The sequence below is a fragment of the Olsenella sp. SW781 genome (assembly GCF_012027725.1).
Lineage (GTDB): Bacteria > Actinomycetota > Coriobacteriia > Coriobacteriales > Atopobiaceae > Thermophilibacter.
Genome location: NZ_SJOU01000011.1, coordinates 1 through 53,263, shown reverse-complemented (window position 1 = coordinate 53,263; position 53,263 = coordinate 1). Strand labels below are relative to the sequence as shown.

Genomic DNA, 53,263 nt, shown 5'->3' with positions numbered 1-53,263 from the left:
CGAGGAGTCCGAGGGCGAGAAGAACGAGGGCACCGTCGCCCTCGACAACACCCTCACCTATGAGGCGGAGGACTACACCGTCGCCGTGAAGGTCTCCGGCGAGGCCACGGTCGCCGACGGCTCCGAGCCCGCTCCCGAGTCCGACGGCCTCACCATGAACACGACCGCCCTCGACGCGAGCGCTCCCGCGTACCAGGCCGCCGAGGCCTACGTCGAGGACAGCGATCCCGAGAGCGTGATCAGCGTCTCCGCCCTCGAGTTCGAGTTCGTCTACAACGGCCAGGCCCTCGACGTCTCCGACTGCGAGGTGACCGCCGAGGTCACTCCGAGCGACAAGCTCCAGGAGGCGGCCAACGCCATCGAGACCGATGAGGAAACGTCCGACGAGGCCGAGGTCGGCGTTGCCCTGACCGCGCTCCAGAGCGCTGAGGGCAGCGAGGCCGAGGAGCTCGACACCGTGATGGTCGAGAAGGACGCGACCGAGCGCCCGACGATGACGCTCGCGCTCAACGCCGCCGCGCCCGCGCTGCAGCTCGTTGCGCGCTCCTCGCTCAACCCGAAGTTCACCGTGCAGTACTACGCGAACCTCGAGGTCACCGACCGCGACTCCGGTGGCTACCTTGAGATTATCGATACGAGCAACGGTGGAAACAACCAGGGAGGCAAGCTTCCCGTCAACGGGACCGATCCGGCAACTACTGGCCTCTACCTCGTTGAGGCCAGCAACGGCAAGCGTGAGATTCGTACGCACAATGAGCTCACCAAGCTCTACACCGAAAACGAGTACAGCTACTTCGAGGCGCCGAGCCTTCCGTACGTGAACATCTTCCGTCAGAACGGTAACTACACTGCCAATGAGGTGTGGGTGCTCAAGGACGGAAAGGACCCCTCGAGCACGAACGAGGCCGACTGGGACGTCAAGAAGGGCATCGTCGACGCGACGGAGCTTCACTTCACCAACAACCCGGACAAGGCCAATGAGCTGAACACCATCCTCATCAAGGAGGGCACCGTCATCCGCCTTGTTGCCAACCAGACGAAGAGCAACTACGAAAACGCCGCAACGTTCTACGACTACGACATCACCGATGATGGCTGGACTACGTGGGACGGAACGCATGGTTCACACGGCATCAACAGTAGGAGCAACTACTCCGGTTCTGGTGCCAAGCTCGCCTTTGGTAACGCCAACACGGGCACGGGCCTTCACAATCAGTCCTGGAACGGCAATACGCTCAACCAGTACAACCGCTCCGGCAATGGCCTTCTTGGCTGCACGTTTGGACTGGTAACGGGCCTCGATAAGGACGGCCACATCATCTATGCTTCCGGTGTCGACGCCCCCAACCTTTTCGACGACGGGACTGCAACGGGTAAGTCTACGTATACGGACTGGTCGCTTGGGTTTAACCGCGAGGGTGATACCTACACGCTGAGCTCCGTCAACGGTGCTGGTCTCGACGGCCTGGAGTACTTCAACAACCCGCAGACTCCCGGCAAGGATCCGTACACTCATATTTGGACTAACAATTTCTGGCCGATGGATGGGCGTCCCGGGAAGGATGGCCTTACTGGCAAATATGATAATCGTGGCGACTATGTTGGCTACGGTGGCAACGACATGTACCCGACCAGCGACGATGGCATAGCCCACAACAACATGTTCGGCATGCAGTACGAGGTCAAGTTCAAGCTGACCGAGGACTATGTCGGCCCGCTGGAGTACTACTTCTTCGGTGACGACGACATGTGGGTCTTCCTCGATGGCAAGCTCGTCTGCGACATCGGCGGCGTTCACAGCTCCGTTGGTGCATACGTGAACCTGTGGGACTACATCGCCAAGGGCACCGAGGGCGAGCACACGCTCAAGTTCTACTACACCGAGCGCGGCCTCTCCGGCTCCACCTGCTACATGCAGTTCACGCTGCCGTCTGTCTCCTCGGTTACCCCGTCGTACCAGAACAGCCAGCTCAAGATTCAGAAGGAAGTTGTGGGCACGGCCGACACCAGCGCCGAGTTCAGCTTTGACATCACCATCGATCACGACACTCTGCCGGTCCAGAACTCCGACTACTCGATCGTCCGCTATGACGCGCAGGGCAAGCGCATCGAAAGCTCGCTCCTGACCGGCGGCGAGGGCACCTTCAAGCTCAAGGCCAACGAGTACGTGATCATCGACTACCTGCAGCATGGGACCGAGTACACCATCACGGAGACAGGTGCCGACGGCTTCTCGGTCAGCAACAGGATTGACCAGAATGCAACGACCCAGTCTGAAACAGCGGTGGGCACGATTGCCCAGGGCAAGGGCAGTATCGTTCTCTTCACCAACACGACGCGACCCAAGCTGCCCGACACCGGCGGGCCGGGCGTGCTCGTCCTCACCCTCGGCGGAGCCGCCCTCACTGCGACCGCCATCACGTATGGGTTCCATCAGCGGAAGCGTTCTTCTCGCTGAGCGATTGAATCGGGTTCTGTAAGCAAGTACCAAATGGGAAGGAATGAGAGGAAGTAAACCCATGAGGCATTTGAAGAAATTCTTTGGAGCGGTCGTTGCCGCGCTCATGGTCTTCGCCATGACCGTGACCCCCGCGTTCGCGTGGAACAACGTTGACGGTCCGAACGGCAACGGTTCCATCACCATCAACAACGCCGAGGTCGGCCACACCTACAAGGCCTATCAGGTGCTCGAGCTCGAGAGCTACAACGAGACCGCCAACGCTTATACCTACAAGGCTGCCAACTCCCAGTGGGAGACTTGGCTCAAGGGCCAGACTTCCTATGTTTCCGTTGACGCTCAGGGCTATGTGACCTGGGTTGCCGCAGATGACGACGCTACGGTTGCTGCTTTTGCGAAGGCTGCTCTTGCGTACGCCGAGGCCAACAAGATTGCTCCCACCGCTACGCAGACCGCCACTTCCAGCACGGTGACGTTCTCCAACCTGAACCTTGGCTACTACCTTGTGGACACCACCCTCGGTACGCTCTGCTCGCTCAACACCACGACCCCGGATGTCGAGATGATCGAGAAGAACGTTGAGCCTCCTGTGAAGAAGGAGGTCAAGGAGGACTCCACCGGTAACTGGGGCGAGGAGAACACCGCCGAGATCGGCCAGACCGTTGAGTTCAAGACCACCATCGGTGCCAAGCCCGGCGCCGAGAGCTACGTCCTTCACGACGTTATGTCCGCCGGCCTCACGCTCGACCCCGATTCCATCGAGGCTTCCGGCCTCAACAAGGGCCAGGACGCCGAGTCCGGTGACTATCACGTCGTCACCACCGGCCTCTCCGATGGCTGCACCTTCGAGGTCGTCTTCCACCAGTCCTACCTCGACACCATCACCACTGACACCGACATCGTCGTGACCTACGACGCCGTGGTGAACGAGAACGCGGTCATCGCTGGTGACGGCAACTCCAACAAGACCCAGCTCAAGTTCGGTGAGGATAGCAATTACGAGTCCACCTGGGACGAGACCAAGACCTACACCTTCAAGGTCGATGTCGTGAAGACCGATAGCGAAAAGAAGGTTCTCGACGGCGCCCAGTTCAAGCTCTATGACGCCAAGACCGACGGCAACGAGATTGCCCTCGTCAAGGTCTCCGACGGCGTGTATCGCCTCGCCAAGGACGGCGAGACCGGCGTCGAGTACATCACCACCGTCAACGGCGAGCTCGAGATCAAGGGCTTTGACGCCAACACCACCTACTACCTTGAGGAGACCAAGGCTCCTGACGGATACAACAAGCTCGCCGAGCGCGTTGAGATCGCCGTCAAGGATGCCAACCTCGAGGCTTCCGTCTCCAACGGCGTCTATCAGTCTGGTGGCGTTCACGTTGAGAACAAGGCCGGTTCCCTCCTGCCCACCACTGGTGGCATGGGCACCACGATCTTCTACGTGGCCGGTGGCGCCATCGTCGTCGCGGCTGCCGGCACGCTCGTGTACCGCAAGCGCATGGAGAACAACCGCTAAGTAGGATCTGACGCCCGCACGTCGGGCAGAACCCGCCAGCCGGGGAGGCGCAGCGCCTCCCCGGCAGACGCGGGAACCACGATAGCCCCACGGCTACAGTGGCAAGGAGAGGCCAGCGTGAGAAAGAGCACCACCAAGAGAAGAGCGTCAAACGTCGTCCTTATCGTCCTTCTCGTCGCCGGTTTCTCCCTGCTGCTGTACCCAACGGTAAGCAACCTTTGGAACTCAATGAACATGTCGAAGGCGATCGTCGATTACTCGGAGGAGGTGTCGGAGTTGGACGCGGAGCAGTACGTCGCGTTCTGGGAGCGCGCCGAGCGCTACAACCAGGAGCTTGCGCAGGATCCGGACCGCTTTGAGATGAACAACTCCGAGCGCGCCGACTACGAGAGCCAGCTCAGGGTGTCCGACACCGGCATCATGGGCTCCATCGACATCCCGAGCCTTGGCGTCTCCATGCCGATCTATCACGGCACGGAGGAGTCCGTCCTGCAGGTCGGCGCGGGTCACATCGAGGGCAGCTCGCTTCCCACGGGAGGCAAGGGCACGCACTGCGCGCTCTCGGGTCACCGCGGCCTGCCGAGCTCCAAGCTGTTCTCGGACATCGACAAGCTCGAGGTGGGGGACACCTTCGTCCTCAACGTGCTCGACCGCACCCTGACGTACGAGGTCGACCAGATCCTCACCGTCGACCCGTACGACATGGAGGCGCTTGCCATCGACCCGGAGCAGGACTACTGCACGCTCGTCACGTGCACGCCCTACGGCATCAACACGCATAGGCTCCTGGTGCGCGGGCACCGGGTCGCCAACCGCGTGACCGAGGATACGGTAACTCACGACACGACCAGCCCCGCCCTGCTCATGGCAGGTGCCGGCGTGGCGCTGGTCGCAGCTGGAATTGCCCTGCGAGTGGCGTCTCGCAGGAGAGGCTAGGAGGAACAACGCATGAAGTGGCTCAAGAGACTGCCGATGCTCGTGGTGATGGTGCTGGCGCTTTGCCTCACGAGCGTTCCCGCATACGCCCACGAGGTGCCGGACGCGTCGCGCAGGGGGACGATCTCCGTCACCATGGCGTATGACGGCACGCGGGTCCCGGGCGGCTCCGTGACGCTCTACCGCGTGGGCGACGTTGTCTCCGACGACGGCAACTACATCTTCACGCTCACCTCTGAGTGCGCGGCGAGCGGCGTCTCCCTTGACGACCTCGAGTCCCCCGAGGCCGCGCAGGCGCTGGCCGACTGGGCCGTGTCCCACGGCCTGAGCGGCGTCACCGTGCCGGTGGGCGATGACGGCGTGGCCACGTTCACCGACGTCGCGCTCGGCCTCTACGTCATGGTGCAGCACGACCCCGCGACGGGCTACTACGCCATCGACCCGTTCCTCATCGGCATGCCGCTGACCGAGGACGGCTCCTACGTCTACGACATCGACGCCAGCCCCAAGCTGGAGCTCGAGAAGAAGCCCACGCCGCCCCCGACGGAGGAGGAGAACCCCGAGACCGGCGAGGCCGAGCTGCCCATCGTCCCGCTGCTCGTGGGTGGCGTCGTGGTCTGCGTGGCCGGTGCCCTGCTCATCAGGAGGAAGGGCGACTCCACCGACAAGTAGGCGCTGCCTCAGAACGTCCTGTCTGCCCCTCTCGGCTCATGGCCGGGAGGGGCTTTTGCGTGGCGCGGGAGGGCGCCGGAGGCCGCGAGCCTCCGTGCTGGGCCGGCGAGAAGAACGGCGGGCTGCAGCGCTGACGTTTGCCAAGGTCTCGAGGTTCTTCTCGCCAGGCGCGTGCGGCTATGCCGTGTGGAGCTCTGGTGAGGTGCCGTTGTGCAGGCTCCCGATGACGGCGGGGATGGCGAGAAGCGCCGCGAGCTCGCGGGCGCGCTCGGGGGCGGTCTCCGCCTGGTTGACGAGGGCGACGTCTGCGAGGGCCTCCGCATTGGCGGCGCGGGCGACGAGCTCCGGCGTGGCGAGGTCGTCCGGCGCGCAGCCGGTGAGCTGACAGAAGATCTCGGGGCGGTGGACCCTCTCGCGCACGGGGCGGTCGAGGCCGGACGCTCCGAGCACGAGGACCGTGCGGTCGGAGCGCGCGGGGATGACGGGCTCCCATGCGGCATGGGCCTTCAGGGGGAGCCGTCGCGCGCCGTCCGCCTCCACGATCACGTAGTCCGCGAGGTCGGCGAGGGCGTCGATGCCGAGCTCGGGGACGGTGAGCTTGATCTTCTCGCCTCTTTTCTCTGACTCGGATGCAACGCAGATGACGCGCGAGGTCTCGAGCGCGCGTGACAGAGTGTACATATGCGGCGATTTGAGGGTCAGAACGCCCTCAAACGGCAGGATGTGCGTAGTCGTCGTGAGTACGACCGTGCCCGGAAGCTCGCGTGCCAGGGCCGTGAGCAGCGACGTCTTGCCGCCGCTGCCGATGACGGACGTCACGCCGGGCGTGATGTCGAGTACCTCGGCAAGTGACATGCCTGCCTCCTCAGGTGACGGGACGGTTCGTCGTCAGCGATGCCGGTCGCGCGCCCGCTCCGAGCATGCCGTGGCGCACAGTTCAGGGCTGCGCAGGGGCGCAATCTGTGCGATGGGGCATGCTCGTCGGCCCTTCTCGAAGGGGCGTCGGCGCGCGCAGCTCCTCGACACAATCCTACCGTCTGCCGCATTGTAGTTTGCAGAGTATAACGACCTATTACTATTTTTCAGGCAAGCAGACCGATTTTCGGTAAACGAGCGAGGAGAGAACATGGCGGACACGATGCTCACGATCGACGCGCGGGGCGAGGCGTGCCCCATCCCCGTGGTGCGGACCCTGAAGGCGCTGGGCGCGCTGGCCGGCCCGGGCGCGGTCGAGACGCTCGTGGACAACGAGATCGCGGTGCAGAACCTCACGCGCATGGGCGAGGGCAAGGGCTGCGCGGTGACGAGCGAGCGCCTGGGCGAGAAGGAGTGGCGCGTGACTGTGATCACGACGGTTGCGCTGGGCGTGAGCGATGCCGAGGCGGAGTCGGCGACGTGCGAGGTGCCGGCGCCGGGTGCAGCGGCCGAGGGGCCCGCGCCGCGCCGCGTGGTGGTGGCGATCACCTCCGAGTGCATGGGCACCGGTGACGACGTGCTCGGCAGGAAGCTCATGGGGAGCTTCGTGTACTCGCTCACGCAGCTCGACGAGCTTCCCGCGACCGTGCTGTTCTACAACGGCGGCGCGCACCTCAGCTGCGAGGGCTCGCCGGCGCTCGAGGATCTGCGCGGCCTTGCGGCCTCCGGCGTGGAGGTGCTGACCTGCGGGACCTGCCTCGACCACTACGGCATCGCGGACACGCTGGCCGTGGGCGAGGTCACCAACATGTACGTGATCGCGCAGCGCCTGACCGGCGCGAGCCTCGTGGTGCGGCCGTAGCGCGGGCGCGGCGGCGGGCGATGGCGCGCGTGCGGGTGCCGTCCCTGGTGGTGACGTTTCCCACCACGGCGGCGGCGATGTCATGCGAGGAGTGCTGCGAGCGGCGCGGCCTGGGCGGGCGGATGATCCCGGTGCCCGGCGAGGTCGCGGCCGGCTGCGGCCTGGCGTGGAAGACGGCGCCCGAGGCGCGCGAGGAGCTCGCGGCCGCGCTTGCCGCTGACGGCGTCCCCGTTGACGCCATGACCGTGATCGAGCTGCTCGAGTTCCGCTGATGTGAAAGCGTGCAAAAGTGCCTGTCACTTTTGCACGCTGGCGAGAAGGACGTGGGGCCGATGATCTATCTGGACAACGCGGCGACGACGATGCGCAAGCCGCGGGAGGTCGTGGACGCCGTCGTGGCGGCGATGGGCTCGCTCGGAAACGCGGGCCGCGGCGCGTCTGAGGGCGCGCTCGACGCCGGCCGCGTGGTGCTGCGCTGCCGCGAGGCGGTGGCGGCGCTCCTGGGCTGCCCACGCGCCGACCACGTGTGCTTTTCGGCCAACTCGACGGCGGCGCTGAACGCCGCGCTGTCTGGCCTGGTGGGACCGGGGGAGCGCGTGGTCACGACGGTGCTGGAGCACAACTCCGTGCTGCGGCCGCTCGCGCGCCTGGCGGACGAGCGGGGCGTGGAGGTTGCCTACGCCGGCTGCGACGCGCACGGGTTTCTCGACATGGACGAGCTCGAGCGGCTGGTCTGCCCGGGAACGCGCCTCGTGGCGGTGACGCACGGCTCCAACGTGACGGGCAATCTCGTGGACGTGGCCCGCGTGGCGCAGATTGCGCACGCCGCGGGCGCGCTCTGCCTCGTGGACGCGTCGCAGACCGCGGGCGCGGTGCCGCTGGACATGGCGGCCATGGACCTCGACGTGGTGTGCTTCACCGGGCATAAGGGCCTCATGGGCCCGCAGGGCACGGGCGGCATGGCGGTGGCTGAGGGTGTCGACGTGCGGCCGTGGGCCGAGGGTGGCTCTGGCGTGCACTCCTTCGAGCGTCGGCATCCGCTGGAGTGGCCCACGCGGCTGGAGGCGGGGACGCTGAACGCCCACGGCCTGGCCGGGCTTCTCGCCGCCGTGCGGTGCATCGAGGAGGGCGGCGGGCCGGCTGCGTTCGGCGCGCGCGAGCACGAGCTCGCGCAGAGGCTCTACGAGGGCGTGGCCGGGGTGCCGGGCGTGACGGTGTACGGCGGCTGGCCCGTGGCGCCCGAGCGCTGCGGATCGATCGTGGCGCTCAACGTGGACGGTCTGGACTCGGCCGAGGTGGCCGATGCGCTCTCGGCGGGCTGGGGGATCGCATGTCGCGCCGGCGCCCACTGCGCGCCGCTCATGCACCGCGCGCTGGGGACCGAGCGCAGGGGCATCGTCCGTCTGAGCTGCGGCTGGTTCAACATGGAGGACGAGGTCGACGCCGCCGTGGACGCCGTGCGTGAGATCGCCGCGGGCTGAGGTCCTTCTCGCCCGCGGCGCGCCGGCTGCGGCGGACCCCTTCTTCCGGATACGTACACCGCCGCTCCGGGTACGTACACTATTGCGAAGTTGATGCTGAGGAGCTCAGCCCCGCTAGCTGCGGAAACAATATTACATGGTACCTAATAAACATTGAAATTGTGTACGTACCCGGAGGGGCGGTGTACGTACCCGGGGGCGAGGGGCAGACGGCGGCCCGCAGGCGGCGGGCAAGCGTTGCCGAATGGGTCAAAAGTGCCTGTCCCTTTTGACCCATTACCGGCGGGAAGGTACCGTTCGGGGGCCGCGCGCCGGGGCAAACATTTTGTAAGTTAGACTAACTAGTTGGAATACGAGTTGTCGCGTAGACCGTTATGTTTTTGAAAGTATAACGCTGACGAGGAGGTTTCCGGACATGCTGGTCGTCATTCGCGGGGCGGGGGACATCGCGTCGGGCATCGCGCTGCGGCTCTTCCGCGCGGGCATGCGGGTCGTGATGTGCGACCTCGCGACGCCAACGTCCATTCGGCGCACCGTGTGCTTCTCGGAGGCCATCCGCCTGGGCGAGACGCGCGTTGAGGGCGTGCGCGGCGTGCTGTGCGCGGACGCCCCGTCGGCGCGCGCGGCCGCGGCGGAGGGAAACGTCGCCGTGCTCGTGGACCCGGATGCCGCCTGCGTGCGCGAGCTCGCGCCCGACGCGCTGGTGGACGCAATTCTCGCCAAGCGCAACCTCGGTACCACGCGCGATATGGCCCCCGTCGTGGTGGGCGTTGGCCCCGGCTTCACCGCGCGCGAGGACTGCGACGCCGCGGTGGAGACGATGCGCGGCCACTACCTGGGGCGCGTCTACTACGAGGGCTCGCCGATCCCCAACACGGCGGTGCCTGGGCTCATTGGCGGCTACGCGGGCGAGCGCGTGATGCGCGCGCCGGCTGACGGCGTCTTCGAGCCGTGCGTGGCGATTGGTGCGCAGGTCGCGGCCGGCGACGTCTGCGCCACGGTGGCCGGCGAGCCCATGCGCGCGACGATCGACGGCGTGGTGCGGGGGCTCCTCCAGGCGGGCGTTCCCGTGCACAAGGGCATGAAGTGCGGCGACGTGGACCCGCGCTGCCACCCGGAGTACATCGAGAGCGCATCGGACAAGGCGTTGGCCGTGGGCGGCGGCGTGCTCGAGGCGATTCTCGCGCTCTCAGGCGAGAAGGACGCGGGCGCCGAGAAGAACGCGCGCCCCGTCAACGGCTCCCTCTCCGATGAGGGCTTCGTCTCCGCGCTCGTGGCGGAGCTCGGGGCCGGACGGCGCGTGGGGCTGGCGAGCCTGCTTGCCACGAGCGGCTCGATGCCGCGCCACGAGGGCGCGCGTCTCGCCGTCCTCGCAAGCGGCGCGCTCATCGGGACCGTCGGCGGCGGTGCGATCGAGCAGCTGGCCATCGAGCGCGCCCGCGCGGCGCGCTCCTGCGGCGCGTCGAGCCTCGAGTGGTACCACACCGGCGACGCCATGGCCTGCGGCGGCGACGCCCTGCTCGCAACCCGCGCGCTCACGGCCGACGACCTGCCCGTCCTTCTCGCCATACGTGACGCGCTCCTGCGCGACGAGCCCGTCTGCGTGACGGAGCGCTGGGCGGACCCCGCCGCCCCGACGATCGAGGTCGGTGCGGCTACGCGTCTCTCCGCCCCGACCTGGGACGACGCGCGCGCCACCTACCGCGAGCCCGTTTCCGCCCCGAGCCGCCTGCACGTCTTCGGCGCCGGGCACGTGGGCGCCGCGCTCGTGGGTCTGGCCGCAGCGGCGGGCTTTGAGGTCCACGTCTACGACGACCGCCCGGAGCTCGCCACGAGCGAGCGCCTGCCGGAGGCAACAACCGTGACCTGCGGATCGTTCGACGAGCTTGCCGCGAGCGCCGCCATCGGGCCGCGTGACTCCGTCGTCGTGCTCACGCACGGGCACGCCCACGACGAGACGGTCCTTCTCGCCGTGCTGACCCGCGACGTCCAGCCCGCCTACGTGGGCTGCATCGGCAGCGCCCGCAAGGCCGCCCTCGCGCGCGAGCACCTCGCTGCCGCAGGCGTGCCGGCCGAACGCGTTGACGCCGTCGCCATGCCGATCGGCCTTGCCATCGGTGCCGTCACGCCCGCCGAGATCGCCCTCGCCATCGTGGCGCAGCTCGTCCGCCGTCGTGCGGAGCGTCGCGGTGAGGGCCCGGGGAAGGGCGAGCGCGCATGACGGCCCTCGCCCGCAGACACCCCGGCAGGCTCATAGCCCTTCTCGCTGCGCTGCTCGTGGCCGTCGTGCTCGTCTCGCTGGCGCTCGGCCGCTATCCCATCGGCCCGGTCGACGCGCTCGAGCTGCTGCTCTCCCGCGTGGAGCCCGGCCTCGGCGACTTCTCCGCGCAGCAGGAGACGCTCTTCTTCAACGTGCGCCTGCCGCGCATCCTGCTGGTGATCCTCGTGGGCGCGAGCCTCTCTGCCGCCGGCGCCGCATTCCAGGGCATCTTCCAGAACCCGCTCGTCTCGCCGGACTTCCTGGGCGCGTCGCAGGGCGCGGCGTTCGGTGCGTGCTGGGCCATCCTCGCGGGGGCTGGCTCGCTCGCGATCTCCGGCTCCGCCTTTGCCGTCTCGCTCGCCGCGGTGGGCATCGTGCTGCTGGTGAGCAGCCGGGCGCGTGGCAACCGGATCCTTGTCACCGTGCTCGCCGGCATCATGGTGAAGTCGCTCTTCGAGGCCGGCGTCTCCTACGCCAAGCTTGTGGCCGACCCGTCCAACCAGCTGCAGGCCATCACGTTCTGGCTGCTCGGCTCGTTCAACGGCGCCAAGGTGGCCGACCTCGCGCTGGCGGCCGCACCCATCGCGATTGGCCTCACCGGCCTCATGGCCATGCGCTGGCGCCTCAACGTTCTCACGATGTCCGACGACGAGGCGCTCTCCATGGGCGTGAACGCCCCGCGCGTGCGCGCCGTGGCCGTGCTCTTCTCGGCCCTCGTGACCGCGGCGAGCGTGGCGGTCTCGGGGCTCATCGGCTGGGTGGGGCTCGTGGTGCCGCACCTCGCGCGCGGACTCGTGGGCAGCGACTACCGGCACCTCCTGCCGGCCAGCATGCTCGCGGGCGCCACGTTTCTGCTGGTGGTCGACGACATCGCGCGCCTCGCGCTCACGGCGGAGATCCCCATCGGGATCCTCACGTCGGTGGTGGGCGCCCCGTTCTTCCTGTGGCTCATCGTGAAGAGGGGGCGCGGCTGATGCGGGCGAGAAGAACCTGGCGTCCCGGCCTCGCGGCGGGCGAGAGGGGGCGCGGCTGACATGAGCTTCGAGATCTCCGGCCTCAGCTTCTCCTACGGCGACCACGCGGTGCTCGAGGGCGTGGACCTCTCCGTTGCGGACGGCGAGCTCGCGTGCGTGCTCGGGCCCAACGGCGTGGGCAAGACGACGCTCTTCCGCTGCATCCTGGGCCTCGAGCGGCCACGCGCGGGGACCATCCTCGTGAACGGTCGGCCGCTCGGAGAGCTCTCCGTGGCCGAGCGCGCCCGCGAGATGGCCTTTGTCCCGCAGAGCCACGCGCAGGTCTTTGACTACGAGGTGCTCGACGTGGTGCTCATGAGCGCGGCGTCGCGCCTGGGGCCGCTGCGCGCGCCTGCCGCGGCCGACCGCGCCCGCGCCGAAGAGGCGCTCGAGCGCGTGGGCGTGGCGCACCTCGCGCACCGGAGCTTCATGCAGGTCTCGGGCGGTGAGCGGCAGCTCGTTCTTATCGCCCGCGCCATCGCGCAGGACGCGCGCTCGATCGTGATGGACGAGCCCACGAGCGCGCTCGACTTTGGCAACACGGCGCGCGTGATGGCGGTCGTGCGACGGCTCGCGAGCGAGGGGCTCTCGGTGATCGCGTCCACGCACGCGCCCGACCTGGCCTACCTCTACGCGGACACGGTGCTCGCGCTCGACGGCGGGCGCGTCCGCGCGTGCGGCGCCCCGGCGGACGTCATCACCGGGCCGCTCCTGAGCGAGCTCTACGGCCTGCCCGTGGAGGTCAGCTCGCTCCATAACGACAAGGTGCGCGCCTGCGTGCCTACGGAAATGTTACGAAGGGACAGTCCCTTCGTAACATCGGGAAGGGAGAAGAAGTGAGGAGAAGAACGTTCTTGTCGGCAGTTGCGGCGCTCGCGGTGGCGGTGTCGCTCGGGGCGTGCGGGGGCACGCCGGCGGCGGAGTCCGGTCAGCAGCCCGACAGCCAGCAGCCCGCGGCGGAGCAGGCCGCAACGCGCGTGGTCACGGACTCGCTCGGGCGCGAGGTGGAGATTCCGACCGAGGTCGAGCGCATCGCGGCTTCCGGCCCCGTGGCGCAGCAGGTGCTGCTCACGGTGGCTCCCGAGAAGATGGTCGGCCTCTCTGGCGAGCTCACGGACGAGCAGCTCGCCTACCTTGGCGAGGACCTCGCCGACCTGCCGGTCTTTGGCCAGATCTACGGCGGCAAGGGCGACTTCAACAAGGAGGCCGTCGCCGCGGCAGACCCGCAGCTGATCATCGACGTTGGCGAGGCCAAGGACTCGCTCGCCGAGGAGCTGGACACGCTGCAGGAGCAGATCGGCATCCCGTGCGTGCACATCGACTCGACCGACCTCCACAGCTACGCCGACCTCTACGACCAGCTTGCTGACATCCTGGACTCCGAGAAGGCCGCCGAGCTGGCGGACTACTGCCGCGATGCCGTTGCCGAGGTCGAGGCCGTCGTCGCGGAGGTGTCCGAGGACGAGCGCCCGCGTGCGGCGTACCTGCTCGGTGACACCGGCACTAACGCGATGGCGCGCGGCGGCTTCCAGTCCGGAATCATCGACCTGTGCTCCGAGAACGTTGTGGTGGTGGACGACCCATCGTCCAGCGGCAAGGGCAACGAGATCGGCCTCGAGCAGATCGCGCTCTGGGACCCCGAGCTCATCGTCTTCGTGGGCGACTCGATCTACGACACTGTGGGCGACGAGCCCGCCTGGGCCGAGCTCAGCGCCATCAAGTCCGGCAACTACTTCCGCGCACCGAGCGAGCCCTACAACTGGATTTCCATGCCGGCCTCGGTCAACCAGATCATCGGCCTGCAGTGGTACGCGCGCCTGTGCTACCCGGAGCGCTTCGACGATGACCTGCGCGACGTGGTGGGGGAGTACTACCAGCTCTTCTATGGCCACGACCTCACGGACGAGGAGTACGACGCGCTGATGCGCGGCGCCGTGCGCGAGTAGGGGGAGATTGTCTGTGATTTCATGGGCTCCTGGCGAGTATGGACACGATGCATGGTCGAGAATCCGCAGGTAGGCGAATCAGCTACCATGCCCCTACTCGTGGGGAGCGATAGAAATCACAGACAATCCTCTCTCGGACGCCGCGTGGCGCCCGTTAGCCGGGTATGTGCTCCAAGAGGCGCCGCCTGCCCCGCTCGTCGGAGCGCAGAACCTCGACGGAGCCCCACGCGGGGCGCCAGCGGGCGGCAGCCTCCTCAGCCAGCGCCGAGCGCACGACCACGAGCGCGTGAGGCCAGGTCGGCGCGGGACCGGCGTCCAGCAGCTCGAGCGCCGCGGTGAGCCCGCCGCCGCGGCGCAGCTCGAGCGGGCCGACCTCGTCGATGGCGAGGAGCCCGGGGCGCGCGTCCTTCTCGCCTGTCTTTGCGGCAAGCCGGCTGAGGTGCGCGTTCACGCGGGCGAGCGCCGCGGCGTCGAAGTCCCAGCCCAGGCCGGCCGAGCACCCACCTCCGGCAGGAGTGGCGAGAAGGACGCGCTCACGCGAGGGCAGGAGCGCGTTCTCGATTCCGACCTTCTCGCCGCCGCGCCAGACGCCCGGAGCGAGCACGCCGCGCACAGGCACGCCCGCCGCCTCGAGCTCGCGCACGCGCGCCTCGAGCCACGTGGTCTTGCCCGACCGTATGTCTCCGGTGAGAATGAACAGCATGCCGCCCCCCCCATCTGTGCCTTGGAGGAAATAATGACAGAAGCGTGGTCGCTCTACGACCGAATGATCGCCCAGGTTCCCGAGGGCGCGCTTGTGCGACACGTGGTCATGGGCGCCCACCACTGCCTCGTCGAGGCCGAGTGCGGGACGGGCGTGGCCGCGCTCCATCGCGGCGGCGCGCGCCTGCGCATGGAGCGCGGCTGGGCGGGCCGTCCCCTGCGCGAGCTCGCGGAGTGCGCGAAGTCGTGGGACTTCGAGGTGGCGTCGGTGGGCGTGGCAGCGCTCAACGCCTGGCACAACCAACGCGAGCGGCTGGGTGCGCTGGACCTGGTAGAGGGCGCGGAGAGCGTGGATCCGTTCGTGTTCCTGGCCCCGGTTGCCGCGCGCATGGCGGCCGAGAAGAACGACGGCTCGCGGCCCCGCGCGGTGGTGGTCGGTCACTTTCCGCATCTCGCGGCCATCGCGGAGCACGCGGAGGTTGCCGTGCTGGAGCGCGCCGCCCGCGCGGACACGGACCTGCCCGACACCGCCTGCGAGTACCTGCTGCCGGGCGCGGACCTCGCCATCATGACGGGCATGACGCTCGCCAACAAGACCATGCCGCGGCTGCTGGAGCTTTCGCGCGGCGCGCTCACCTGCGTGGTGGGCCCGTCGGCCGCGATCTGCGCGCCGGTACTGGACGCGGGCGCGGACCTCATCGCCGGCAGCGTGGTCGCCGACGCCGCGCTGGCCCGCGAGGTCGTGAGCTGCGGTGCCCCGCTCCACGGCTCCGGCGCCCTCGAGCACGTGCTCGTAAAAAGGGGGCGGGTTGCCTAAAAGGGGACGGGTGCATTTCTGGCAAGTTTTCTGAGAATGCCCTTTTCAGAAAACTTGCCAGAAATGCACCCGTCCCCTTTTAGGCAACCCGCCCCCTTTTTACGAGGGCTCCTCGGCCTTGTGCACAAGAAGCCACGCGGGGGAGCGCTTGTGCCACCTCGATGACGGATCAACGTCCATGTAGGTGCGGCGCGCGCAGAGCCTCACCGCCGACGGCGCACCGGCTGCGTCGGGGTCGTCCGCATATCCCTCGCGAGCGAGGAGGTCTGCGAGGTCGGAGGCATCCTCGACGTTGCCCGTGGCGAGAAGGACGGAGAGGAGCCTTGTGACGTTCTCGGGCGTGAGGTCCTGGCCTGGGTCGATGTCCCCGCAACACACGCCCTCCGCCCAGCGCACGTTGGCGTTCGCCTGGCCGAGAATCCTGGCTCCGGCCGGCGTGAGCCGGGGCCCGAGGTCCACGAGGGCGCCGCGGCAGATCATGATGGCAATCATGAGGACGCAGGCGACGGGGGCGAACACGGGCCCCGGCTCCATGTTCGCCATCGCTGGCCCAAGCAGGCACCAGAAGCACGCGAGTACGGAGACGGGGCCGCTGAACAGGAGCTGGGAGAGCACGCTCGTGCTGCGCGCAAGGCCAGCGCCAAGCAGGTCGTTGGAGTACTGCCCGAGGAACCTCTCGAGCGGACGGTAGGTGTCCCCGGAGCCGATTCTCCCGCACAGCTCGGCGACGCTGGCCTCGCGGGCGCCCTCGGGCATCAAGAGGTCGACCGCCTCGCGGTCGTAGCGGCCGAGGTCCTTCGCGCGGACCTCGATCCAGAGGCCGGAGCCGAAGTCGAGGGTCCGCTGGTCGGTTGAGTATCGCTTGCGCTTCTGACCGCGCCGCCTCCCCGTGGAGATCGGGCCGTCCTGCTCGCCCGTCGCATCCTCCTCGTTCGCCCCCTGACGCTCCTCAAGCGTGACGTGCCCTCTGCCCATCAGGCAGACGAGGGTCGCAAGCGCGACCCTGCAGGCATTCATCCCGCGCCTGACGTCCCCCTCCCGGCGGTATCGAAGCGCACCGAGAAGGGCGGGGTGGATGTCGGGCACCGTGGACGTTGGCGCGAGGTCGTCGGGGACGCGCTCTGCCCGCATTGCGTTAACGCGGTTCGCGATGATGCACATGACGATGTATCCCACGGGAATGCCCCATGCGGCGATGAGCTGGGCAAAGGAGGAGGGCATGCGGTCCGGCTCCTTTCTTACTGGCCTGCGATGCCCCCAGTTTACGTCCCCGCCCATCGCCTAACGGGCAGCCATCAAGACCCTTACGAAGCCCGTAAAAAGGGGGCGGGTCGCCTAAAAGGGGACGGGTGCATTTCTGGCAAGTTTTCTGAAAATGCCCTTTTCAGAAAACTTGCCAGAAATGCACCCGTCCCCTTTTAGGCGACCCGTTACAGCTCGCGCCGTTCGTAGAGCTTGAGGGAGACGGCGGCGGAGATCGCCAGCGCCACGGCCGACAGGGCCACGAGAATCACGCAGCCCACGGCCATGCCGCTCGGCGTGTCGAGCGCCTCGAGCGCAGAGGAGACGAGCTCCATGCCCGGGATGCCGCCGTCGAGCATGCCGCTGTTGCCGAGAATGACCACGGGTACCACGAAGAGCAGCACGATCACCGTGGGCAGGATCTGCGTGGCGCGGGTCTGGCCTAGGCGGAAGTAGAGCGGCGTCACGACGCTCGCCACCACAGAGCCGATGAGCAGGGTGAAGCAGGTGACGACGGCCATGACGCCGAGCATGTCCGGATCGAACGCGAAGGCCTCGCCGACCTCGCCGGGCACGCCGACCGCCGAGACGACGAGCGTCGCCGCGAGTGCTGCCACGAGCCCCACGACCATGCCGAGCAGGCCAAACGCCACGATGGCGGCGTAGCGGCCGAGCACGACGTCGCGCCGGGAGAGCGGCAGCGTGAGCCGGAAGAGCTCCCAGTGGTTGAGCTGGTCGTAGGCGGCGAGACCCATCGCGCTCATCATGAAGAACATGCAGGTGAGGGTTGCCGGCATCGCGAGCGGCGTCTGCATGCCGAGCCCGATGCACAGGCTCACGAGAAGCCCCAGTCCCACGAGCTGCCGTGCGTAGTCGCGAAAGATCGTCATCTCAAGGAGGAACGCGCGCTTCATTATCGGACACCGCCCTTCAGGGTGAGGGTCATGTAGTCGTCTATGGTCATGCGGTCTACCGGAATCTCCGGGAAGCTCTCCGCAAAGGCAAAGCGGTCGGGGACGAGCACGTCGATGCCGTAGTCGTGGCGCAGGTAGCGCAGCTCGGCGTCCGGGACGACGCCCGAGTCCGCGATCCTCTCGAGGTCCGCCACGCGGCAGCGCGCGACGCCCATCTCGTCGGTGATGACGTCCTTGGGCAGATCAAAGACGATGCGCCCGGCGTCGATGCACACGATGCGGTCGGCGATGCGCTCGAGGTCGCTCGTGATGTGGCTGCTCATGAGGATCGCGCGGCCGGGCTCGGCCACGAAGTCGCGCAGCAGGTCGAGCACCTCGTCGCGCGCCATCGGGTCAAGGCCGGCCGTGGCCTCGTCGAGGATGAGCAGGCGCGCGTCGTGCGCGAGCGCGCAGGCCAGGGAGAGCTTCATACCCATGCCGCGCGAGAGCTCCTTCACCGTCTTCTTGGCGTCTAGGCCAAACTGCGCGGCCAGGCGCTCGAAGCGATGAGCGTCCCAGGTGGCGTAGGTGCGCTCGTAGATGCGCCCCACGTCCGCGACCTTGAGGTGCTCCGGGAGCGAGATCGCGTCGAAGACGACGCCGACCTGCTCCTTCACCGCCGCGCCGGACGGTCGGGAGAGCTCGTCGCTGGATACGCCGAGCACGCTCGAGGTGCCGCCGTCGGTGGGGAAGAGGCCGAGAAGGGCCTTGATGGTGGTGGACTTGCCGGCGCCGTTCTGGCCGATGAAGCCTACGACCTCGCCCTCGTTCACGGTGAGGTCCACGCCCTCGAGCGAGAAGGCGCTGTAGTGCTTGGTGAGCCCGCGGGCCTCGATGAGACTGCCGCTCATGCGATGTCCTTTCTGTAAAAGGGGACGTGTTTTTTCTTTCTGAGAGAAATAACCCGTCCCCTTTTCCGTCACTCCAGTACCAGGGCGAACATCTCGGACAGCTCGTCGTCGGTGAGGCCGACGCCGCGGCCGCGCTCCACGGCCTTGGCGAGAAGCCCCTCGACCTCCCTCATCTGCTCCTCGCGGATGAGCTCGGCGTTTCCGCCGGCGACGTAGGTGCCCTTGCCCTGCACCGTCTCGATGAGCCCCGCCGCCTCCAGGTCCGCGTAGGCGCGCTTGGTGGTGATGGCGCTCACGCGCAGGCTGTTGGCGAGGGCGCGGATCGAGGGGAGCTGCTCGCCCTCCGCGAGCTGGCCCGTCACGATCGCCGACTTGATCTGGTCGGTGATCTGCTCGTAGATGGGCCTGCCGCTCGAGGTTGAGATGATGATGTCCAAGTCGTCGTCCTTCCGTGCCGGCCCGCCAGGACGTCTCCTGCGGGCCAACCGTGTATACCCGGTAAGTACAGTATATACACACCTATACACAGTGCAAGCGAGAAGGGCAAAGTTTTTCTCGGCATGCCGTTTGCCCCGCTACGGCCGCCTTTTGTCCGAGCGAACACAAGCCCTGGGGGAGCGCTATACTTGCCACAGGCGGACTTCGCTCCGCCGGGACAACCGCATAGCGCGGGGAGCTTGCAGGACGGCAGGCTGAGAGGGGGCGCGCCCGCCCCGACCCGAGGAACCTGACATGGGTAATGCCAACGGAGGGAGTCTTGCGCATGAGCACAGCTGTAGAGAAATTGGGCGGACAGGCACCGCGCGGCGAGAAGAACCTCGTCACGCAGCTCGACTATGCCCTCGCCGGGCAGATCACGCCCGAGATGCGAGCCGTGGCGGAGGCGGAGCGCCGAGACCCGGAGTTCATCCGCGCGGGCGTGGCGGCGGGGCACATCGCCATCCCGGCCAACGTTTGCCATCTCGAGAAGGGCCTCGTGCCGCGCGGCGTGGGCGCGGGCCTCTCCACCAAGGTCAACGTCAACCTCGGCATCTCCGGGGACGTGGCGGACGCCGGCATGGAGTGGGAGAAGGTCGGCACGGCCGAGAAGTACGGCGCGGACGCCATCATGGACCTCTCCAACTCCGGCAAGACCCGCTTCTTCCGCCAGCAGCTCGTGGAGCGCACGCCGCTCATGGTGGGCACCGTCCCCATGTACGACGCCATCGGCTACATGGAGAAGCCGCTCGTGGAGCTCACCGCCGAGGACCTCCTCGCCACGGTGCGCGCCCACGCGGAGGACGGCGTGGACTTCCTCACCATCCACTGCGGCATCAACCGTCGCGTGATCGAGACCTTCAAGGAGACCGGGCGCCTCATGAACATCGTCAGCCGCGGCGGGTCGCTGCTGTTTGGCTGGATGGAGGTCACGGGCAACGAGAACCCCTTCTACGAGCACTACGACGAGGTGCTCGAGATCTGCCATGAGTACGACGTGACCATCTCGCTGGGCGACTCGTGCCGCCCGGGCTGCCTCTTCGACGCCAACGACGCCGCCGAGACCGCAGAGATGATCGAGCTCGGCAAGCTCACGAGGCGCGCCTGGGACGCGGGCGTGCAGGTCATGATCGAGGGCCCGGGCCACATGGCCATCAACGAGATCGCCGCCAACGTGACGATGGAGAAGCGCCTCTGCCACGGTGCGCCGTACTACGTGCTCGGCCCGCTCGTGACGGACGTGGGCGTGGGCTACGACCACATCACGGCGGCCATCGGCGGCGCCATCTCGGCGAGCGCCGGGGCGGACTTCCTCTGCTACGTGACGCCGGCCGAGCACCTCTGCCTGCCCGACGCAAAGGACGTGCTCGACGGCCTTATCGCCACCAGGATCGCCGCGCACGCGGCGGACATCGCCAAGGGCGTGCCCGGCGCGCGCGAGGCGGACGACCGCATGGGCGACGCCCGGCGGCGCCTGGCCTGGGGCGAGATGTGGGACTACGCGCTCGACCCGGACACGGCCCGTGCGCGCCACGAGGCCTCGCCCGCCTCGACGGAGGGGACCTGCACCATGTGCGGCAAGATGTGCGCCGTCCGCACGGTGAACAAGGTCTTCGAGGGCACCACGATCGACCTCGACGCACAGTAGCCAGCAACCTCGCGAAAGGACTCCGCAATGAATGGCAGCCTGCTCGGAACCGCGCTCGAGAACGTCCGCTCCACGACGCCGCTCGTGCACTGCATCACCAACTACGTCACCGTCAACGACTGCGCCAACGCGCTTCTCGCCTGCGGGGGCAGCCCCATCATGGCCGACGACGTCGACGACGCCCCGGAGATCACCCGCATCTGCGGCGGCCTCGTGCTGAACATCGGCACGCTCAACGCCCGCACCATCGGGACCATGCGCGCCGCCGGCAGGATCGCCGGCGAGCTCGGCCACCCGATTGTGCTCGACCCCGTGGGCGCCGGCGCGAGCGCGCTTCGCACCAACACGGCTGCCGCGCTTGTCGACGAGCTGCCCGTCACCGTGGTGCGCGGCAACATGAGCGAGGTCAAGACCGTTGCCGGGGCGGCCGCCGCGACCCGCGGCGTGGACGTGAACCCGGACGACGCGGTGGGCGAGAAGAACCTCGCGTCGAGCGCCGCCTTCGCGCGCGAGCTCGCCGGGCGGCTCGGCTGCGTCGTGGCCATCACGGGCGCCATCGACGTGGTGGCCTCGGCGGATCGCGCCTACGCCATCCGCAACGGCGTGCCCATGATGGGAAAGATCACCGGGACCGGTTGCATGCTCGACACCATCGTCGCCGCGTACGCGGTGGCGAACCCCGGCCGCGCGCTTGAGGCGACCGTGGCCGCCGTCGCCGGCTGGGGCCTCGCGGGCGAGGTCGCGGCGGGTCGCATGGGGCCGCTCGACGGCAACGCGAGCTTCCGCACCTACCTCATCGACGCGGCCTACAACCTTACGGCCGAGCAGCTTGCGGCCGGCGCGCGCGTGGAGGAGCTGTGAGCGGCGCGGGCGTGCCGACGGCCCGCGGGTCCTTCTCGCCCGAGGCCATCCGCCGGGGCATGCTGCTCTATGCGGTGACGGACAGGGCCTGGCTCGACGGTCGGACGCTCGCCGGATGCGTGAGGGAGGCCATCGCCGGCGGCGCCACCTTCGTCCAGCTGCGCGAGAAGGACCTCACGACGGAGGAGATCGTGGCGGAGGCGGCGGAGATCATCCCCGTCTGCCGCGCCGCGGGCGTGCCCTTCGTGATCGACGACGACGTGGAGGCCGCGCGCCGCTCCGGCGCGGACGGCGTTCACGTGGGCCAGTCGGACACGGCCTGTGCCGAGGCCCGCTCGGTGCTGGGACCCGAGGCGATCGTGGGCGTCTCGGCGCAGACGGTGGAGGAGGCGCTCGCCGCGCAGGCGGCCGGTGCCGACTACCTGGGCGTGGGGGCGATGTACGGGACCCCCACCAAGCCCGACGCCGTCGACGTGACCTTCGAGGAGCTCGCGCGCATCTGCGCCGCCGTGGACATCCCGGTGGCGGCCATCGGCGGCATCAACGCGCGCACGATGGGCTCGCTCGCGGGGACGGGCGTCGACGGGGCGGCGGTGGTCTCGGCGATCTTTGCCGCCGAGGACATCGAGGCCGCGACGCGCGAGCTGCGCCGCCTTGCCGAGGCTGCCGTGGGGTCGAGATAGGGGGTCTCATGGACACGAGGAGCTGGAGCGTTCCCGCGGTGCTCGCGATTGCCGGCTCGGACTCGAGCGGCGGCGCGGGCATCCAGGCGGACATCAAGACCATCTCCGCGCACGGGCTCTTTGCCGAGACCGCGATAACCGCGCTCACGGCGCAGAACACCTGTGGCGTGTGCGACGTCATTGAGGCCACGCCCCAGATGGTGGCCGAGCAGATCGACGCCGTCTTCGAGGACATCCCACCCGCCGCGGTCAAGGTGGGCATGGTGTCCTCCGCGGCGATCGTCGAGACCATAGCCGAGCGGCTCGGGCACTGGGGCGCCGAGAACGTGGTCGTGGACCCGGTGATGGTGGCCACCTCGGGCGCGCGCCTCATAGACGACGGCGCGGCGGGGGCGCTCGTGGGGCGCCTGCTGCCGCTTGCGCGCGTGGTCACGCCCAACATCCCCGAGGCGGAGGCGCTGCTCGGCGAGCCGGTGCGAAACGAGGACGAGCAGGAGACGGCCGCGCTCGCGCTTGCCGAGCGCCTGGGCTGCGCCGTGCTCGTCAAGGGCGGGCACGGTGTTGCGGACGCCAACGACGCGCTGGTGGAGTCGGCCGTCGATGACGAGGGCGTCCCGCGCGTGACGTGGCTGCGCGCCCCGCGCGTGGAGACCGGGAACACCCATGGCACGGGCTGCACGCTCTCGAGCGCCATCGCCTGCGGCCTGGCGGAAGGTCTCGCGCTGCCCGAGGCAGTGTCGCGTGCGAAGGACTACCTCACCGGCGCGCTTTCCTCCGGTCTGGATTTGGGACGCGGCTCCGGTCCCGTGGACCACATGTGGCGCCATCGCGCGAAATAACGCGCGAACCGCTCGGCGCTAGCTCCGCAGCACCTTCTCCAGCGCCTTGCCGCGGGCGAGCTCGTCGACCAGCTTGTCCAGGTAGCGGGCGCATCTCTCCACCGGGTCCTCGATCGCGGCCACGTCCACGCCGCAGACCTTGCCGGTAATGAGCACGCGGTTGGGGTTCAGTGCCGGCGCCTCGTCAAAGAGCTCCCGGTAGGTGACGCCGCGCTCCAGCTGCCGGGCGAGGCCGGCCTCATCGTAGCCGGTGAGCCAGCAGCACGCGGCGTCGACCTCCGCGCGCGTACGCCCCTTGCGCTCGGCCTTCTGCACGAGCAGGGGATATACCTGCGAGAACGACATCTCCGCGATCGACTTGCGCGCCATGGAGCCTCCTTAGAGAGCATCGACCCGCTCACGATATTGAGCAATGATCCGCTCCAGCGTAACAGAGGCCATTACATCTTCTGCGGCACGCGCGAGCTCGGGGCGAGCGCGTCCGGTCACTGACGTGATGAGCCCGGCTCGGCGCAGACGTCCCATGAGCTGGCGCACCGAGGAGGGGTTTGTGGCGAGGCTCTTGGCGATGGCCGCGCTCGAGACCTCGACCTCGACGCGCTCATCGCGGGCAAGGACTTCTTCGTGGTGACCACCAACCAGGACACGCAGTTCGTGAAGCTCTACCCGGAGGAGAAGGTCGCCCAGATACGGGGCGACCACTGCTTCTTCCAGTGCGCGCGCTGCTGCACGGACGACACGTGGGATGCCGTGGAGCCCGTGCGCCAGATGGTCGAGGCGCAGGGCGCGGGCACGCGCGTCCCCACCGAGCTCATCCCGCGCTTCCGCACGCGTGCTACGTGGCGGTGAACGACCGCCACGACCTGCTGCCCGCGCAGATCGCCGACCGCGGCATGGTCATCGTGGCCGACATCGCCCGCGTGCTCGCCGACGCTCGGGGGCGCTGAGCCCGGGCGGCGAGCCCTACCGGGTCCGGTCGTCGTTGCCCGAGAACGCCTCGCGCGCCGCCTCCAAAAACCGCTCGGCGATAGGACTGAACACCTGGTAGCGCCTCCAGATGAGCTGGATCCGCGTCTCCAGCCGCGGCGCGAGGGGCAGGAAGACCAGCCCGCTTCCGGGGCTCGTGTCCACGAGGTGGTCGAAGGTGAGCAGGCAGCCGAGGCCCTCCCTCACGAAGAGCGACCCGTTGTAGGACAGGCGGAAGGACCCCTCCAGGCGCAGTCGGTCGCGGCCCTCGCCGCACCAGCGCGCGATGTCGTCGTCCCAGCCCTGCTCCGAGCAGAACAGCGGCAGGCCCACGAGGTCGTCGAAGGTGACGGCGTCCCTCGACGCCAGCGGGTGGCCGGCGGGCACGACCAGGCCCCACACGTCCGGCTCGGGGAGCGGCAGGGCGTGGTACTTGGCGGCGTCCGGCTCCTGGGCGAGCACGGCGAAGTCGATGACGCCGCGGTCGAGCTTCTCGGTCACCTGCTCGGTGTCGCCGCTCGTGATGTGGTAGCGCAGGTTGGGGTACAGGGCCTTGAGCGACTTGATGACCGCGGCCAGGCGGCGAATCTGATAAGACTCCGCGAGCCCCAGGTAGATGTCGCCGCCGAGCACCTCGTCGAGCCCGTGGAACTCCTCGGTGATCTTATCGGCCATGCCCACGAGGTCCTCGGCGCGCTTTCGCAGCAGCATGCCCTCCTCGGTGAGGCGGATCGAGAAGCTGCGGCGGACGAACAGCTTCTTGCCGAGCTCCTCCTCGAGGGATTTGAGCGCCTTGGAGAGGGTGGGCTGGGTCACGTGGAGCTGCTCGGCGGCGCGGGTCATGTTCTCCTCGCGCGCGACGGCCAGGAAGTAGCGCATCGTTCTCAGCTCCATGAGACTCCCGATCATGACATTCCGTTTCTTCATATCACGATATACAGAATAGCCATTAGCGCGCCCCTCTCGGCCGACGTATAACGAAGTCGGACAGGGAGGTGAGAGGCAACATGGACGATCTGGCGCAGACGCTCAGGGACGCGGGGTGCGATGAGGGGACGTCGGAGGCGGTCCGCCGGCTCTGCGAGAGCCGTCGGGTCGACGACGCGGTCAGGGCGCTCCGGAGGCACCGATGCGACCTGATGGACGCCCTTCACGAGAGCCAGGCGCGCGTCGACTGCCTCGACTACCTGATCAGACGCATGGAGGAAGAACGGACGTAGGCGCTCAAGGAAAGGGGCAACACCATGGCAGAGCAGACGCTGAGCATGACGAGCGAGTGGGACAAGACGTTCCCGGCAAGCGACAGGGTCGAGCACGGCAAGACGGAGTTTCGCACCCGCTACGGCTTCATGCTGGCGGCGGACGTCTACGTGCCGCGCGACCGTTCGCGCGCCGGCGAGGACGGAACGCTTCCCGCAATCGCGCTGTGCGGACCGTTCGGCGCGGTGAAGGAGCAGTGCGCGGGCCTCTACGCCCAGACGCTGGCCGAGCGCGGCTTCTTGACCATCGCCTTCGACCCCAGCTTCACGGGGGAGAGCTCGGGCGAGCCACGCTACATGGCCTCGCCGGACATCAACACCGAGGACTTCCAGGCGGCGGTGGACTACCTCTCCTGCCGCGAGGACGTCGACGCCGAGCGCATCGGCATCCTGGGCATCTGCGGCTGGGGCGGCCTGGCGCTCAACGCGGCGGCCCTCGACACGCGCGTGAGGGCGACCGTCGCCTCCACCATGTACGACATGACGCGCGTGAACGCCAACGGCTACTTCGACGCCGAGGACTCGGAGGAGGCCCGCCACGCCAAGCGCGTCGCCCTGAACGCCCAGCGCCTCGCGGACTATGAGGCGGGCACCTACGCGCTCGGCGGCGGCGTGGTGGACCCGCTGCCGGAGGACGCCCCCTTCTACGTGAGGGACTACTTCGACTACTACAAGACGCCGCGCGGCTACCACGAGCGCTCGCTGAACTCCAACGGCGGCTGGAACGTGATTGGCTGCATGTCCTTCATGAACCAGCCCATCCTGCGCTATTCAAACGAGATTCGCTCCGCGGCCCTCGTCATGCACGGCGACGCCGCGCACTCCTTCTACTTCGGCAAGGAGGCCTTCGAGCACCTGATGGAGGGCAACCCCGTGCCGGAGAACAAGGAGCTGCTCGTCATCCCCGGCGCCACGCACACCGACCTCTACGACGGGGGCGAGAAGGGCGCCATCCCCTGGGACAAGCTGGAGGGCTTCTTCGCCCAGTACCTGGCCTAAAGGCCGTGGCGGGGCCCGCCGCGCGCGGGTCCCGCTGCGTCCGCCCCTCACGACGGAAGAGGTGCACCCAACATGAACATAAGCCGTGCGCAGTTTCTCGCCATGGCGGCATCGCTTCCCGTTCTTCTCGCCGCGTGCGGCCGCGACGCCGCGGACGCGGAGCCCGTGCCCTTCCAGCCTGACGCCGGGACGGACGCGGCCACGACCACACCTACGACGCAAGGAGGCTCCGACGTGGGCGTCTTCAACTTCGACACCAGGACGGTCATGCTCAACAGCGGCTACGCGCTGCCGCTGAACGGCCTCGGCACCTACAGCCTGCACGGCGAGGAGTGCGTCTCCTCGGTGCGCGCGGCCATCGACGCCGGCGTGCGGCTCTTCGACACCGCTTCGGCCTACGGCAACGAGGAGGAGGTGGGCCAGGCCGTCCGCGCGGCCATCGACGAGGGCGTGGTCACGCGCGAGGAGCTGTTCGTCACCACCAAAATCTACCCCGGCTCCGAGATGGCAGACCCCGAGCCCGCCATCCAGGCGTGCATCGACCGGCTGGACATCGGCTACGTGGACCTCATGCTCCTGCACCACCCCGACCGCAACGACGTCTTGGCCTACCAGGCCATGGAGCGGTTCGTGGACGCGGGCGCCATCCGCTCGGTCGGCCTGTCCAACTGGTACGTGGAGGAGCTGACCGACTTCCTCCCGTGGGTGGAGACGCCCCCCGCGCTCGTGCAGAACGAGATTCACCCCTACTACCAGGAGAACGACGTGATTCCCTTCATCCAGGAGCGGGGGATCGTGGTGCAGGGCTGGTACCCGCTCGGCGGCCGCGGCCACACCGCGGAGCTCCTCGGGGACCCCGTGATCGCGGAGGTCGCGGCGGCGCACGGCGTGCCCCCGGCGCAGGCCATCCTCCGCTGGAACCTGCAGAAGGGCGTCGTGGTGATACCCGGCTCCAGCAACCCCGACCACATCCGCGAGAACGACGAGCTCTACCACTTCAGCCTGACGGGCGAGGAGATGGGCCGCATCGACGCGCTCGACCGCGGTGAGAAGCACGACTGGTACTAGGCGCCCTTCCGCCCGCATGGTGAGAAGGGGCTTCTCGGCCAGGGCTCACCGGTCGCGCTGAGGCGGGCTTGTTCGCCGCGCGGCTACACGAGCGGCTTGCCCACGTTCCAGGCGCCGCCGACCTCCTCGCCCACCACGCGGTAGGTCATGTGGGAGGCGTCGTAGACGAGCGGGCGCCACGCGGAGAAGTCGACCTTGCCGTCGGCGTCGAGGATGTCCTCGTCCACGAGCACGTTCACGATCTTGCCCACGATGCGCGCGCCGTGCTCATCGCCGTCGATCGCGGTGACCTCGCACTCCATGGTGAGCGGGTACTCCTCGATCACCGGCGCGTCCACATGCTCGGACTTGGTGAACGTGAACCCGCTCTTCTCGGCCTTGTTGACGCGCTTTCCCGTGGCGATGCCGAAGTAGTCGGCCGTGACCACGTTGGCGGCGTCGGCCGGAGCCACGGTGAAGGCGCCCTTCCTGACGATGTTGGCCGTGGTCTTGTGGTCGCCGATGTTGAAGCAGACCTCGTGGCGGCTGCACTCGCCCGCCCACGCGGCGTTCATGGCGTTGGGCACGCTGTCCTCGTCGTAGCTCGCGATGATGAACACCGACTGCGGGAACAGCTCGCCCGCGTTGCCCAGGCTTCTCTTCATGGTGCGCTCCTTTCACGGGACCTTGCGTTACCCGCAGCATACGGCCCGCCCGCCGCGCGTGCCAGTACTGTCTTTGGGGTTAGCGCCCGGGCGCCGCGGCTACCAGCGGTGCTGCTCGCCCCACTCGCACATGAGGTCGAGCACCGGCACGAGGGAGCGGCCGCGCTCCGTGAGGCTGTACTCGACCTTGGGCGGGATCTGCGGGTACTCCTCGCGGTGGACGAGCCCGTCGGCTTCGAGCTGCTTGAGCGTCGAGGAGAGCGTCTTGTACGAGATGGTGCCGATGTAGCGCTGCAGCTCGTTGAAGCGCACCACGCCGAACTCCATGAGCGCGTAGAGGATCGTCATCTTGTACTTGCCGCTGATGAGCGACAGGGTGTAGGAGAAACCCGTCTCGCCCAGGCATTCGTTCGATATGCAGCGCCCGTCCACGCAGCTCTCGCTTTCCCTTGGGTAAGTATCAATTATGAGTATGCGTACTTATATCGACGGAAGCATTTTCCTACGATAGCGGCGGGGCGGCAAGGGGTCGCCGCCGCGCACGACGAGGATGTCGCTCATGAGAGCCCTCCCTCGGTCGGCTCGCCAGGGGCATCCTCCACGAGCTCGATGCACTGTTTCCCGCTCACGCGCTCGAGCGCGACGTCGATGACGGCCGTCCGCGCGAAGAAGCGCGCGACCTCGGCGTCCACGGCCTCCGTCGAAAGGTCCGGGGCGCACTTTCCCGCTAGGGCGACGAGCGCGGCGCGGCGCTCGTCGCCGCTCTCCACCAGCCGGGCGCGCCCGAAGGCGATGACGCTGCGGAAGAGCGTGGTGAGATTCTCGGGCGCCACGTCGGCGCGGTCGATGACGCAGACGCTCACGCGCTCGTCCGCGGCGAGGGCGTCGAGCTTGGCGCCGGCGGGCGCGCAGTGTATGAGGACGTGGCCGAGGGAGCCGTCGCCCTCCCGTGCGGAGGAGAAGACGTAGTTCACCGGCACGGCGTAGGGGTGGCCGTCCGTGGCATCGCTGCCGGCGAGGGCGAGCACGCACTCGCGCCCCCGCTCCAGGATCTCGCGGCAGGCGCCTTCGCCGAGCTGCTGGCGCTTCCTTCGCATGGGCTTCATGGGATCTCCTCTCGTCGCCTTCTCAAGGGTAGCGCTAATCCGCCATGCTCCGGGGCTTTATTCTTCTCGATCGCTCATCCCGGACCGTCGGCGCGTTGTCAGGGGTAGGGGGAGGCGCCGCCGTCGGCTTTCGCTGCGCCGCGGAGTTCCTCTCGCCCCTTCTCGGTGGGGCGGGTGTGCTCGCGGGCAAGGACTTCTTCGTGGTGACCACCAACCAGGACACGCGGTTCGTGAAGCTCTACCCGGAGGAGCAGGTCGCCCAGATACAGGGCGACCACCGCTTCTTCCAGTGCGCGCGCTACGTTGCGATGAACGACCGCCACGACCTGCTGCCCGCGCAAATCGCCGACCGCGGCATGGTCATCGTGGCCGACATCGCCCGCGTGCTGGCAGACGCACGGGTCCTGGTTGGATGATGCGAGGGGACAGTCCCTTTGTATCACTCCTGCTCGGGGGTGTGCATGAGCTGGACGAGCGCCAGGCACGCGACGCCGATGCCGAGAAGCCCGAGCGCGTTTCTCGGCTCCACCTCGTCCATGATGGTGAGCGCGGTCACGCCCACGCCCATGGCCAGCGCGACCGCCTTGAGGACAAGCTCCGCGAGCGCGGGCACGCGGGACCCCGCCGGCTCCTCCTGCGCCGCCGTCTTCACCTCGAGCAGCTCGTCCACCGAGGTGCCGAGCACCTCGGCCAGCTTGGGCAGTGACGCCACGTCCGGAAATGACAGATTGCGCTCCCACTTGCTCACGGCCTTGTCCGTGACGCCCATCTGTCGGGCGAGCTCGAGCTGCGTCAGGCCCTTCTCCTTGCGCAGGGCGGAGATGGTGGCGCCGAAGGTCTGCTTGGTCATGGTGGTCCTTTCGCTAGGGTCCGTCTGGCAGGGCCATCGTCACGCGACGCCGCCTCGCGCTCAACCGACCGCCAGTAGAGTTGGCTCGACCGTTGGTAGAGTTGCAGTTTACGGCAGGTAACCTTGCAAAACCGTTAGGGGAGCATAAGCCCGGGCGATGGCGCGCCGGGCGGGCGAGAAGGACGATGGGCCCGTCACTGACGCCGGCTGGAAGGAGCCGTCATGCCCGTCACCCTGCGCGTCGCGCTCGGCAACGTCTCTCGCTGCGCCCGCGACTACTCGGTCTACCTTGTCACGCTCGCCTTTGCCACGTGCCTGCTTTACGCGTTCAACGCCTCGGGCGACTACCTCCTGGCGATGCCGCTCACCGGCCCGCAGCTCGAGGTCATCCAGAAGGCGCGCGACATAACGGGCGCCTTCTCGGTCTTCGTGGTGCTGGTCTTTGCCGTGCTCGTGGCCTATGCCACGCGCTTCATCGTGCGGCGGCGCTCGCGGGAGTTCGGGACGTACGCGCTGCTCGGGATGCGTGCGCCGGCGCTCGCGGCAATACTTGCGGCGGAGGGCGCGCTCGTGGGGCTTGCGGCGCTGGCGGCGGGGCTCGCGCTCGGCGTGGCGGCGTCGCCGGCCTTTGGCGCGGTGGCGGCGTTCGTCTTTGGCGTGCCGTGGCGGCTCGCCTGGTCCTTCTCGCCCGCTGCCGCGCTCGACGCGTGCTCGTGGTTCGCCGGGATCGAGGGGCTGGCGATCGCGCTCTCCGTGGTTGACGTGCTGCGCCGGCCGCTCGTGGAGCTTCTCGAGCACGACCGCGCGCCTGAGCGGCTTGCGCTGTCCGGCCATCGCGGTGTGACGCGCGCACAGGCGGCGCTGGCCGTGGTTCTTCTCGCCGTGGTGTGGGGCTCGTGCGTGGCTCAGCCCGGGCTCTTCGTGCTGGCGATCCTGCCGATGGGGTGGGCCGCCTACGTTGCCACCTCGCTCGTCTTTCGGCTGGTGGCAATGGGCGTGCCGAGTCGCTTGCGCCGTGGATCCAGCTACTGGGAGGGGCTGCGCGCCTTCACGTTGCGGCAGGTGGAGGGCCACGTGTCCACGGGGTGCCAGGCGCTCTCGTGCACGTGCGTGCTCGTTGCCTGCGCGGTCTGCATGATCTGCGCGGGGCTTCTGTTCTCGGTGGGTCAGCGAGCCGCGGGGCTTGTGGACCCGGGTGCGCTCTCGGAGGCGTCGCTCGCGCCCATCGGCTACGTGGGGATCTTCTACGGGGAGGCGTTTCTCGTGGCTGCCGCCGCGGTGCTCGCGCTGCAGCAGGTGAGCCAGGCCGCGGACGGCAGGCGCGCCTACGCCACGCTCATGGCGCTCGGGATGGACGAGCGAGAGGCGCGCGGTGCCGTGCGGGCGCAGGTGGGCGTCGCCTTCGCGCTTCCGGCGGCGCTCGCGGTGGCGCACGACTGCTTTGGGCTCATGCTCGTGCGCCAGCTCGCGTGCGGCGTGCCGGACGAGGTGTTTCTCGCCATCACGATCTGCTCCGTGGTGGGCACGCTCGGGCTTCTCGCCCTGTACTACCTGCTCTGCGTCCGCGAGTGCTCGCGCGTGCTGCTGGGCGGGGCTCTGAGTTAGCCGATTGCCAATCAATGGGATTACTATGTGGTCTAACGTGGTATAAATGGAATCAAATAACGATACTTGGACAATCGGAAGGGGAGGTCCCATGGCAACGACAATGACGTCGCTCAACACCAAGCTGAGCGCCGAGGAGAAGGACGCCTTCGTCAGGAACACCGCTGCCCTGGGCCTGACGCCGTCCGCTGCCATCAAGGTCTTCGTCCACATGTTCAACGAGTGCGGCGGCTTCCCGTTTGAGGTTCGCAGGCAGGTGAGCGACGAGACCACGACCTACCTCTCCGCGGATGACTACGAGCGCTTTGCGAATGCCCTCGACTCCGCCGTCCCCGTGGCCACCCGCGAGCTGCTCAATCGCGAGTTCTCATGGGAGGACTAGCGTTTCGTCGCATCCGCCCGCTTCTCGACGATGACGATGTGAACGGGTTTAGCTCCGGCAACGGCGACAACGACGCCTGGCTCAAGGAGCGTGCGCATCGTGCGATGCGCGACGGGACGGCTCGGGTTTACGTCCTGCCCCTCGCTACGGGCGAGATTTGCGGCTTCTATGCACTGAGCACCCATGCGGTCGCGCGGGTCGGGACGCTGGCCGGTGCGTTGCGCCGAAACGCTCCGAACCCGATTCCCTGCACGCTGCTTGGCCAGCTCGCCGTCGACGAGCGCTATCAGGGGGAGTCGGCGGGAGCTCGACTGCTGCAGGACGCCATTCGCCGTGCGGCCGCGGCGTCGCTCATCGTTGCGTCGCGAGCGCTTGTCGTCGACCCGGCTGACGAGCACGCGGAGGGCTTCTATGCTCACTTTGGGTTCCAGCGCTTGGCGAGCGATTCCCGTCGCATGTTCGTGCGGCTCTAGGGTAGGGCGTCGAACCTCAGTTGACTGCTTGCGAGAAACGTCAACCAGCGCTCCTTTGATTCCACTTCCGCTCGACCCCATACTGAAGGTGTCAGCTGTTCGCAGCGTCGAGGGGGAGCCATGAGCGAGAGCGTGAACATCGGCCGCACCATCGTGCGAGAGCGTCGCCGCAAGGGCGTCACGCAAGAGGCTCTCGCCTCCCACCTGGGCGTCTCGAAGGCCGCCGTGAGCAAGTGGGAGCTCGGGCAGAGCCTCCCGGACGTGAGTCTCCTGCCGCGCATCGCCGCGTACTTCTCGCTCACTTTGGACGAGCTCTTCGACTGGCGCGACGAGCTCTCTCAGGAGGAGTCTGCTGCGCTCTATGCCGAGGTCTACGCATTAGGCGAGAAGGACCTGGGCGCCGCATACGAGCGACTGCGAGAGCTCGCGGCGAAGCACTACTCGGACGCGAACCTGCTGCTCATGCTGGCGTCACTCCTCACGGTGTGGGCGGCCGGCATGGCAACGCCGTTCGCCCCGGCGGGCGAGAAGGACGGCGCACTCGATTCCTCGACTCTCATTGACGAGGCGCTCGGCCTGCTCGACCGCGCGCTCGAGGTGGCTACGGACCCCTCGACCCTGTATCTCGCGCAGCAGCAGAAGGCCACGACGCTCTTCCAGGCGGGGCGGCACGAGGAGGCGGTGGCGCTGCTGGAGTTGCTCGTGCGCCGGCAGGACGCGAGCGCTCCGACGATGCTTCTCGCCTCCGCCTACCGCAAGCTGGGCCGCAACGACGAGGCCCTCGACCTTCTGCAGGCAGAGCGCCTGCGCGCGGCGAGCTTCGTGCTCTCGTCGCTCATGCAGGAGGTGGGGATGCGGGACGACGCGGCGTTCGCGCGGGCGGCCGGCGCCGCTGCTGAGGCGGTCTTCGAGGCGCTCGACCTAAGTGCGGTGAACCCGTTCTTCTCGGCAACGATGTCTCTCGAGGTTGCCGAGGTATTGCGCAGGGCTGGCGAGAAGGACGGTGCGCTCAGCGCCCTTGCGCGGGCAGCAGAAGCCATGGCTGTCGCTCCGGCAGGCCCAAGCCCGTCCGGCCTTCCGCTCTGGGATCGCGTGGGTGTCCGCCTCGACCCCTCCCAAGCGGGCGAGGCGTGGGCCGAGCATAAGGCCCGCCAGGCGGACGAGGTGGCATCGCTCATGCGTCAGGCGCTCGCCGAGCGCGTCTCGTCCTCCGAGTGGCGCGAGCTTGCGGGTGACGACCCACGCTACCATAATGTGCTTGTGGCAGCCGAGAAATGGGCTGCTTCTGAGGACAGCGCCTAGTGCGCCTCGCCCACCAGCTTGAGGCCGACGACGCATGCCACGAGGCCCGCGATGAGCAGGATCTTTGCCCAAGAGAACGACTCCGCGCCGGAGGCGATGCCCCACGCCACCGTGAGCGCGGCGCCGATGCCCACCCAGACGGCGTAGGCGGTGCCCAGCGGAATCGTTCGGACAGCGTGGCTCAGTCCGAGCATGCTCGCCGCGAGGGCGGCGATGAACACAATCGTGGGGATGGGCTGCGTGAAGCCCTCGGAGCGGTCGAGGGCTTGGGCCCAGATGGCCTCCATTGCGCCCGACACGACCAAAATGACCCAATCCATGACAACCTCCCAGATAGATGCGCCGTCTTTGCGATTCTGGTACGGCTGCCCTCGTCAGAGACCCGTTGGGTCGGGGGCATCGTAGCACAGGCGCGGGAGGTTATGTGGTGCGTGCTCCTTGCCCAACGGTTCTTCTCGCGTTCTCGCAATTCGGAGCCATGGACGAGAAGATCGGGCTGCTCGAAAAGAGCTACAGCAGAATATTAAAATGATACGAACAGATGTTTCATATTGTGCTATACTCTCCACAAGGTACGGGAACAACAAGAGCGGCACGGAGGCCCCCAATGGTGCGTGCCGACGGGTGATCAGGGGTAGCAGGGACTGGTCACACTTGAAGCCCCCGGGCGGGCACGCGCCCCCGTCTTCCGGCACCCCAAGAGTCCGGACTCACAGTCTATGCAGGTTAATTTGCCGTGAGTGAAACGGGGGCTCAGCTATGGCCGAGAAGTCTATCAAGCATTTTGACGAGAAGAACGGCGTGCGGGTTTGCGCGCTGGTTCGTGAGGCACTCGGTCTTTGTGCTGCAGCCCGCAATCAACTTATGAATCTATGCTTTATCAGAAGCGCCACGTGAATTGGAGGCGTGCATGGAATGGAAGCTCGTTGCTCCCAATAGTTTCAAGTGGATGGAGAATATGCCGCAAAAGTATCTTAATAGGCTACAATTGAGACATGAATAGACAGAGACAAGCACCGTTCATTGACTCGCTTTCCGCTTCCGAAGGCGTGTTCACGACCGCTCAAGCGGAGCGCCTCGGCATATCTCGCGGCGCTCTAGCAAAGGCCTGCTCCGCCGGGCGGCTCGTGAGGCTCGCGCACGGAGCGTATCGCTCGGCCGCGGTGACGTCTTCTCCCGCCGACGAGATCGCCGCTGCTTGGAAGCTGACGTCTCCCGAGAAGATGCTTCATGAGCGAATGGCGTATGGCGCGTGGGACGGTATTGCTGTTGGCGGAACTACGGCGGCATCCCTCATCGGTATCGGTGACTTCTTCCTGACCCCCATCCGTATGTATGCCCCCAGACGGCTCAAGACCAGAAACCCCGATGTGCGCTTCTCTGTCCGACAGATCTCCTGGGAAGACGTGGGTTTTGAACATGGGTTTGCCGTAACGAGGCCGGAACGAACCATCGTTGACCTTGTGCTCGATGACGAAGAGCTCTCGCTTGTGCGAGATGCTTACGATGACGCGCTGGAGAAGGGGCTTGACCTCGAGAAACTGCGCGCCATCGTAAGGCGACTCGCGCCTGGGAAGGCTCGCAAGGTGCGCCGGGCTTTCAAGGAGTGCAATCTCCATGAGGTATAAGACTTCAGAGGATCTTGATAAGGCGATCAAGGCCGCGGCGAAGGCATCGCCGATGAATACCGGCAGGGCTTATGCAGGATTCTTCTTCCATCGGCTCCTCTGTCGAGTTTTCAGCGACCCCGACTCTCGCTTTCTGCTCAAAGGAGGGCTGGGCATGCTCGCGCGCACGATTGATGCTCGTACGACGCGCGACATAGATCTCCTGTCAACGGGCGACGATCTCGAGGAAGCCGTTGAGGAGCTGAAGCGTCTGGCTGCTACTGACTTAGGGGACTTCGTCACGTTCTCATTTGCGGGAATGGCTCCCATCAAGGCGGAGGACGAGTATCGATCTGGCATGAACGTGAGGTTCCAGGTCCGACTGGGGAACAAGAGGCTCCAGGATATCTCTATCGACCTTGTGGTCGATGACATTCCCCAAGACGATTTCGACACCGTCATGCCTGTCGATCGGATTACTGTGCGAGACCTTCCGACATGCTCCTACCACGTGTATGCGGCAGAGAGCTCGCTTGCCGATAAGTTCTGCGGCATCGTGGAACGGCACCACGACAGGCCTTCTTCGAGACAGAAGGATCTGGTTGATGTTGTGGTGTTCGCCCGAAGCTGTGCGATTGACGGTACGAAGCTCTCTCGGCGACTAAGTCTGGAATGCCTTGCAAGAAGAATGCCTCTCCCCAATCACTTCGAGATTCCTGCGGAGTGGTTTGGCGCAGGGGCGGCCAGGTTCAGGAAGTTATGTCGACAGGTGCCTCTGGTCTACGACATTGGGGACATTTCCGATGCTGTTGCGCTTGCTACCGCCTTATTCGATCCGGTGCTTGAAGGCTCCGCGGAAGGCAAGGCATGGAATCCTGCACTGGGAGGCTGGGAATAGGCTCTCATTCTCGCAAAGGGGTAGGGGAATCCAGAGCTGCGCAACATCCCGTTTCTTGTGCCGGGGCTCTCACCCGGTGACAATGGCCTTGCCGAGAGACCCGAGCAAGGAGGAACCCCATGGCCATCAAGGACGTCATCACCGCCATTCGTAAGGAAGCGGGCATCACGCAGGAGGAGATGGCGCGCAGGCTCTACGTGACGCGGCAGGCGGTGTCTCGCTGGGAGCAGGGCGAGACGACCCCCGGGATCGACATGGTGAAGCTCATCTGCGTCACCTTTGGCGTGCCGCTCGAGCGCTTCTTCGACATGCCCATGAGCTACTACTGCCAGTGCTGCAGCATGCCCATCCCCGACGAGGAGATGCACGGCACCGAGGCGGACGGCTCCAAGAGCACGGACTTCTGCAAGTACTGCTACGACCACGGCGACTTCACTGCCAAGGGCATGACGATGGACGAGTTCATCGAGGCCACGGCCCCCATGGAGGCCAAGGCGCTCGGCGTCTCGCTCGACGAGGCGGTCTCGCTCATGGCCACGCTGCTGCCGCACCTCAAGCGCTGGCGCGAGGTCGCCGAGAACGAGGAGGCCTACGGAGAGGAGGTCCGGGCGGCCTATGGCGACGAGGTGATGGACGCAGCCAACGAGAAGTACGTGGCGACGGGGGAGGCGGCCCACCTGCAGGCCGACGAGCTGGCGCTCGCCATCAACGAGCAGCTGCGGCGTGCGATGGAGACGGGAGACCCGGCTGGCCCAGAGGCGCGCAAGCTCGTGGCGATGCACGGCCACTGGCTGCGCATGTACTGGCCGGACGGGCTCTACACGCCCGAGGCCCACAAGGGTCTGGCCGACGGCTACGTCTCCGACGAGCGGTTCCGCGCCTACTACGAGAAGGTTGCCCCGGGCGCCGCGCAGTTCCTGCGCGACGCAATCCACGCGTGCGCGTGATTCGGCTTCAGTCGTGTCCTGGTCCGTACAGGACGCGCGCTCCCTTCCCAATCCGGTTCTGACCCAATTCGCTTAAACCTAGCAAACCGTTAGAAATTGATCATTTGCTAGGAGATCCTAGCAAAATGAGAATTTAGAGAAATTGCCAGGATACCGACCTCATTGCCCAGCTGAAGGTCGAGTACTTCTCGGTCAACTGGTGGAGGGACTGGTCGGCAGAGGTGGACTTCGTGGTATCACATCACGCGTCTTGTCAGGGACGGACGCTCTATTTGGACAAGTTCCAGTTGCCGGGCGCAGGCCGGCACGCTCGAGCATTGCGAGAAGTGCTGCGGCTCCGCGCTCGTGATCGTCGACGAGCTGGAGGTCGTGCTCTCAGCATTAACCTCGGCGTTTAATCGGTTGCAGTCGAGACGTTCATCCGTTGGATGCGGCGATGCGCGCGGCGACATCGTGCGGCGCGAGGCCGGTGGTGTCAATAAGCTCTGTACCGAGGTCGCGATAGCGCGGGAGGTAGGAGAGCGACCGCGCTATCGCCCTCTCGTCGCGCAAGCCCACGCGAACGTCTCCCTCGATGCGCCGGCGTAGCTCGTCCTCGTGGGCAATCAGGGAGACGATCCGGAGCTCGGCGCCGCACTCCTCGATAGACAACCGCCCGAGTATCTCGTCGATGATAGCGCGCTCGTGCATGACCCAGCAGAGGATGACGTTCTCGTACGCGCTGCAGCGCAGGAAGTTGCCGAGCAGGTGGCAGATGTTGTCGAGCACCATGCGCTTGGTCTCCGGGGTCACTTGGAACGGGTCGGCGCGCCAGCACCAGTCCCCGTCGAGCATGACGGAGGCGGGCAGCATTCGGTTGAGCTCGCGGCAGACGACGGTCTTGCCCACGCCCATGGGGCCGCCGATGAGGTACAGAGTCTTGGCCAAGTGAGCCCCTCCGAGATGCTTGGATAGTCGTAGCTTATTATTGCAGGTAATCAAGCCTGTAAACCACTTTATACTGCACCTTGGACGCCCCTCGGCTACGTTGGGGTCGCAGGCGGCGCCGGAATCGACAAGGCCGTCGGGCGTCCATGTGCCCCCTGCGGGTACAATCGCCTCAGATGTCCCCTCACGAGGAGGCGCGCATGACGACAGACCTCTAGCCGATGACGCCTGACGCTTTCGCTATCGGATGGAGGGACAGCTATGTCGAGAATCAGGGAGATGCAGCCCGGTGAGTACGGGCTGCTGGACGAGTTCCTGTACCAGGCGATTCACACCGAGCCGGGCGAGCCGCGCCCGCCACGCTCCGTGACCGCGGACCCGGCGCTGCGCGCCTACGTCGACGGCTTCGGCCGAACCGGCGACGTCGCCGTCTGCGCCGAGGAGGGCGGCGAGGTCGTGGGGGCCGCCTGGGTGCGCCTCATGCGCGGCTACGGCTTCGCGGGGGATGGCGTGCCGGAGCTCGCCGTCTCCGTCCTGCCGGGCCATCGCGGCCGCGGGGTGGGGACCGCCCTGCTCTCCTTCCTCATCGAGCGGTGCTCAGAGCTCGGCTGTCCCGCGCTGTCGCTCTCAGTGCAGCGCTCCAACCCTGCCGCGCGCCTCTACGAGAGGCTCGGCTTCCGGGAGGTCTCCGGCGACGACGGGGAGGCCGTGATGACGCTCCCGCTCGGCGGGCGTGACGAGGGCGCCCGCGGGGCAGCGCTGAGGGCTCTCGAGGGCTGATCAGGCAGAGCCCGCAGTGTCTTGCGGCGATAGTTCTCGTCATCGCGCTCAGAGCAGGCTAGAAAATGCAAACCGGGTACAATTTATAGCAAATCTCAATAAAGTGTTGGAGGTTGTTATGAGTACGCAGCTTGCTACACGAGTAGAAGATGCCGAAGCGGCGCGTTTTCGCGAGACGACCCGACTGTTGGGCACGACGCCGGCGGATGCCATGCGCATTTTCGTGTCCGCGTTCAACGCCCATCGCGGATTTCCGTTTGACGTGCGCTTGCCCGAGCGCAAGGTCGAGGCCTTCGCTTCCGAGGAGGAGGCGGCGGAGTTTTCAGATCGGCTCGCGTTGAGGATGATGAGCGATGCGCGGTGAGATCTGGACAATGCGGGATGACCTTTACGCGAGCAAGGCGCGGCCGGTTGTCATCGTGCAGAGCGACGAGATAAGCGGTTTCGACTCAGTCGTGCTTTGCTTGATGACGACGTTCGAGAGCTCTGGCATCCCGACGCGCGTCAGAGTCGAACCCTCTGCTGAAAACGGACTCGAACGCACGAGCTTCGTGATGACGGACAAGATCGCTTCGGTCAGTCGCGGTATGCTGGGCAAGAGAATCGGCGTCTTGGAGAGAGACCGGATGGACGAGGTGGCGGAGAAGCTCGCGCTCGTCCTTGGGCTCTCATAGCCACGTTCCGCAAAGTACGGGAGTTGCGCCATGGACCTCTCGCGCATAGACGCCCACCTGCTCTCGCGCCCCGGCGCTACCAAGGCCCTCCACGAGAAGTGGGGCTGGATGGTCTACTGGGTCGGCGGCAGGCAGTTCGCCTGCGAGTTCGTCGCCTCGCCCGACGGCAAGGCGCCCTACGCGGGGCGTCACCTGCTGTCGCTCAAGTGCGACCCCGACCGCATCCTGGAGCTGCGCGCCGAGCACCCGGGCGCGGTGCTGCCTGGCTACTACTCCGACGGGCGCACGTGGGTCTCCGTCGACCTGGACGCAGACCTTCCCGAGGACCTCGTGCTCGACCTCTGCGACATGAGCTACAGCCTCGTCTTCTCCAGGCTGCCCACGCGCGTGCAGCGGGAGATCTCCGGCGAGTAGCCGCGCGACGATTTGTTTCTCGACGGGCGGTCCGGCCTCCGGGACAATGGGCGAGAAGGACCCGTACGAGAGGAGCCCCGATGATCATGCTCAAGGACGCCCTCGCCCGCCTGCGCCGCGAGCGCGGGTTCACCCAGGAGGAGCTGGCGCGCCGCCTCTACATCACCCGCCAGGCCGTGAGCCGCTGGGAGACCGGCGCCACCGAACCCGGCATCGACATGCTCAAGCTCATCGCCCGCGAGCTGGACGTGCCCGTGACCGCCCTTCTCGATATGCCCGAGCACTACTGCCAGAGCTGCGGCATGATGTTCACCGGCCCCGACCAGCACGGCCACGAGGCGGACGGCTCCGAGACGGAGGATTTCTGCCGCTGGTGCTACGAGGGCGGCCGCTACACCGATGACGTCACGATGGACGAGATGATCGAGGACTGCGCCCCGCGCATGGCCGAGGCGATGGGGTGGACCGTTGACGAGGCGGCCTCGCTCCTCGGCGCGGTGCTGCCGACGCTGCGCCGCTGGGCATGAAAGTCTTACGGAAGTCCGAATTTCCGATAAGGGCTTTTGTCGCCTAAGCCGAGGGAGCCAACCCTATCCGAGCAGCATGTCCGCGAGCGCGGCCCCGCCGTAGCCGAGAAACGCTCCGACGGCCATCGCCAGAAGCACCGTGCCGATGGCCCGAATCATCTTCATCCAACGTGGAATCATGCGCTCGCGTCGCCCGCGCTTCGTGTCGCGATCCACCGCCTCGCCCTTCAAGTAGGCGAGGATCTCGTCGTAGGTGACGAGGTCGTGCGACTTCGTGATGCGCTGCACCCAGCAGGCGGCGAACATGGCGACGCCCCAGAGCACGAGGGCGAGCACGAAGGTGGGTGCGGTCTGCTCGAGTGACCAGTCCCAGGCAAACACTTGAAAGCAGATCCATATCATTGCGCCTATCACGAGCAGCAGGAATCCGACCATCACGTAGCTCAGGCGCTTCATGGTCTTGACGTCCCTCTCGATGGTCTCGTTCATGGTCTCCACGTCTCCTTTGATGAGAGAGTCCACGGACGCGCAGAAGATCTCGGAGAGCAGGAGCAGGCTCTGGACGTCGGGGTAGGTCTTGCCGTTCTCCCACGACGATATCGTCTGGCGGCTCACGTACACCCGCGCCGCGAGGTCGTCCTGCGACATCCCGTGCGCCGCGCGCAGCTCGCGTATCCTCCCGCCGATTTCCATGTCCGCTCTCCCTCCGTTCTCCTCGGCGCGGCCCCTTACGGGCCAGACCATGGCACGTCCCGCGGAATCGTACCATCAAAGGGTCCCGACATCGGGCGCTGCGGGGCGCGAAACGCGCGTCAAGAGTTCTTTACGTGGCCTCTACCTGCGGCTTTCCGAAGCGTACGTGGCCCGGTCGACGGCCGCGGCGTCCCCTTCACGGCGGACGAGAAGAACGCCCGCGCATGCACCTCCGCCAGCACCTTTTCACATTCTCGCGAGAGGCCGTCGACAACCTCCCGGCGCCCCGCGCGTTCCGTTGCCCAGCGTTCCAAAGCATCTCATGCCGAGAAGAACGTGCCGAGACCCCAATGTGGAAAACTCCCGCATGTCGCCCGTATAATGGACGCACGGGGCGAGAAGAGCCGCGCGACCATGCGCTGGCCTAAGAGCGCGCCCGTCTCCTACGGCGCCGCCCGGGCCACGTCACCGCCGAAAGGATCAAGATGGTCACTCACACGCTCGGCTCGGGCACGCGGACAGCGGTGCTCCTGCACGGGGGCGGCCTCTCGTGGTGGAACTACCGGGCAGTCGCCGACCTGCTCGCCGCCAACGGGTACCGTGTCGTGCTACCCGTGCTCGACGGGCACGCCGGCTCGGACCGCCCATTTACGTCGATCGAGGAAAACGCCTCCGAGCTCGTTGCCCTCATCGACCGCGAGCTCGGCGGGCGCGTCGACGCGCTCGGCGGCGTCTCCCTCGGGGCGCAGGTCGCCCTCGAGGCCCTTGCGCAGCGGCCGCAGATCGCGGAGCGCGCCGTCATCGAGAGCGCACTTGTGCTCCCCATGCGTGCTGCCCGCGCCCTCGTCGCGCCCGCCGTCGCCCTGAGCTACCCGCTCGTGCAGCGCCCCTGGTTCTCGCGGGCGCAGTTCGCGAGCCTCCATCTCCCCGAGGAGCTCTACGAGCCCTACTACCGCGACAGCTGCGCCATATCAAAGCCGGACATGATCGCCTTCATGCGGGCGAACAGCTCCTACCGGCTGAGGCCCGAGCTCGCGGGCTGCGGGGCGCGGGCCACCATCCTTGTCGGCGGGAAGGAGCCCCGCATCATGGTGCGCTCGGCGCGAGCCCTGGCTAAGGCCATGCCGGACAGCATGCTCGTCGAGCACCCTGGCTGGCGGCACGGCGAGGCGAGCTTGTGGCATCCCGAGGTCTATCTCGAGGCGCTCGAGGGTCGCCCATAAGCAAGCGTTCAAGCACCGCTCGCGCAGAGTCTCTGCGCGAGCGGTGCTTGAGTGACAGCGAATCGGCTTGAGACGGGATTACGATAGGCGCTCGACCATGGCCCCCCGAGCGGAGGGAAGGGCCACCGCTATGGTAAGCACGCCGTCGTCGACGCGGGCTTCCACGGATCCGCCCATGCGCCTGCAGAGGCCTCATCGAGCGGTGCTCCGAGCTCGCCAATCTGTCTCTGAGTCTGCGTGACCACATCGAATATCTCTTGTATCCTACCGAGGTCGTCCGACTTCGCGCTCATAGATCAGCTCCTTATCCCGCTCGATAGCCTCCCGCAGCGCGGTGTTCTTTATCGTTCTGGCAGTCACCACGTCGGTGGATCGGCCCGTGAGCTGCTCGACCTGCTTGGAGAAGTGCTCGAGGTCGCGAAGGTTGAACGTACGAGATGTGCCGATGTCAAGCCGGATGTCAACGTCGCTTTTGTCGGAGTATGTTCCTCGTGCGAACGAACCGAAGAGGTAGGCGCGCTCGATGGCAGGAAAGTGCGAACACACCTCTCGTATCTTGTCGATAACGAACTGTTTATCGTTGGCGATGCCTTGCTGTCTTTGGACAAGCCGAAGCGTCTCGGATACCTTCTGCTCTATGCGGGCGAGGGCGCCATCCTCAGTCTCGTGTTTCTCAGACTCAATGCCCCTATTAAGGAAATGGAGAAACGCGTCGGTTTTGCTCAAGCGATGTTCGAAGGCAAACTGTTCGATCGTGCTCACGAGCTCCGACGGGAGTCTCAGCGAGACGGCGGTTCTCGGCTCCCTTGCTACTGGGGGGTATGCGTCCATTCCCTCACCTCCAATATGTATGACAATTGTATCACACAAGAATCAGAGACGGAGATTGTCCTATGGGCGCGCTGGAATCGGTGGCATGTCCGGTAAAGGCCGCCCAGGCACGCGGAGCAGGAGGTTTACGGCGAGTAGCGCTACCCCGCGAGCGCGCGCAGCGCGTCGGCGGCGGCCTGCGACGTGAGGTAGAGCCTGAGGCCGATGGGGCTCACCTCGAGCCCCACGACGGGCGAGCCCTCGTAGGTGGTGACCTCGAGGCCCTTGTACTCCTCGAGGTCGTCGGCGCTCTGTCCGAGCTTCTGCGTCTCCGGCTCCCACAGCTCGAAGACGTACTCTGCGTCGGCGTCCGGTTCCGTGGCGATGCCGTTCTCCTCGGAGAACGGCTCGAAGGCGTTCTCGATCTCCGTCTGGTCGGTCACCTCGCGAATGACCTCGCCGGTCTGGGCGTCCCTCACCACAAGGCGGCAGACCTTGCCCCAATCGACGTTCGAGAGCGTGTCGGCGAGCTCCTGAGCCTGGGAGGCGAAGTCCTCCGCCTGGTCGGCGACGTCGTCGAGGCCGGGCAGCCCTAAGCACCCCGTGAGGGGCAGCGCGATGGTCGCGGCGAGCAGGGCGGCGATGGCGGTATGGACTCTCATGATTCTCCCCTCGACGTTCTTCTCGCCCATTCTATTCCTCAGCTCGTGACCTTGGTGCGTCACACCTTGAGCGACTGCAGGTATGCCTTTTGCTCCGTCGCAATGCGGCGGCTCTCGCGCGCCTTCTGGAGCGCCTTGTTGTGCGTCCAGGCGTCGAGGGCGATAGGCCGCTGCTCGAAGAGGGGAAGGGTCGCCTCGGGCTGCTTTATGAGGGCAAACGAGAAGTACCAGGCGCGCGCCATGTTGACGTAGTACTCGGGACGGTCGATGCCGGCGACGAGCGCGAGGTGCTCCGGCTCGAAGGCGTCGTCCAGGAAGAGCGTCATGAGTTGGACCACCCCAAAGCGCACCGTGTACTCCGGCTCCGCGGTGACCCAGCCGTGGATGCGCTCGAGCACCGCCAGCAGGTCGCGCTTGAAGGCGGGAACGCGGATGAGGTCGCAGGTCGCCCAGTTGTCGACGAAGGGGAGAAAGGAGTCGAGCAGCTCGAACGCCTCATCGGGCGTCTTCGCCATCCGGCCGATGAGCTCACCATGCAGGTTGTTCTCGTCGTAGGTCTCATGCGGGAGCGCCGCGAGGAAGGCGCGCGTCTCAGCTGGCTGCTCGCGTGCGAGCCTGCGCGCGTAGTCGCGCAGCGCCGGCGTGCGCACGCCGAGGATGCGCGCGGGGTCGACGGTCGGTACGAGCTTCACCTGGAAGTCTCGGTACGTGGGATCGGCAAGCGCCTCCAGCTCACGACGGATGCGGTTAGTCACACTGTCCTTCGGCGTCGCTCTGCTCATGTGGCTCCCTTGAAACGAACACATGTTCCTATATAATGAGTCTAGCACATGGAACGTGGCGGCGGAATTGAGATTGACAGTAGTAACGCGAGGCGATACTATGATTAGGTCATTTGCAGACAAGGATACCGAACGGCTCTCATCGGGATTTCGCGTTGCAAGGTTCTTGGCGTTCGAGCGCGTTGCACTGAGAAAGATTCGGCAGTTGCAAATCGCAAACGAGCTGTCTGACCTCAGAATTCCGCCGGGAAATCGTCTCGAGGCACTGAGCGGAGATAGAGCTGGGCAATTCAGCATCCGCATCAACGACCAGTTCCGAGTCTGTTTTCGGTGGGTCGAGGGAGGTGCCGAGGGTGTCGAAATCGTTGACTATCGCTGAGCCTGTTCACGAGGGGGAGGTGGTTGCCCCCATTACTCCGGGCGAGCTGCTGCGCGACGAGTTTCTCGTGCCTATGGGCATCTCACAGTACCGTCTTGCTAAGGAGACGGGCATACCTGCGCAGCGCATAGGACAGATTGTGTTGGGGCGCCGCTCCGTGACCGCCGACACTGACCTGAGGCTCTGTCGCTTCTTTGGCCTTTCTGACGGGTATTGGCTGCGTGCGCAGGCGGCGTACGACATCGAGGTGGCCCGACGCAAGCTCGAGCCTGAGCTCAGAAAGATAAAGCCCTTCTCCAAGATTGCCGCTGTGCTGTAGTCCGTACCACGCGGACTCTGCCAAACGTCATCTCTCGACATTCGAGGCCACCCAAAGGGGCGGCCAGTTGTCATCCGACCTACAAAGAAATATCGATTCGACCGCTCATCCCGGCCCGCTGGGCCGTTAATAGGGATAGAGGGAGGTGGCGCAGTGGACGAGAAGAACGGGCGGACGGACGAGGCGGAGCGCCTCGTCGGCGAGCACTACGCGGACGTGCTGCGGTACTGCCGCAGGCACGCACCGGCGGGGCTCGCCGAGGACGCCGCGCAGGAGACGTTCCTGCGCTTCGTCCGCGCCCGCTCGCGCTACCGGGATCGGGGCCGCGCCCGCGCCTACCTCGTCACCATCGCCCGCAACGTCTGCGCCGACATGGCGCGCGACCGCGCGTCCTCGTGGGCCGATCTCCCGGAGGCGCTCCCCGGCGGGGGCGACCCGGGCGAGGCGGACGACCGCCGCGACCTGGCCTCCGCTCTCGCCCGGCTGCCCCGCGCCCAGCGCGAGGCGCTCGAGCTCAGGTACGGGGAGGGCCTCACGGTCGGCGAGGTGGGCGCCGCGCTGGGCATGAGCAGGTTCGCGGCGGCGCGCGCCCTGTCGTCGGCGCTCGATGCGCTGCGGGCGAACCTGGACGTATCGACGGACGAGTGGGGAGGCACACGATGAGAAGGCGAGAAGAACGCGCCCTCGAGGACGCGCTGCGAGACCACTACCGGGCGGCGCCCGGCACCGACGCCGCCCCGCCCCGCGCGCTCGTGGAGGCAGTCGCGGCCGAGATGGCACGGCCCTCCCGGCCGCGCGCCGTGGAGGTGGTCGCCGGCCAGGCCCGCCGCGTCGGTGCGGGGGCGTGGGCGCTGCACGCAGCGCTCGTCCTTCTCGCCGTGCCGTGCGCCCTCTCCGGGGTCGGCGTCGGGACGGTCGCGGCGGCCCTCGGGGCGGCGCTCGCGCTCGCCTCGCTCGCGGGCGTCACGCGCTCGCGCTCCTGCGGCATGGCCGAGCTCGAGGCCGCCTGCCCCGTGAACGCCCAGGCCGCGGCGTGTGCCCGGGGGCTCGTGCTCTGCTGCGCGGATGCGCTCGCGATCGCCCTCCTCTCCGCCCTCTCCGGCCCGGTGGGAGGTGCGCCCTGGGCCGTGCTCGCCCAGGGGCTCGCGCCCTACCTCGTGGCCCTCGGGGCGGGGCTCCTCGCCGCCCGCCGCGCGGCGAGCCCGGACGCGACCGTCGCCGCCGTCGCCGCGGCGGCCGGCGTGTGCGCCGCCTGCGTCCTCGCGCGCACCCTCTGCCCGGCGGCCTTCGGCCCCGCGGCGGCGCTTGCCTGGTGGGCCGCGGCGGCGGCAGCCCTCGCCTTCGCGGCGGCCCAGGCCCGCGCGTGGCTGCGTGCGGCGGCCTCCGGCTTCGCCGACGCGCCCGCGCCCGCAGGCGCGCTCTAGCAGAGACTGGACAACATACATTCTGCGCCGCAAGACAATCGCCAACTGGCAAAACACAGCCATTCGCGCGCAGCGTGCATGGTAGTGCTCGTCAACAATCGCCTACGAGAGAAGAGGCCGAACATGGAACTGACGCTCGACCGGCTGACCCGGGAGTTCGGGCCCAAGATCGCCGTGGACCGCGTGAGCGCGACGCTCGCCCCCGGCGTCTACGGCCTGCTCGGCGCCAACGGCGCCGGCAAGACCACGCTCATGAGGATGGTCTGCGGGGTGCTGCGCCCCACCTCGGGAGAGGTGCGCTACGACGGCGCGCCCGTCGCGCGCATGGGCGACGAGTACCGCGCCCTCCTCGGCTACCTGCCGCAGGACTTCGGCTACTACCCCGAGTTCACGGCGCTCGACTTCATGGAGTACATGGCCGCCCTCAAGGGCCTCGGCCGCCGCGACGCGCGCGACCGCTCGCTCGCCCTCCTCGAGCGCGTGGGGCTCGGCGGCGAGGAGCGCAGGCGCATCCGGACCTTCTCCGGCGGCATGCGCCAGCGCCTCGGCATCGCGCAGGCCGTCCTCAACGACCCCGAGGTCCTCGTGCTCGACGAGCCCACGGCCGGGCTCGACCCCAAGGAGCGCGTGCGGTTCCGCAACCTCATCGCCGGCCTCGCGCGCGACAAGATCGTCCTTCTCTCCACGCACATCGTCTCCGACGTGGAGCACATCGCGGACGAGATCCTCGTGATGCGGGCGGGCGCGGTTGTGCTCTCGGGGCCGCCGGCCGAGCTCGTGGCGAAGGCCGAGGGCAGGGTCTGGGAGGCCGTCGTCCCGGCCGAGCGGGCCGAGGCGCTCGAGGCTGCGCTCACGGTGGGCAACGTGCGCCATCTCGAGGGCGGGCGGGCGCTCCTGCGCTACGTGGCCGACGAGCCCAGGGTGCCGGGCTCCGCCCCCGCCGAGCCCACGCTCGAGGACCTGTACCTGTACGTGTTCCGCGACGGCGCCGCCGGGGCGGGCTCGCCCCGCGCCGCCCGCGGCACCCACTTCAAGGAGGGACGCCATGCCTAGGCTCATCCTGTTCGAGCTCAAGAAGATGCTCTCCCGCCGCGTGGCGCTCGCGGCAAACGTCGGCGTCGTCGTCTTCCTCGTCGCCATCATGGCGCTCAACGTGGTCCAGACCAAGACGGCGAACGCCCGAGGCGAGATCGTCTCCGGCACCGAGGCGATCGCGCAGATGCGCACCGACGCCGAGGAGCACGCGGGCACGATAACCGCCGAGCGCGCGGCGGCGGACATAGCCGCCTACCAGGAGGCGGTCTTCTCGCGCATCGACCGCGACGCCGTGACCCAGATGACGGGCTCGGCCGTCTACGACCTCATGTTCCAGAGCTTCTCCGACGAGGAGGTCTACGAGCTCTACAACCCCTACTGGAGCTGGCTGCTGCGCCCCTGGCGGATCTCGGGCGAGGAGCCCGCGCAGACGGCCGCCCGCGTGACGCCCGAGATGGCGGCCGACTGGTACGGCGCGGCGGCCGAGCTCACCCAGCAGTCCCTCGACGACGGCCAGGGCGGCATGTGGGAGTACTCCGAGGCGGAGCGCGCGTACTGGACGGAGATGCGCTCCTCCGTGCCCGAGCCCATCGAGTACGGCTACTCGGGCGGCTGGGGCAACGTGGTCGACTGCGCGGCCTTCCTCGTCTTCGCGATCCTGGCGGCGTGCGTGACGCTGGCGCCCGCGTTCTCCTTCGAGTACCAGTCCGGCGCGGACGCGGTGGTGCTCGCCACCCGGCGCGGCCGCTCGACGCTCGTGGCGGCCAAGGTCGTGGCGGGACTCGCCTACGCGTCCGCCCTCTTCGCCCTCAGCGCCGCCATCATCGTCGGGGTCTCGCTTGCCTTCTACGGGGCGGAGGGCTTCGGGCTCTCGGTTCAGAGCATGGCGCTCTCCTCGCCCTACCCGCTCACGGCGGGGCAGGCCGCGCTCGCGTGCGTGGGGCTCATGTACGCCGCGTGCCTGGGCTTTTCGTGCCTCACGCTCGCGCTCTCGTCGCGCACCCCCTCGACGCTCGCGGTCTTCCTGACGGACGTGGTGCTCGTGCTGCTCACGGGGCTCGTCCCCTCGGCGGGCGTGGGCGCGCTCGAGCGCGCGCTCGCCCTCTTCCCGATCAACTTCGCCAACTTCAGCGTGCTCTACACGGCGCTCGAGTCCTACCCGCTCGGCCCGGTCGTGCTCGACCTCATCGGCATGGTTCTCCTCGTCTACGCGGCGCTTGCGCTCGTCTCGACCCCCGTGGCGGTGGTCTCGTTCAGGAGGCGCCAGGTGGCGTAACAGGATAGCGGCGCTGCCGTCTGTTCGGCAGCGCCGCTACAGCATAACCTCAACGGGAACGGGGTTCTGCTCGCAGAAAACCTCGAAAGGCGTCCTCCCGTTGTTTTCTCCGTAGAGATAGTGAGTTGCCTCAGGAGAGAGCTCATCCATCAAACGTACGATGTGGGCATCGACGAGAGACGGCCTGAACTCCTCGCGAACTGGATTAAAGAGTCGCTCGTTGTGCGCCACGCGGTTCCTTACTTTGTTGATGGCGTAGAGATGGCGGTGCAGCACGGCGCGGTCCGTTCCCTTCGACCAGGCTCTGTGCAACGCGGGGATCCACAGGTCGCGTTCTCTGCTTCGGTCGGTTAGGTGCGACCAGAAGCCAAGCATGAGGTTTGAGATGACTTGGTTGGGATCGTTGGGGTCATGGGCACGGTCCCGTGCCTGCCCAATAGCCTTTCTGTTGGGCAGGCTCACGTCGAGCATCCTGCCGCCCTTGCTCGTGCGCATGATGGCTCTTCTGACTGGAGAGAGCTTGTCGAACAGCCAATGCTCGTTGCCATTCCAGGCCTCGCATAGCGTCCGGTCGTATGCGTTACGCAGCGCCACCTCGAAGCAGCCGATGTTTCCCATAAGCGTTTGGCACAGACGAACGTTCCAGTGGTAAAGCTCTAGGGCTTTGCCGACATTGCCATTTGCCGCCTCGAGATAGGGACCAAACCGTGCAGGCGACAACCATCGCTCAACCCACGCGCGCGTCTCGTCCGATTCGCATGGGAAGTCGCCACATCTCTCGGAGACTGCTCTTGATACCTCGGGCATTGAACCCCCTACAGAGCATTCAGGCCCGGTGACATGCTACGCAGCGGTCATTCCGGGCCCATCGATACTTATCTTACCCACTTCTGCGGGCTCCAACAAGAGGATCATACGATGAGTTCCGAACGACTCTGGCGACCATAGGCTCATCCTTCCTGAACAGAACAAATGTTCTCATATAGCTAGCTTACCACATCAGGGTCGCGCTGCATGTCCGGGTTTCTCTGCAGCCTCGTTTTTGAGTTTGCGATTAGCGGAAGTGAATCCAGTTTCACTTCCGAAAAATGAAAATACGAGAAGTGAGTACGCGCGGCGTTCGAATGAGACAAACGAACCTGCTTCCCTGCCTCACCGCGCCCTTAAGCAAACGTTAGGAACTGCCGCGTTCTTCTCGCGTATCCTTGTGGCCGATACGAGGGGAGGGGCGCATGGGCGCACGTGTGCTGGTGGTGGACGACGAGCCGGAGATCTGCGAGCTCGTGCGCGTCTACCTCGAGGCGGAGGGCTTCGAGGTGGAGACGCTCGGCGACGGCGCGGCGGCGGTCGCCCGCGTGACGGACGATGGCGCGCCGGCGCTCGACCTCGCGATTCTCGACGTCATGCTGCCCGGCGCGAGCGGCCTCGAGGTCTGCCGGGCTATCCGCGAGCGTCACAGCTACCCGGTGATCATGCTCACGGCCCGCGGCGAGCAGGCGGACAAGATCGCCGGGCTCACCCTGGGCGCGGACGACTACGTGGTGAAGCCCTTCCTGCCGCTCGAGCTCGTGGCGCGCGTGAAGGCGCAGCTCAGGCGCTACACCACGTACAACGCGGCGGGCGGCGCGCACGGCGAGAAGGACGGCGTCATCGCGTGCCGAGGCCTCGTGCTCGACGTGCCGGCCCACGAGGCGACCCTGAACGAGCGCCCGCTCGCCCTCACGCCGACGGAGTTCTCCCTGCTGCGGATCCTGCTCGAGGCCGACGGCGCGGTCGTCTCCGCGCGAGAGCTCTACCAGCGCATCTTTGGTGACGAGTACTACGAGCGCGGCTCGGGCTCCATCACGGTGCACGTGCGGCACCTGCGCGAGAAGATGGGCGACTCCTTCGAGGACCCGCGCTACATCAGGACCGTCTGGGGATTGGGGTACAAGATTGAGCGCTAGCGAGAAGAGCCCGGGCGAGAAGAACGGTGGGGCCCGGTCGATCGTCCTGACCGTCGCGGTGGTGGCGGGCGCGATCCTGGTCGCATCCGCAGCGTTCAGCACGGTCTTCGGCTTTGTGGACAAGGCCTGGAACGGCTCGTTCATGGACTGGTTGGCCCCGCAGATCCTGAACGTCAACAACCTGAACGAATTTGGCCTCTGGCCGGAGATGGTGCTGGATGTCTCTGGCACCAAGTACTTCTTCATGCAGCTGGGCATCTGCGGCATCGTGCTTCTCGCCGTGGGCTGTGCGGTGGCGGCCGTCCTGTCGGCCCGCCGCGTCCGCCTCAAGGAGCGCGCCCGAGCCGCCGAGCTGCTGCGCGTCTTTCTCGCCCACGACCTGGAGGCCCATGAGGCGTTCCCGTCCGGCTGGGAGGAGCTCGCGCTCGTTGCCGCCGACGCCAAGCGTGCCGCCGCAGAGTGGGAGCGCCAGCTTGCCGACGAGTCCGCGCGCAGGAGCGACCTCGTGACCTACCTTGCTCACGACCTCAAGACGCCGCTCACCTCGGTGATCGGCTATCTCTCGCTTCTGGACGAGGTGCCGGATATGCCCGAGGCGCAGCGGGTTCGCTACACGGGCGTTGCGCTCGACAAGGCGTGCCGCCTCGAGCGCCTGGTGAACGAGTTCTTTGACATCACGCGCTACAGCCTCACGAACATCGAGCTCGAGTTTGCGCCCGTGGACCTCGCCGGGCTTCTCGTCCAGCTTTCCGACGAGTTCTACCCGGCGCTTGCCGCCCACGGCAACGTGGCGCGCGTGACGGTGGAGGGGAGCGTGCGCACGGTAGACGATCCCGGCGAGCCGCTCGTGCTCACGGCCGACGCCTCCCGCCTCGCGCGCGTCTTTGGCAACCTGTTGCGCAACGCGATCGCCTACAGCGACGAGGGGACGCCCGTGGAGGTCGGGGCCGTGGCCGGGGAGGGGAGCGTCGTCGTCACCGTGTCCGACACGGGCGCGACCATCCCCTCGCACAAGCTCCGCGCGATCTTCGACCGGTTCTTCAGGCTGGACGAGTCCCGCGGGACGGCCACCGGAGGCGCCGGCCTCGGCCTCGCCATCGCCCGCGAGATCGTGGAGCTGCACGGCGGCGCCATCTCCGCCGCGAGCGAGAACGGCCGAACCACCTTCACCGTCGAGCTGCCCGCGTGACGCGTGACAGGGGGACGGAGCGGTGACAAAACCTCCGTCCCCCCGTCACGTCGTCACGCTGAGAGGGCCCACAGGTTCAGGCACTGGCCGAGCACGCGCTCGAGGTCCCAGGTGCGCGAGCTTCGCTCGGCGCTGTTGGGGTCGTGCACGACGACCCCTCCGTCCCCGGCTAGGCCGGAGAGCACGATGAAGTGGCCCGTGGTGGTGAAGTCGCCGGGGCCCACGCTGCAGATGACGGGCCTCCCCGCGAGGAGCGCCTCGCGCACGGCGCCCGCGCTGGCGGGCAGCTCCTCGGAGACGAGCCCCAGATCAGCCGCACCGTCGGTCAAGAGGGCCCACGCCGTCATCCCGTCGGTCGTGTAGCCGCCGCGCTCGGAGAAGTCGGCCATGGCGGAGGGGTCGAGGTCGTCGCGCCCGGTAAGCGACACGTAGACCATGGAGAGGCACGTGGGGCCGCATCCGTTCTTCTCGACGGTCCCCCCGGCGTAGGGGTGGCTCGCCCACTGCGGGTCGGTTTGGTAGAGGAAGGGGACCTCGCCCGCGCGCCATTCCTCGCGCGGCGTGGAGCTGGCCGGCGCCGAGCCGCCCGCCCGCCTCGCGCCGCCAGCGGCCGAGGCCACCGCAAGCCAGAGCGCGACGGCGAGCGCGACCGCCAGCGTGCCGGCCGCCCCGAGCACAAGCGGGACGCGACGTGCCCTCCTGCGATTGAGGTACCTGCGCGGCGCGATGCGAGTCGTGTTCATGATTCCCCCTTCGACGTGGCTCAGCCAAGCCTAGGGGCGCCCGCCATAACGGCGCATGAACCAATCGCTAAGACTTCCCTAAGGCGTTGCCCGGGACGGCTTGCCGTCGTTTCCATGTTGGTCGGGGGTGTCTGGGGGGGGGTTCCAAGGCTTTCCTTTATACCCATCTCCAACCCCACGAGACCGGGGCTGGTACTGTGTGCGGGCTTCGGGTTGTAAAAA

63 protein-coding genes (1 of these 63 cut by a window edge) are annotated in these 53,263 nt (G+C 67.2%); 42 read left to right on the top strand and 21 right to left on the bottom strand.

Annotated elements, in window-relative coordinates:
• The 4 genes from E0L17_RS07610 to E0L17_RS07595 all read left to right on the top strand — a co-directional run.
• Positions 1-2,458, top strand: the 3' portion of a protein-coding gene (locus tag E0L17_RS07610; protein WP_167930655.1) for a DUF7601 domain-containing protein. Its footprint begins 578 nt before the window's first position; 2,458 of the gene's 3,036 nt are visible here — the last part of the coding sequence; its start codon lies beyond the left edge, outside the window; its stop codon occupies positions 2,456-2,458.
• Positions 2,459-2,519: 61 nt separating this feature from the next.
• The gene (locus tag E0L17_RS07605; protein ID WP_167930654.1) at positions 2,520-3,974 is read left to right on the top strand and encodes a SpaH/EbpB family LPXTG-anchored major pilin; all 1,455 of its coding nucleotides are present in this window, start codon (positions 2,520-2,522) and stop codon (positions 3,972-3,974) included.
• Between the two features lie 117 nt (positions 3,975-4,091).
• Positions 4,092-4,910, top strand: coding sequence for a class C sortase (locus E0L17_RS07600; protein WP_167930653.1), 819 nt, complete (start codon positions 4,092-4,094; stop codon positions 4,908-4,910).
• A gap of 12 nt (positions 4,911-4,922) precedes the next feature.
• A complete protein-coding gene (locus E0L17_RS07595) occupies positions 4,923-5,582 on the top strand; it encodes an isopeptide-forming domain-containing protein (protein WP_167930652.1) in 660 nt (219 codons plus the stop codon).
• Between the two features lie 177 nt (positions 5,583-5,759).
• Here the strand turns inward: E0L17_RS07595 and yqeC are convergent, their stop codons facing one another.
• Positions 5,760-6,437 (bottom strand): selenium cofactor biosynthesis protein YqeC, encoded by a 678-nt coding sequence (gene yqeC / locus E0L17_RS07590; RefSeq protein WP_167930651.1) that lies wholly within the window; start codon positions 6,435-6,437, stop codon positions 5,760-5,762.
• A gap of 271 nt (positions 6,438-6,708) precedes the next feature.
• Between yqeC and yedF the strand changes: the two genes are divergently transcribed.
• The 7 genes from yedF to E0L17_RS07555 all read left to right on the top strand — a co-directional run bounded on the left by yedF (position 6,709) and on the right by E0L17_RS07555 (position 14,059).
• Positions 6,709-7,359: a sulfurtransferase-like selenium metabolism protein YedF gene (gene yedF / locus E0L17_RS07585; RefSeq protein ID WP_206109063.1), complete on the top strand. Its 651-nt coding sequence runs from the start codon at positions 6,709-6,711 to the stop codon at positions 7,357-7,359.
• Between the two features lie 20 nt (positions 7,360-7,379).
• A complete protein-coding gene (locus tag E0L17_RS07580; protein WP_167930650.1) occupies positions 7,380-7,631 on the top strand; it encodes a putative Se/S carrier protein in 252 nt (83 codons plus the stop codon).
• Positions 7,632-7,691: 60 nt separating this feature from the next.
• The gene (locus tag E0L17_RS07575) at positions 7,692-8,840 is read left to right on the top strand and encodes an aminotransferase class V-fold PLP-dependent enzyme (RefSeq protein WP_167930649.1); all 1,149 of its coding nucleotides are present in this window, start codon (positions 7,692-7,694) and stop codon (positions 8,838-8,840) included.
• Between the two features lie 415 nt (positions 8,841-9,255).
• Positions 9,256-11,061, top strand: coding sequence for a selenium-dependent molybdenum cofactor biosynthesis protein YqeB (gene yqeB, locus E0L17_RS07570; RefSeq protein WP_167930648.1), 1,806 nt, complete (start codon positions 9,256-9,258; stop codon positions 11,059-11,061).
• On the top strand, positions 11,058-12,074 hold the full coding sequence (locus tag E0L17_RS07565) for a FecCD family ABC transporter permease (protein ID WP_167930647.1): 1,017 nt from the start codon (positions 11,058-11,060) through the stop codon (positions 12,072-12,074). The genes yqeB and E0L17_RS07565 overlap by 4 nt, the downstream gene beginning before the upstream one ends.
• 60 nt (positions 12,075-12,134) lie before the next feature.
• A complete protein-coding gene (locus E0L17_RS07560; RefSeq protein ID WP_167930646.1) occupies positions 12,135-12,953 on the top strand; it encodes an ABC transporter ATP-binding protein in 819 nt (272 codons plus the stop codon).
• Positions 12,954-12,967: 14 nt separating this feature from the next.
• Complete coding sequence (locus E0L17_RS07555) at positions 12,968-14,059, top strand: ABC transporter substrate-binding protein (RefSeq protein ID WP_286163372.1); 1,092 nt, start codon at positions 12,968-12,970, stop codon at positions 14,057-14,059.
• A 154-nt stretch (positions 14,060-14,213) separates the two neighbouring features.
• Here E0L17_RS07555 and E0L17_RS07550 read toward each other — a convergent pair whose 3' ends face one another.
• Complete coding sequence (locus E0L17_RS07550) at positions 14,214-14,762, bottom strand: nucleoside-triphosphatase (RefSeq protein WP_167930645.1); 549 nt, start codon at positions 14,760-14,762, stop codon at positions 14,214-14,216.
• 33 nt (positions 14,763-14,795) lie between these two features.
• Between E0L17_RS07550 and E0L17_RS07545 the strand changes: the two genes are divergently transcribed.
• Complete coding sequence (locus E0L17_RS07545) at positions 14,796-15,578, top strand: Rossmann-like domain-containing protein (protein WP_167930644.1); 783 nt, start codon at positions 14,796-14,798, stop codon at positions 15,576-15,578.
• Between the two features lie 99 nt (positions 15,579-15,677).
• Here E0L17_RS07545 and E0L17_RS07540 read toward each other — a convergent pair whose 3' ends face one another.
• The 4 genes from E0L17_RS07540 to E0L17_RS07525 form a co-directional block, all read right to left on the bottom strand.
• Positions 15,678-16,799 (bottom strand): hypothetical protein, encoded by a 1,122-nt coding sequence (locus E0L17_RS07540; protein WP_167930643.1) that lies wholly within the window; start codon positions 16,797-16,799, stop codon positions 15,678-15,680.
• Positions 16,800-17,008: 209 nt separating this feature from the next.
• Positions 17,009-17,710 carry an ABC-2 transporter permease gene (locus E0L17_RS07535; RefSeq protein WP_286163371.1) on the bottom strand — a complete coding sequence of 234 codons (702 nt, stop codon included), beginning with the start codon at positions 17,708-17,710 and terminating at the stop codon, positions 17,009-17,011.
• Positions 17,711-17,733: 23 nt separating this feature from the next.
• Entirely contained in the window at positions 17,734-18,624 is an 891-nt protein-coding gene (locus E0L17_RS07530; RefSeq protein WP_167930641.1) for an ABC transporter ATP-binding protein, read from the bottom strand.
• Between the two features lie 68 nt (positions 18,625-18,692).
• Positions 18,693-19,061 carry a GntR family transcriptional regulator gene (locus E0L17_RS07525; RefSeq protein WP_087226078.1) on the bottom strand — a complete coding sequence of 123 codons (369 nt, stop codon included), beginning with the start codon at positions 19,059-19,061 and terminating at the stop codon, positions 18,693-18,695.
• Positions 19,062-19,387: 326 nt separating this feature from the next.
• On the opposite strand from E0L17_RS07525, the gene thiC reads away from it, so the two are divergent.
• From thiC to thiD, 4 genes are read left to right on the top strand one after another with little or no spacing between them, the layout of a single operon-like run.
• On the top strand, positions 19,388-20,749 hold the full coding sequence (gene thiC / locus E0L17_RS07520) for a phosphomethylpyrimidine synthase ThiC (protein WP_286163370.1): 1,362 nt from the start codon (positions 19,388-19,390) through the stop codon (positions 20,747-20,749).
• Between the two features lie 27 nt (positions 20,750-20,776).
• A complete protein-coding gene (gene thiM / locus E0L17_RS07515) occupies positions 20,777-21,610 on the top strand; it encodes a hydroxyethylthiazole kinase (RefSeq protein ID WP_167930639.1) in 834 nt (277 codons plus the stop codon).
• Positions 21,607-22,293: a thiamine phosphate synthase gene (gene thiE, locus E0L17_RS07510; RefSeq protein WP_353652964.1), complete on the top strand. Its 687-nt coding sequence runs from the start codon at positions 21,607-21,609 to the stop codon at positions 22,291-22,293. The genes thiM and thiE overlap by 4 nt, the downstream gene beginning before the upstream one ends.
• 8 nt (positions 22,294-22,301) lie before the next feature.
• Positions 22,302-23,132, top strand: coding sequence for a bifunctional hydroxymethylpyrimidine kinase/phosphomethylpyrimidine kinase (thiD, locus tag E0L17_RS07505; RefSeq protein ID WP_167930638.1), 831 nt, complete (start codon positions 22,302-22,304; stop codon positions 23,130-23,132).
• A gap of 18 nt (positions 23,133-23,150) precedes the next feature.
• On the opposite strand, the gene E0L17_RS07500 is transcribed toward thiD, so the two are convergent.
• Positions 23,151-23,501, bottom strand: coding sequence for a DUF2200 domain-containing protein (locus E0L17_RS07500; protein WP_167930637.1), 351 nt, complete (start codon positions 23,499-23,501; stop codon positions 23,151-23,153).
• Positions 23,502-23,510: 9 nt separating this feature from the next.
• Positions 23,511-23,834, bottom strand: a complete 324-nt coding sequence (locus E0L17_RS11275; RefSeq protein WP_167930636.1) for an Rrf2 family transcriptional regulator — start codon at positions 23,832-23,834, stop codon at positions 23,511-23,513.
• Between E0L17_RS11275 and E0L17_RS07490 the strand changes: the two genes are divergently transcribed.
• The gene (locus E0L17_RS07490; protein WP_167930601.1) at positions 23,757-23,981 is read left to right on the top strand and encodes a hypothetical protein; all 225 of its coding nucleotides are present in this window, start codon (positions 23,757-23,759) and stop codon (positions 23,979-23,981) included. The two genes, E0L17_RS11275 and E0L17_RS07490, sit on opposite strands and share 78 nt — an antisense overlap.
• A gap of 114 nt (positions 23,982-24,095) precedes the next feature.
• On the opposite strand, the gene E0L17_RS07485 is transcribed toward E0L17_RS07490, so the two are convergent.
• A complete protein-coding gene (locus tag E0L17_RS07485; protein ID WP_167930635.1) occupies positions 24,096-24,992 on the bottom strand; it encodes a LysR family transcriptional regulator in 897 nt (298 codons plus the stop codon).
• 113 nt (positions 24,993-25,105) lie between these two features.
• Here E0L17_RS07485 and E0L17_RS07480 point away from each other — a divergent pair, with 113 nt between their 5' ends.
• The 3 genes from E0L17_RS07480 to E0L17_RS07470 all read left to right on the top strand — a co-directional run bounded on the left by E0L17_RS07480 (position 25,106) and on the right by E0L17_RS07470 (position 27,424).
• On the top strand, positions 25,106-25,318 hold the full coding sequence (locus E0L17_RS07480; protein ID WP_167930634.1) for a hypothetical protein: 213 nt from the start codon (positions 25,106-25,108) through the stop codon (positions 25,316-25,318).
• 24 nt (positions 25,319-25,342) lie between these two features.
• Complete coding sequence (locus E0L17_RS07475; RefSeq protein ID WP_167930633.1) at positions 25,343-26,356, top strand: alpha/beta hydrolase; 1,014 nt, start codon at positions 25,343-25,345, stop codon at positions 26,354-26,356.
• Between the two features lie 72 nt (positions 26,357-26,428).
• Entirely contained in the window at positions 26,429-27,424 is a 996-nt protein-coding gene (locus tag E0L17_RS07470) for an aldo/keto reductase (protein ID WP_206109062.1), read from the top strand.
• Positions 27,425-27,507: 83 nt separating this feature from the next.
• Here E0L17_RS07470 and E0L17_RS07465 read toward each other — a convergent pair whose 3' ends face one another.
• From E0L17_RS07465 to E0L17_RS07455, 3 genes are all read right to left on the bottom strand, one after another.
• Positions 27,508-28,068 (bottom strand): flavin reductase family protein, encoded by a 561-nt coding sequence (locus tag E0L17_RS07465; protein ID WP_167930632.1) that lies wholly within the window; start codon positions 28,066-28,068, stop codon positions 27,508-27,510.
• A gap of 99 nt (positions 28,069-28,167) precedes the next feature.
• Entirely contained in the window at positions 28,168-28,500 is a 333-nt protein-coding gene (locus tag E0L17_RS07460) for a winged helix-turn-helix transcriptional regulator (RefSeq protein ID WP_167930631.1), read from the bottom strand.
• A 125-nt stretch (positions 28,501-28,625) separates the two neighbouring features.
• A complete protein-coding gene (locus E0L17_RS07455) occupies positions 28,626-29,174 on the bottom strand; it encodes a pyridoxamine 5'-phosphate oxidase family protein (RefSeq protein ID WP_167930630.1) in 549 nt (182 codons plus the stop codon).
• A gap of 95 nt (positions 29,175-29,269) precedes the next feature.
• Here E0L17_RS07455 and E0L17_RS07450 point away from each other — a divergent pair, with 95 nt between their 5' ends.
• Positions 29,270-29,590: a hypothetical protein gene (locus E0L17_RS07450; RefSeq protein WP_206109061.1), complete on the top strand. Its 321-nt coding sequence runs from the start codon at positions 29,270-29,272 to the stop codon at positions 29,588-29,590.
• Between the two features lie 23 nt (positions 29,591-29,613).
• On the opposite strand, the gene E0L17_RS07445 is transcribed toward E0L17_RS07450, so the two are convergent.
• Positions 29,614-30,024, bottom strand: coding sequence for a helix-turn-helix domain-containing protein (locus E0L17_RS07445; RefSeq protein ID WP_167930629.1), 411 nt, complete (start codon positions 30,022-30,024; stop codon positions 29,614-29,616).
• Between the two features lie 222 nt (positions 30,025-30,246).
• Here E0L17_RS07445 and E0L17_RS07440 point away from each other — a divergent pair, with 222 nt between their 5' ends.
• The 4 genes from E0L17_RS07440 to E0L17_RS07425 all read left to right on the top strand — a co-directional run bounded on the left by E0L17_RS07440 (position 30,247) and on the right by E0L17_RS07425 (position 33,786).
• Complete coding sequence (locus tag E0L17_RS07440; protein ID WP_167930628.1) at positions 30,247-31,629, top strand: FtsX-like permease family protein; 1,383 nt, start codon at positions 30,247-30,249, stop codon at positions 31,627-31,629.
• A 91-nt stretch (positions 31,630-31,720) separates the two neighbouring features.
• The gene (locus E0L17_RS10960) at positions 31,721-32,011 is read left to right on the top strand and encodes a type II toxin-antitoxin system RelB/DinJ family antitoxin (protein ID WP_206109060.1); all 291 of its coding nucleotides are present in this window, start codon (positions 31,721-31,723) and stop codon (positions 32,009-32,011) included.
• Positions 31,999-32,484 carry a GNAT family N-acetyltransferase gene (locus E0L17_RS07430; RefSeq protein WP_167930627.1) on the top strand — a complete coding sequence of 162 codons (486 nt, stop codon included), beginning with the start codon at positions 31,999-32,001 and terminating at the stop codon, positions 32,482-32,484. Before E0L17_RS10960 ends, E0L17_RS07430 begins: the two co-directional genes overlap by 13 nt.
• Before the next feature lie 120 nt (positions 32,485-32,604).
• Positions 32,605-33,786, top strand: a complete 1,182-nt coding sequence (locus E0L17_RS07425; RefSeq protein WP_167930626.1) for a helix-turn-helix domain-containing protein — start codon at positions 32,605-32,607, stop codon at positions 33,784-33,786.
• Here the strand turns inward: E0L17_RS07425 and E0L17_RS07420 are convergent.
• On the bottom strand, positions 33,783-34,106 hold the full coding sequence (locus E0L17_RS07420) for a DMT family transporter (protein ID WP_167930625.1): 324 nt from the start codon (positions 34,104-34,106) through the stop codon (positions 33,783-33,785). The two genes, E0L17_RS07425 and E0L17_RS07420, sit on opposite strands and share 4 nt — an antisense overlap.
• Before the next feature lie 675 nt (positions 34,107-34,781).
• Between E0L17_RS07420 and E0L17_RS07415 the strand changes: the two genes are divergently transcribed.
• From E0L17_RS07415 to E0L17_RS07405, 3 genes are all read left to right on the top strand, one after another.
• A complete protein-coding gene (locus E0L17_RS07415; RefSeq protein WP_167930624.1) occupies positions 34,782-35,414 on the top strand; it encodes a type IV toxin-antitoxin system AbiEi family antitoxin domain-containing protein in 633 nt (210 codons plus the stop codon).
• Positions 35,404-36,291, top strand: coding sequence for a nucleotidyl transferase AbiEii/AbiGii toxin family protein (locus E0L17_RS07410; RefSeq protein ID WP_167930623.1), 888 nt, complete (start codon positions 35,404-35,406; stop codon positions 36,289-36,291). The genes E0L17_RS07415 and E0L17_RS07410 overlap by 11 nt, the downstream gene beginning before the upstream one ends.
• Before the next feature lie 119 nt (positions 36,292-36,410).
• On the top strand, positions 36,411-37,238 hold the full coding sequence (locus tag E0L17_RS07405; protein WP_167930622.1) for a TipAS antibiotic-recognition domain-containing protein: 828 nt from the start codon (positions 36,411-36,413) through the stop codon (positions 37,236-37,238).
• Positions 37,239-37,655: 417 nt separating this feature from the next.
• On the opposite strand, the gene E0L17_RS07400 is transcribed toward E0L17_RS07405, so the two are convergent.
• Positions 37,656-38,165 (bottom strand): ATP-binding protein, encoded by a 510-nt coding sequence (locus tag E0L17_RS07400; RefSeq protein WP_167930621.1) that lies wholly within the window; start codon positions 38,163-38,165, stop codon positions 37,656-37,658.
• Positions 38,166-38,426: 261 nt separating this feature from the next.
• Between E0L17_RS07400 and E0L17_RS07395 the strand changes: the two genes are divergently transcribed.
• The 5 genes from E0L17_RS07395 to E0L17_RS07375 all read left to right on the top strand — a co-directional run bounded on the left by E0L17_RS07395 (position 38,427) and on the right by E0L17_RS07375 (position 40,560).
• On the top strand, positions 38,427-38,945 hold the full coding sequence (locus tag E0L17_RS07395) for a GNAT family N-acetyltransferase (RefSeq protein ID WP_167930620.1): 519 nt from the start codon (positions 38,427-38,429) through the stop codon (positions 38,943-38,945).
• A gap of 118 nt (positions 38,946-39,063) precedes the next feature.
• Positions 39,064-39,309: a type II toxin-antitoxin system RelB/DinJ family antitoxin gene (locus tag E0L17_RS07390; RefSeq protein WP_167930619.1), complete on the top strand. Its 246-nt coding sequence runs from the start codon at positions 39,064-39,066 to the stop codon at positions 39,307-39,309.
• A complete protein-coding gene (locus E0L17_RS07385; RefSeq protein WP_167930618.1) occupies positions 39,299-39,619 on the top strand; it encodes a type II toxin-antitoxin system PemK/MazF family toxin in 321 nt (106 codons plus the stop codon). Before E0L17_RS07390 ends, E0L17_RS07385 begins: the two co-directional genes overlap by 11 nt.
• A 30-nt stretch (positions 39,620-39,649) precedes the next feature.
• Complete coding sequence (locus E0L17_RS07380; protein WP_167930617.1) at positions 39,650-40,033, top strand: MmcQ/YjbR family DNA-binding protein; 384 nt, start codon at positions 39,650-39,652, stop codon at positions 40,031-40,033.
• An 80-nt stretch (positions 40,034-40,113) separates the two neighbouring features.
• Positions 40,114-40,560 carry a zinc ribbon domain-containing protein gene (locus tag E0L17_RS07375; RefSeq protein WP_206109059.1) on the top strand — a complete coding sequence of 149 codons (447 nt, stop codon included), beginning with the start codon at positions 40,114-40,116 and terminating at the stop codon, positions 40,558-40,560.
• 63 nt (positions 40,561-40,623) lie between these two features.
• On the opposite strand, the gene E0L17_RS07370 is transcribed toward E0L17_RS07375, so the two are convergent.
• Complete coding sequence (locus E0L17_RS07370; protein WP_167930616.1) at positions 40,624-41,253, bottom strand: helix-turn-helix domain-containing protein; 630 nt, start codon at positions 41,251-41,253, stop codon at positions 40,624-40,626.
• Between the two features lie 485 nt (positions 41,254-41,738).
• Here E0L17_RS07370 and E0L17_RS07365 point away from each other — a divergent pair, with 485 nt between their 5' ends.
• Positions 41,739-42,476, top strand: coding sequence for an alpha/beta fold hydrolase (locus E0L17_RS07365; protein WP_167930615.1), 738 nt, complete (start codon positions 41,739-41,741; stop codon positions 42,474-42,476).
• Between the two features lie 264 nt (positions 42,477-42,740).
• On the opposite strand, the gene E0L17_RS07360 is transcribed toward E0L17_RS07365, so the two are convergent.
• From E0L17_RS07360 to E0L17_RS07350, 3 genes are all read right to left on the bottom strand, one after another.
• Positions 42,741-43,307 carry a nucleotidyltransferase family protein gene (locus tag E0L17_RS07360; RefSeq protein WP_167930614.1) on the bottom strand — a complete coding sequence of 189 codons (567 nt, stop codon included), beginning with the start codon at positions 43,305-43,307 and terminating at the stop codon, positions 42,741-42,743.
• Between the two features lie 140 nt (positions 43,308-43,447).
• Positions 43,448-43,978 carry a hypothetical protein gene (locus E0L17_RS07355; RefSeq protein ID WP_167930613.1) on the bottom strand — a complete coding sequence of 177 codons (531 nt, stop codon included), beginning with the start codon at positions 43,976-43,978 and terminating at the stop codon, positions 43,448-43,450.
• A 29-nt stretch (positions 43,979-44,007) separates the two neighbouring features.
• Positions 44,008-44,730, bottom strand: coding sequence for a DNA alkylation repair protein (locus E0L17_RS07350; RefSeq protein ID WP_167930612.1), 723 nt, complete (start codon positions 44,728-44,730; stop codon positions 44,008-44,010).
• A gap of 100 nt (positions 44,731-44,830) precedes the next feature.
• Between E0L17_RS07350 and E0L17_RS07345 the strand changes: the two genes are divergently transcribed.
• The 6 genes from E0L17_RS07345 to E0L17_RS07320 all read left to right on the top strand — a co-directional run bounded on the left by E0L17_RS07345 (position 44,831) and on the right by E0L17_RS07320 (position 49,163).
• Positions 44,831-45,109: a type II toxin-antitoxin system RelE/ParE family toxin gene (locus E0L17_RS07345; protein ID WP_167930611.1), complete on the top strand. Its 279-nt coding sequence runs from the start codon at positions 44,831-44,833 to the stop codon at positions 45,107-45,109.
• 19 nt (positions 45,110-45,128) lie between these two features.
• Complete coding sequence (locus E0L17_RS07340) at positions 45,129-45,428, top strand: HigA family addiction module antitoxin (RefSeq protein WP_167930610.1); 300 nt, start codon at positions 45,129-45,131, stop codon at positions 45,426-45,428.
• A gap of 153 nt (positions 45,429-45,581) precedes the next feature.
• A complete protein-coding gene (locus tag E0L17_RS07335; protein ID WP_167930609.1) occupies positions 45,582-46,091 on the top strand; it encodes an RNA polymerase sigma factor in 510 nt (169 codons plus the stop codon).
• Positions 46,088-46,852 (top strand): hypothetical protein, encoded by a 765-nt coding sequence (locus E0L17_RS07330; RefSeq protein ID WP_167930608.1) that lies wholly within the window; start codon positions 46,088-46,090, stop codon positions 46,850-46,852. Before E0L17_RS07335 ends, E0L17_RS07330 begins: the two co-directional genes overlap by 4 nt.
• A 123-nt stretch (positions 46,853-46,975) precedes the next feature.
• On the top strand, positions 46,976-47,905 hold the full coding sequence (locus E0L17_RS07325; protein ID WP_167930607.1) for an ABC transporter ATP-binding protein: 930 nt from the start codon (positions 46,976-46,978) through the stop codon (positions 47,903-47,905).
• Positions 47,898-49,163 carry an ABC transporter permease gene (locus E0L17_RS07320; protein WP_167930606.1) on the top strand — a complete coding sequence of 422 codons (1,266 nt, stop codon included), beginning with the start codon at positions 47,898-47,900 and terminating at the stop codon, positions 49,161-49,163. Before E0L17_RS07325 ends, E0L17_RS07320 begins: the two co-directional genes overlap by 8 nt.
• Before the next feature lie 36 nt (positions 49,164-49,199).
• Here E0L17_RS07320 and E0L17_RS07315 read toward each other — a convergent pair whose 3' ends face one another.
• Positions 49,200-49,970 (bottom strand): Abi family protein, encoded by a 771-nt coding sequence (locus E0L17_RS07315; protein WP_167930605.1) that lies wholly within the window; start codon positions 49,968-49,970, stop codon positions 49,200-49,202.
• A 425-nt stretch (positions 49,971-50,395) separates the two neighbouring features.
• Here E0L17_RS07315 and E0L17_RS07310 point away from each other — a divergent pair, with 425 nt between their 5' ends.
• Together E0L17_RS07310 and E0L17_RS07305 are read left to right on the top strand one after the other, a co-directional pair.
• Positions 50,396-51,109 (top strand): response regulator transcription factor, encoded by a 714-nt coding sequence (locus E0L17_RS07310; protein WP_167930604.1) that lies wholly within the window; start codon positions 50,396-50,398, stop codon positions 51,107-51,109.
• Positions 51,099-52,298, top strand: coding sequence for a sensor histidine kinase (locus tag E0L17_RS07305; protein ID WP_167930603.1), 1,200 nt, complete (start codon positions 51,099-51,101; stop codon positions 52,296-52,298). Before E0L17_RS07310 ends, E0L17_RS07305 begins: the two co-directional genes overlap by 11 nt.
• 53 nt (positions 52,299-52,351) lie before the next feature.
• On the opposite strand, the gene E0L17_RS07300 is transcribed toward E0L17_RS07305, so the two are convergent.
• Positions 52,352-53,041, bottom strand: coding sequence for a C39 family peptidase (locus E0L17_RS07300; RefSeq protein ID WP_167930602.1), 690 nt, complete (start codon positions 53,039-53,041; stop codon positions 52,352-52,354).
• Positions 53,042-53,263: the final 222 nt, after the last annotated feature.

Coding starts and splice junctions, on each gene's coding strand:
- E0L17_RS07605 (WP_167930654.1), top strand. CDS start 2,520: ATGAGGCATTTGAAGAAATTCTTTGGAGCGGTCGTTGCCGCGCTCATG.
- E0L17_RS07595 (WP_167930652.1), top strand. CDS start 4,923: ATGAAGTGGCTCAAGAGACTGCCGATGCTCGTGGTGATGGTGCTGGCG.
- yqeC (WP_167930651.1), bottom strand. CDS start 6,437: ATGTCACTTGCCGAGGTACTCGACATCACGCCCGGCGTGACGTCCGTC.
- yedF (WP_206109063.1), top strand. CDS start 6,709: ATGGCGGACACGATGCTCACGATCGACGCGCGGGGCGAGGCGTGCCCC.
- E0L17_RS07580 (WP_167930650.1), top strand. CDS start 7,380: ATGGCGCGCGTGCGGGTGCCGTCCCTGGTGGTGACGTTTCCCACCACG.
- E0L17_RS07575 (WP_167930649.1), top strand. CDS start 7,692: ATGATCTATCTGGACAACGCGGCGACGACGATGCGCAAGCCGCGGGAG.
- yqeB (WP_167930648.1), top strand. CDS start 9,256: ATGCTGGTCGTCATTCGCGGGGCGGGGGACATCGCGTCGGGCATCGCG.
- E0L17_RS07565 (WP_167930647.1), top strand. CDS start 11,058: ATGACGGCCCTCGCCCGCAGACACCCCGGCAGGCTCATAGCCCTTCTC.
- E0L17_RS07560 (WP_167930646.1), top strand. CDS start 12,135: ATGAGCTTCGAGATCTCCGGCCTCAGCTTCTCCTACGGCGACCACGCG.
- E0L17_RS07550 (WP_167930645.1), bottom strand. CDS start 14,762: ATGCTGTTCATTCTCACCGGAGACATACGGTCGGGCAAGACCACGTGG.
- E0L17_RS07545 (WP_167930644.1), top strand. CDS start 14,796: ATGACAGAAGCGTGGTCGCTCTACGACCGAATGATCGCCCAGGTTCCC.
- E0L17_RS07540 (WP_167930643.1), bottom strand. CDS start 16,799: ATGCCCTCCTCCTTTGCCCAGCTCATCGCCGCATGGGGCATTCCCGTG.
- E0L17_RS07535 (WP_286163371.1), bottom strand. CDS start 17,710: ATGACGATCTTTCGCGACTACGCACGGCAGCTCGTGGGACTGGGGCTT.
- E0L17_RS07530 (WP_167930641.1), bottom strand. CDS start 18,624: ATGAGCGGCAGTCTCATCGAGGCCCGCGGGCTCACCAAGCACTACAGC.
- thiC (WP_286163370.1), top strand. CDS start 19,388: ATGAGCACAGCTGTAGAGAAATTGGGCGGACAGGCACCGCGCGGCGAG.
- thiM (WP_167930639.1), top strand. CDS start 20,777: ATGAATGGCAGCCTGCTCGGAACCGCGCTCGAGAACGTCCGCTCCACG.
- thiD (WP_167930638.1), top strand. CDS start 22,302: ATGGACACGAGGAGCTGGAGCGTTCCCGCGGTGCTCGCGATTGCCGGC.
- E0L17_RS07500 (WP_167930637.1), bottom strand. CDS start 23,501: ATGGCGCGCAAGTCGATCGCGGAGATGTCGTTCTCGCAGGTATATCCC.
- E0L17_RS07485 (WP_167930635.1), bottom strand. CDS start 24,992: ATGGAGCTGAGAACGATGCGCTACTTCCTGGCCGTCGCGCGCGAGGAG.
- E0L17_RS07480 (WP_167930634.1), top strand. CDS start 25,106: ATGGACGATCTGGCGCAGACGCTCAGGGACGCGGGGTGCGATGAGGGG.
- E0L17_RS07475 (WP_167930633.1), top strand. CDS start 25,343: ATGGCAGAGCAGACGCTGAGCATGACGAGCGAGTGGGACAAGACGTTC.
- E0L17_RS07470 (WP_206109062.1), top strand. CDS start 26,429: ATGAACATAAGCCGTGCGCAGTTTCTCGCCATGGCGGCATCGCTTCCC.
- E0L17_RS07465 (WP_167930632.1), bottom strand. CDS start 28,068: ATGAAGAGAAGCCTGGGCAACGCGGGCGAGCTGTTCCCGCAGTCGGTG.
- E0L17_RS07455 (WP_167930630.1), bottom strand. CDS start 29,174: ATGAAGCCCATGCGAAGGAAGCGCCAGCAGCTCGGCGAAGGCGCCTGC.
- E0L17_RS07445 (WP_167930629.1), bottom strand. CDS start 30,024: ATGACCAAGCAGACCTTCGGCGCCACCATCTCCGCCCTGCGCAAGGAG.
- E0L17_RS07440 (WP_167930628.1), top strand. CDS start 30,247: ATGCCCGTCACCCTGCGCGTCGCGCTCGGCAACGTCTCTCGCTGCGCC.
- E0L17_RS10960 (WP_206109060.1), top strand. CDS start 31,721: ATGGCAACGACAATGACGTCGCTCAACACCAAGCTGAGCGCCGAGGAG.
- E0L17_RS07430 (WP_167930627.1), top strand. CDS start 31,999: ATGGGAGGACTAGCGTTTCGTCGCATCCGCCCGCTTCTCGACGATGAC.
- E0L17_RS07425 (WP_167930626.1), top strand. CDS start 32,605: ATGAGCGAGAGCGTGAACATCGGCCGCACCATCGTGCGAGAGCGTCGC.
- E0L17_RS07420 (WP_167930625.1), bottom strand. CDS start 34,106: ATGGATTGGGTCATTTTGGTCGTGTCGGGCGCAATGGAGGCCATCTGG.
- E0L17_RS07415 (WP_167930624.1), top strand. CDS start 34,782: ATGAATAGACAGAGACAAGCACCGTTCATTGACTCGCTTTCCGCTTCC.
- E0L17_RS07410 (WP_167930623.1), top strand. CDS start 35,404: ATGAGGTATAAGACTTCAGAGGATCTTGATAAGGCGATCAAGGCCGCG.
- E0L17_RS07405 (WP_167930622.1), top strand. CDS start 36,411: ATGGCCATCAAGGACGTCATCACCGCCATTCGTAAGGAAGCGGGCATC.
- E0L17_RS07395 (WP_167930620.1), top strand. CDS start 38,427: ATGTCGAGAATCAGGGAGATGCAGCCCGGTGAGTACGGGCTGCTGGAC.
- E0L17_RS07390 (WP_167930619.1), top strand. CDS start 39,064: ATGAGTACGCAGCTTGCTACACGAGTAGAAGATGCCGAAGCGGCGCGT.
- E0L17_RS07385 (WP_167930618.1), top strand. CDS start 39,299: ATGCGCGGTGAGATCTGGACAATGCGGGATGACCTTTACGCGAGCAAG.
- E0L17_RS07380 (WP_167930617.1), top strand. CDS start 39,650: ATGGACCTCTCGCGCATAGACGCCCACCTGCTCTCGCGCCCCGGCGCT.
- E0L17_RS07375 (WP_206109059.1), top strand. CDS start 40,114: ATGATCATGCTCAAGGACGCCCTCGCCCGCCTGCGCCGCGAGCGCGGG.
- E0L17_RS07370 (WP_167930616.1), bottom strand. CDS start 41,253: ATGGAAATCGGCGGGAGGATACGCGAGCTGCGCGCGGCGCACGGGATG.
- E0L17_RS07365 (WP_167930615.1), top strand. CDS start 41,739: ATGGTCACTCACACGCTCGGCTCGGGCACGCGGACAGCGGTGCTCCTG.
- E0L17_RS07360 (WP_167930614.1), bottom strand. CDS start 43,307: ATGGACGCATACCCCCCAGTAGCAAGGGAGCCGAGAACCGCCGTCTCG.
- E0L17_RS07355 (WP_167930613.1), bottom strand. CDS start 43,978: ATGGGCGAGAAGAACGTCGAGGGGAGAATCATGAGAGTCCATACCGCC.
- E0L17_RS07350 (WP_167930612.1), bottom strand. CDS start 44,730: ATGAGCAGAGCGACGCCGAAGGACAGTGTGACTAACCGCATCCGTCGT.
- E0L17_RS07345 (WP_167930611.1), top strand. CDS start 44,831: ATGATTAGGTCATTTGCAGACAAGGATACCGAACGGCTCTCATCGGGA.
- E0L17_RS07330 (WP_167930608.1), top strand. CDS start 46,088: ATGAGAAGGCGAGAAGAACGCGCCCTCGAGGACGCGCTGCGAGACCAC.
- E0L17_RS07325 (WP_167930607.1), top strand. CDS start 46,976: ATGGAACTGACGCTCGACCGGCTGACCCGGGAGTTCGGGCCCAAGATC.
- E0L17_RS07320 (WP_167930606.1), top strand. CDS start 47,898: ATGCCTAGGCTCATCCTGTTCGAGCTCAAGAAGATGCTCTCCCGCCGC.
- E0L17_RS07315 (WP_167930605.1), bottom strand. CDS start 49,970: ATGCCCGAGGTATCAAGAGCAGTCTCCGAGAGATGTGGCGACTTCCCA.
- E0L17_RS07310 (WP_167930604.1), top strand. CDS start 50,396: ATGGGCGCACGTGTGCTGGTGGTGGACGACGAGCCGGAGATCTGCGAG.
- E0L17_RS07300 (WP_167930602.1), bottom strand. CDS start 53,041: ATGAACACGACTCGCATCGCGCCGCGCAGGTACCTCAATCGCAGGAGG.